A 56448-nucleotide genomic window follows, 5' to 3' on the forward strand; every position below is an offset into this window, starting at 1 on the left:
GGCCAATGACTGGGCGATCGTTCCGGGCATGGTGATGTTCGCCCACATGATTCTGATGGATTCCGACAGCGAGACCGCCATGTGCCTGGGCCGCACCTATTTGGTGGGCACTGAGCGCGCCGAGGCGCTGAATTTACCTGATCTGGACCTCGTCCTCCGTTGAGCCTAGAAAAGGCGCACAGGGAATCTCGAAGCAGTCCACAGCCCAAAGGGCGGGAGGCGTCATGATCAACCGTTTGAGCGGCCTCGTTCTGGGGCCGGTTTTTGCGCTGGCGCTCGCCGGATGCCAGGAAACCAGCCAGACCGCGTCGCGTCCGCGCGTCGATGCACCGGGCGTTCCGGTCTCGGTCCAGAGCATCTCCGGAGCGCCGGAAGACGTCACCACCAGCTTCGCCGGACTGCTCGGCGAGGCCGCGGCCGAGCGCAAGATGGAGATTGTACCCGGCAACAAGCCGGCGCGCTTCCGCGTCAAGGGCTATCTCACCGCCCAACCGACGGAGGACGGCCAGACGTCGCTCGCCTTCGTCTGGGATGTGTACGACTCGACCAAGCAGCGCGCCCAGCGTGTTCAGGGCGAGAGCATCGGCAAGCGCAGCAGCGGTTCCGATCCCTGGGCCGGCATCGACCGGACGATCGTCGCCAAGGCCGCCTCCGATTCGATGGATGCGATCGCGAGCTTCCTCGTCACCACCCCGGCTGTCGAGACTCTTGGCGGCGACAAGGACAAGAAGGCCGACAAGGCGAAGCCCGGAACCAAGGTCGCCGCAACCACCGACAAGAAGAAGAGCTGAACACGGTCGCTCAGCCCCTTGGGCGACGCTACGTCAGTGGATTCCGGGTCACGCCGGCGCCGCGAGCGCTTTTTGAGCAGCGATATTGCAGCGCAGCGGTCGACTCCATGTCATCGCACTGTTAAGAGCCGTTCGAATTGAGCCGGCCTAGCCGGCTCGTGCCCCGCCTTGTCCAACGGTGCGCCACGGCATGCCCTCTCATTTCAAAGTCGTCGCCGGCAACTCCAACCGGCCGCTTGCAGAAGCCATCTGCAGCCATCTCAGCATTCCCCTCGCCAAGGCCACGGTGCGGCGCTTTGCCGACATGGAGGTCTTCGTCGAGATCCAGGAGAATGTGCGCGGGCAGGATGTCTTCGTCATCCAGTCCACCTCATTCCCCACCAACGACCACCTGATGGAGCTGCTGATCATCACCGATGCGCTGCGCCGCTCCTCGGCGCGCCGCATCACGGCGGTGATCCCCTATTTCGGCTATGCAAGGCAGGATCGGCGTGCCTCAGGCCGCACCCCGATCTCGGCCAAGCTGGTCGCCAACCTCATCGCCCATGCCGGCGTCGACCGCGTGCTGACGCTCGACCTCCACGCCGGCCAGATCCAGGGCTTCTTCGACATCCCGACCGACAACCTGTTCGGCGCCCCGCTCATGGCGCGCGACATCAAGGACCGGCTGGAGTGGAAGAACGCCATGGTCGTCTCGCCGGACGTCGGCGGCGTGGTCCGCGCCCGCGCGCTCGCCAAGCGCATCGACGCACCGCTCGCCATCGTCGACAAGCGCCGTGACCGGCCGGGCGAATCGGAAGTCATGAACATCATCGGCTCGGTCGAGGGCCGCTCCTGCATCCTGATCGACGACATCGTCGACTCGGGCGGCACGCTGGTGAACGCCGCCGAGGCCCTGCTCGAGCAGGGCGCCAAGGAGGTCTTCGCCTACATCACCCATGGCGTGCTCTCGGGCGGCGCGGTCGCCCGCATCGCTTCCTCCAAGCTCAAAGAGCTGGTCATCACCGACTCGATCATGCCGACCGAGGCGGTGAAGGTCGCGCGCAACATCCGCGTCATCTCCATCGCCGGACTCATGGGCGAGGCGATCGAGCGCACGGCGAGCGAGACCAGCGTGTCGAGCCTGTTCGACTGAGGATGGTCACTTGAGTTCCGGCGCGCTCGTCCTGTTTTCCGGCGGCCAGGACTCCACCACCGCATTGGCCTGGGCCTTCGATCGTTTCGACGCGGTCGAGACGATCGGCTTCGACTACGGGCAGCGCCATCTCGTCGAGATGGAGTGCCGCCTCGCCATCCGCGAGAAGCTGCCGGCGCTCTCCTCCCGCTATGCCGCGCGGCTCGGCCCCGACCATGTCGTCGATCTGAAAGCGCTCGGCGCGATTTCCGAAACCGCGCTGACGCGCGAGACCGAGATCAGCTTCGCCGAAACCGGCCTGCCGACCACCTTCGTGCCGGGCCGCAACCTGATTTTCCTGACCTTCGCTGCGGCGCTGGCCTATCGGCGCGGCCTGAAGCATATCGTCCTCGGCGTCTGCGAGACCGATTATTCCGGCTATCCCGATTGCCGGGACGATACGATCAAGGCGATGCAGGTCGCGCTCGGCCTGGGGCTCGATCGCCGGCTCGTGCTGCACACGCCGCTGATGTGGCGCGACAAGGCGCAAACCTTCGCGCTGGCGCGGCAACTCGGCGGGCAGGCCCTGCTCGACCTCGTCCTTGAACAGACGCATAGTTGCTATCTGGGCGACAGGACGACCCGGCATGGCTGGGGTTTCGGCTGCGGCCATTGCCCGGCCTGCGATTTGCGCGCAAAAGGCTTCGCGGCCTATCTCGTGACACCCGACGACAGCGGACCCTCCTATGATTCGTGATCACCAGCGGCGGCTCGAAGGCATCGTCGCGCTCGTGCTGTTCGGTCTCACCATTCCGGCAGCCAACTGGCTCATCGGCAATGCCGGCACCGTCTGCGTGCCGAACGGCCCCTGCCTCGTGCCGGTCTGGCCGGGGATCATGGCCCCGAGCGGCGTCCTGATGGTCGGGCTTGCGCTCGTGCTGCGCGACCTCGTGCAGCGCCGCCTGGGCACGCTGGCGGGGCTCGGCGCAATCGCCGTCGGCGCCCTGATCTCGGCCCTGCTCGCACCCGCGGCCATCGTGATCGCCTCCGTCTCGGCCTTCCTGCTGTCGGAGCTCGCCGATTTCGCCATCTACACGCCCTTGCAGCGCCGCCGCTTCCTGACCGCGGTCTTCGCCTCCGGCATGGTCGGCCTCGTCGTCGACAGCATCGTCTTCCTGCACCTCGCCTTCGGCAGCCTGGATTTCCTTGCCGGCCAGGTGATCGGTAAGGCCTGGATGGTGCTGTTCGCGCTGCCGCTGATGCATCTGCTGCGCCGCCGCGACGAGCGCTTGGGCCTCGCCGCCGCCTGAGGCGGATAAAGTTTGAATCGGCCCTTCAATCGGCGCTTAAGCCGATTGAGTTAGAATTCGCGTTCTTCGACAAGCCCTTCTCTGTCGGGAACAGCGTGATCAAGCCCTCGGACCGCCTGCAGGCCCTGCAGAACGATATTCTTGAAGACATTGCACGCGGGGAAACCCTCGCCCTGTGCATGAAGCGCCTGTGCCAACGGGCTGAGGCGATCTCGCCCGGCGTGATCTGTTCCGTCGTGACCGTCGACGATCAGGGTTATCTGCAGCCCCTCGCCTCACCGAGTCTGCCCGATCACTATGTCGCCGCGCTCGCTGGCACGCCGACAGGCCCCAGCGCCGGCTCCTGTGGCACCGCCATCCATCGCGCCGCCGCCGTCGAGGCGACCGACATCGCGACCGACCCGCTCTGGGCGCCCTATACGCAGCTCGTCCTGCCGCTCGGCCTCAGAGCCTGCTGGTCGACGCCGATCAAGGCACGGGACGGCCGCGTCGTCGGCGCCTTCGCCTTCTATTTCCGCAAGCCCCGCCGACCGCGAGCGCTCGAGCGTCGCATCGTCGCGACCTGCGTCCATCTCTGCGCCATCGCGATCGAGCACGACGAGGTGCGGGCCCGCAATCACCATCTCGCCTATTTCGACACGCTGACCAGGCTGCCGAATCGGGCCCAGTTCAACGATGCCATCACCGCGATGAGCGCGGCTTCGCGGCGCTACGGGTTGATGCTGATCGACATCGATCATCTCAAGACCGTGAACGATACGCTCGGGCATGCCGCCGGCGACAGTCTGATCGCGGGCGTCGGTGACCGCCTGAACACCGCCCTGATCGGTTGCCTGTCCTGCCGGATCGGCGGTGACGAATTCGCAATCCTGGTCCCGGATTGCGACAGTCCCGCTCGAATGCGCAGCCTCGCCTCCGCCGCTCTCGCCGCGATTGCCGCGGCGCCGCTCGAACATGACGGGCACAGCATTCAGCCGAGCGTCACGATCGGCGGCGCCCTCGCAGGCGAGGACGGAGAGGACAGCGTGACGCTTCGGCAGAATGCCGATCTCGCGCTGTACCACGCCAAGGAGACCCGCCGCGGCCGCTATGTGCGTTTCCGCCGCAAGCTGCGCAGCGCGATGATGCACCGCACCCGAATCCGCAAGGATGTCGACGGGGCGCTCGGAGGCGAGCGGATCGTGCCGTACTACCAACCGATCATCCGGCTCGACACGGCCGAGATCGTCGGCGTCGAGGCCCTCGCCCGCATGCGGCTGGACGACGGACGCATCGTCACGGCCGGCGAATTTCAGGAAGCCTTGCAGGATCCCAAGATCGCCCACCGCATCACCACGCAGATGCTGGCTTCGGTCGCGTTCGACATGGCCGAATGGCAAAGCGCCGGCCTGCATATCCACCATGCCAGCCTGAATGTGACCTCGGCCGACTTTCAGAAGGGTGACCTGGCGCAGCGCGTCGCCCGGGCGCTCGACAAGGCCGGCCTGCCGATGCGTCACCTCGTCGTCGAGGTGACCGAGCAGGTCTTCATGGGCGGCCGCAGGGACGGTGTCGCGCGAACGATGGAAGCCCTGCGCGCCTGCGGCATGCTGGTTGCGCTGGACGATTTCGGCACCGGCTTCGCCTCGCTGACCCATCTGCTCGATTTTCCCATCGACATCATCAAGATCGATCGCTCCTTCGTCAGCGCCATCGACAGCGGAGCCCGCAGTGCCGTGATTGTCGAATCGCTGCTGACGATGACACGCCGGCTGGGCATGAAGATCATCGCCGAGGGCATAGAGACGCAGTCGCAGGCTCAGCGTCTCGAGGAGATGGGTTGTCGTTTCGGGCAGGGCTATCTCTATTCGCCGCCGGTTCCGGCGCTGGTCATCCGCGAACTGCTGCAACGCTTCGGCCAGGCAACCTCTGCGACCGCGCTCGAACGCGAAGCCATCGCGAACGCAGCGTAAAGCGACGGGGTTGAGATTGCGCCGGTTTTCGCCTATGAGCAGCCGCGCGTCCCGCTGACACCCTTGGAGGCTCTGGACGCGCAAACCGATGGCCGCCACGAGGCGGCCTTGTCATTTACGAGTCAAGGACAACACACATGACCGCCGTGAAGCAACTCGAGGCTTCGGCGCGCGCACAGGTCGGCAAGGGGGCCGCCCGTGCAGTTCGCCGCCAGGGCCAGACGCCTGCCGTGATCTATGGTGGGGGCGCTGCTCCCGAAGCCATCGCGCTCGACGCCAACAAGACCCGCCAGCTCATTTTCAATGGCCACTTCCTGACCACGATCTTCGAGATCACCGTCGGCGGCAAGAAGCAGCGCGTCATTCCGCGCGACTACCAGCTCGACCCGGTCAAGGACTTCCCGATCCACGTCGACTTCCTGCGCGTCGCCAAGGGCCAGACCGTCACGGTCCAGGTTCCGATCCACGTCGTCGGCCAGGAGGCCAGCCCCGGCGTCAAGAGCGGCGGTCTGGTCCAGATCGTCGAGCACACCCTCGAAATCACCGTCGAGCCCGACAGCATTCCGGAAGCCTTCGAGGTTTCCGTCGCCGGCCTGAACATCGGTGACCAGGTCGAAGCCAAGGCCATCAAGCTGCCGGCCGGCGCCAAGCTGACCGTCGGTTCGGACGCGACGATCATCACGATCGCCCCGCCGACCGTCGAGGTCGAGCCCGCTGCCGACGCGGCCGCCGAGGCTCCGGCCGAAGCCAAGGCCTGAGAAGCGGCGCCGCCTGGCGCCGCTTCCGCCGCATCCAGTCTACCGAGACGGCCGGGTCCTCCCGGCCGTCTTGCTTTGGCATCGGACCGAAAAGCGGAATCCACTTTTCAGATGGATCCGATGCTGATCCATGAGCCTGCGGAGTCCTCGCCATGCTGATCTTCGCCGGCCTCGGCAATCCCGGCGCGCGCTATGCCCGCAACCGGCACAATATCGGCTTCATGGCCGTCGAGGAGATCGCCCGCCTCCATCGCGCGTCGCCCTGGCGCGCGCGCTTTCAGGCGGAATCATGCGAAGCCACGATCGGCGGCGAGAAGGTGATCCTGCTCAAGCCGCAGACCTATATGAACGAGTCGGGCCGCTCGATCGGCGAGGCCGCGCGTTTCTTCAAGATCGCGCCTGCGGACGTCATCGTCTTCCATGACGAACTCGACCTGGCTCCGGCGAAGCTGCGCGTGAAGCTCGGCGGCGGCAATGCCGGCCATAACGGTCTGCGCTCGACCACGGCCGCGATCGGCAACGACTACCGCCGCGTCCGCATGGGCATCGGACATCCCGGGCTGAAAGAGCTGGTCCACGGCTATGTGCTGAACGATTTCGGCAAGGCCGAGCACCCTTGGGTCGAGGATCTCTGCACGGCCTGCGCCGATCACGCGGCCCTGCTCGCGGCCCATGACGATGCTGGCTTCCAGAACAAGGTGCATCTCTTCATGGACGCGCGCGGCCATGGCGCGGTGAAGCGCCTGGGCGAGAAGAGCGAAGGCTGAGCTGCGCCTCGCGGATCACCCCTGACGCGCACCGGCATCCCGGGCGACCGAAGGGAGACCCGGGATCCAGCCCGAGCCTCTCCGGACAGGTTCGGGCATCATCCCCGATCGGCGCCGCTGACGCGGCTGGTCCGGAATGCCCCTCGCCCACAAATGCCTCATGAACGCTAAAACGGCAGCTTCGCGCCTGACTTCGCGACCGTCACACGGCTCGTGCTGTAGCTGCCGTCGGCCTGCCGGCTCGCCGTCATCGTGACCTGGGCGCCGGGCTTGAGCTCGCTAGCCTCGGCCGGCGCCGCCATCAGGATGGTTGCCTCAGGCGTAATCGCGACCTTCTGCTCGCCGCCGGGGTAGCTCAGCACGAGATTGGCGCCGTCGACCCGCGACACCGTCTCGGCCACGGTCGCGTTGGTCATGGTCGCGTCAGGCAAAACGGCCCAGGGCCGGTGCCCCTCCCCGGTCCCGCGCAGCGCCTCCGGGAAGATCATGACCTGCACGGCCAGCAGCGTGCCATCCGGCTGCGGCTTCGCGCCGACCCCGATGAAGCTTCCCTTCGCGATGTCAGACGCCTTCGCGGGTACAACCCCGCCGGTGGAGAAACCTGGTGCGAGGGCGACTTTCACCTCCCGCCCGTCAGCGGCCTTGAGATCCAGCGTCGAGCCTTCCATGCGCTCCACCGTGCCACGCAATCGCGTCCCCGGCGCCTGCGCGACGGCCAGGCCTCCGGCCAGAGCGAAGACCGACAGGGTGAGTGCGAAACCGAAACGATTCATGGCGATGCTCCGAACGGCGCAGGCAAACGCGACCGGGCGATCCAGCACCAGCATCCGTGCCGTCGCCATGCACGTTCGCGTGAGCGGCGCATCGGCCATAAGGCGCGCGGCACTTGTCTTTATTGCGCAAGCCCCCCAATAAGGCCGCAACTTTCAAAGCTTCACGCCCGGCGGCCGTTCAGTCCGTCGAGGGCAACGGAACAGGCGATCATGGGCTTCAAATGCGGAATCGTCGGCCTGCCGAATGTCGGCAAGTCGACCCTCTTCAACGCGCTCACGCAGACGGCTGCGGCGCAGGCCGCCAACTACCCGTTCTGCACCATCGAGCCGAATGTCGGCGATGTGGCGGTGCCCGACGAGCGGCTCGAGCAGCTCGCCGCCATCGCCGGCTCGAAGGAGATCATCCCGACCCGGCTGACCTTCGTCGACATCGCCGGCCTGGTGCGCGGCGCCTCGAAGGGTGAGGGCCTCGGCAATCAGTTCCTTGCCAATATCCGCGAATGCGACGCCATCGCCCATGTCGTGCGCTGCTTCGAAGACGGTGACATCACCCATGTCGAGGGCAAGGTCTCGCCGATTGACGATATCGAGACGATCGAAACCGAGCTGATGCTCGCCGACCTCGAAAGCCTCGAGAAACGCGTCGTCCCGCTCGAGAAGAAGGCCAAGTCCGGCGACAAGGAGGCCAAGGAAGCGGTCGACCTGATGACCCGCTGCCTCGTCCTCCTGCGCGACGGCAAGCCGGCCCGCCTCGTCCAGCTTGCCGCCGAGGAGCGCCGCCCCTTCGAGCTGCTCGGCCTGCTCTCGTCCAAGCCCGTCCTCTATGTCTGCAATGTCGAGGAAGCGAGCGCCGACAAGGGCAACAACTTCTCCGAGCTTGTGAAGAAGCGCGCTGCCGAGGAGGGCGCCGTCGCCGTCGTCGTCTCGGCGAAGATCGAGAGCGAGATCGCGGTGCTGCCGCCCGAGGAGCAGACCGAATATCTCGAAGCGGTCGGCCTCGAGGAGCCGGGCCTGAACCGCGTCATCCGCGCCGGCTACAAGCTGCTCAACCTCGTGACCTATTTCACCGTCGGCCCGAAGGAGGCCCGCGCCTGGACGATCGAGAAGGGCACCAAGGGCCCGCAGGCCGCCGGCGTGATTCACACGGATTTCGAGAAGGGCTACATCCGCGCCGAAACCATTGCCTATGACGACTACGTCGCCAACAAGGGCGAGTCGGGCGCACGCGAGGCCGGCAAGTTCCGCCTCGAAGGCAAGGAGTACGTCGTCGCCGACGGCGACGTGCTGCACTTCCGCTTCGCGACCTGAGTGAGCCCGCAGATGCTGCAGTTCGAGGATTTCGTCACTGGCGAGAGCGTCCTCTCGCACGGCATCGCTGTCTCTCAGGACGATATCGTCGCCTTCGCCTCGCGCTATGACGCCCAGGACTTCCATGTCGACCCGGAAGCCGCCAAGGCGAGCTTCGTCGGCCGCCTGATCGGTTCCGGCTGGCACAGCTGCTCGCTGCTGATGCGGCTGATGGCGGAGAGCTTCCTGCTCGATTCGACCGGCATGGGCGCGCCGGGCATCGAAGAGGTGAAGTGGCTGCGCCCGCTGCTTCCCGGCGACAGTGTGACCGCGCGCCGCACCGTGCTCGAGACCAAGGCCTCGCGCTCGCGGCCCGAAATGGGCCTCGTGCGCTTCCGGCTCGAACTGCTCAACCAGCGCGGCGAGCCGCTGCTGGAGCAGACCAACTGGATCATGTTCGGCCGCAAGGAATCCGGCGTCGCCCCGCAGCCGAAGGGCGACTGGCTCGCCCATTCGCCGCGCTACGAGCCCCCGGCCCTCGAAAGCCCGCTGGAGGCGCCCGCAGAGGCTCCCGAGCCTACCCGCTTCTTCGAGGAACTGGAGATCGGCAGCCGCCACGAGCTCGGCAGCTTCGTCTTCACCGCGGAGGAAATCATCGCCTTCGCCCGCAGCTTCGACCCGCAGCCCTTCCACATGGACGAGGCGGCGGCGCGCACCAGCCTCTTCGGCCAGCTCGCGGCCTCAGGCTGGCATACGGCGGCAGTCTGGATGGCGACCATGGTCTCGCACCGCAGGCGCCAGCTCGCAGCGACGACCGGACGCCCGGCCCGTCTCGGCCCCTCGCCCGGGTTCAAGAATCTGCGCTGGTCGAAGCCGGTCCTCGCCGGCGACCGCATCACCTATTTCTCCGAGGTGGCGGACAAGCGCGAGAGCGCCTCGCGGCCGCAATGGGGCCTGTTCTTCCACCACAACACCGGCATCAACCAGAGGGGCGAAGAGGTCTTCAGCTTCGACGGCTGCGTCTTCGTCGAGCGAAAGCCCGCCTGATCCCAGGACCCCGCCTGCCCGCCTTTTGAGCACGGCAGGCGCGGCCACAACGCGTGGCGTCAGGGCTTCGGTTCGACCAGCTCTGACCTTTGACCTTCGATCGCCTTGAAGGGATTGAGATAGGACTCCCTTGCCTTCGGAGCGGGCAAAGGAGGAATTCTCAGGTTCCAGGTCTCGGTGAGCGTGCGGTCGCCCAGCTTCAATGTCGCACGCAGATCGGAAGACACGGCCGGGTTCTTGATTCTGACCCGGTACGTCAGACGCCAGCCCTGGATGGCGGGGTTCGGCTGCAGCTCGGTTCCGACGATCTCGACATTGTCGTTGGCGCCGACCTCGGCGGTGATCTGCGCCTGCGGCGAAAGCTTGCGCAACGAAGACCCCTTGAAGTCGATCAGGAACGCCTGCGTCCCGTCGCCCGCGCGAATGAGGTTGGACTGATAGAACTCCCCGGTAGAGCGGATCGTCTGCCAGACATAGGACGTGCCGTCCTTCAAAATCGCAGGCTCGTCCGTCGTCCAGTGGATTCGATAGTCGAACTGCAGCGGCTGGCCGGCCGCCGGCATGCTCTCGGGCACCCAGAAGGCGACGATGTTGTCATTGGTCTCGTCCGCTGTCGGGATTTCGACGAGACGCACGCTGCCCTTGCCCCAGGCGTTGGTCGGTTCGATCCAGGCACTCGGACGCAAGTCGTAGCGATCCTTCAGATCTTCGTAGCGCGTGAACGAGCGTCCACGTTGAAGCAGCCCGAAACCTTTCGGGTTTTCGGCCGCGAAATTGGTAATAGCCACCGCGGACGGAGGGTTGCTGAGCGGGCTCCAGGTCCATTTGCCGTCGCCGCCACGAATGGCGAGACCGTTGGAATCGTGGATGGCCGGCCGGAAGTTATAGGTCGACGACGGCTGGTTGGGGCCGAAGAGGAACATGCTGGTCAAGGGCGCGATGCCAAGCGTCCGCGGCGCCGCCCCCTCGCGCATGAAGACCCGCGCCTTGACGCTCAACACCGTGTCGGCGCCCGGCGCCAGGGTGAATTCATACGCGCCCGTCGCCCGCGGCGAATCCATCAGCGCATAGAAGGTCAGACGCTGATCCCCGGACTTGGGGCGGCGAAGCCAGAACTCGCGGAAAGCCGGAAACTCCTCGGCAATCGGCAGGCCGGTATCGATGGCCAGGCCGCGCCCCGAAAGACCGTAGATCTGTCCCTTGCCGATGACGCGGAAATAGCTCGCGCCCAGCACGCTCATGACCTCGTCGAGCTTGCCGGCCTGGTTGATCGGATACACCACCCGGAATCCGGCCCAGCCGAGCTTGCTGGTCTCATTGCGGTCAAAATGCAGATCGGCGAAGTCGAAGCGCCCCGCGTCGTAGGGAATCTCGTGCACGGCGCCGTTGACGATCTCGTTGATCTTCACCGGCGTGTTGAACTGCATCCCCTGATGGTAGAAGGCCAGCTTGAAGGGCGTACGCAGCTCGGTCCAGGCAAAGCGGTCGCGCCGGGGCTGCATCTTCTGGTAGTCGGCGAACTGCATCTTGCTGAACACGTCCGGCAGATTGCTGACCGGCGTGACGTGGGGCTTGTCCGCCAGCGCCTTCGCCTTCGCGAGCACATCCTCGAGCCCGAAATCAGCCGGGCGCTTCTGCGCGAAGGCCGGGGTCAAGGCGAGCGTGCCGGCGGCCAGCCAGCCGAGCGCCAGTCCCAATCGCGCGAAGCCCGCCCCGCGCCGGGCCGCTCCGCACCAATCCAATGCTATCGTCAGCATGCGTCCGGCCGAAGAAGAAAACCGGGCCATATTGAAGGCCCCGTTACCAGAACGGGTCGACAAGTTCACATCAGCTCCTTAAAGATGCAGGCTGGCGGGGCGGAGCGCGCCCGTCCCACGTTGGCAGCGGCGCACCCGAGCACAAATGCCCATCATCGATCCAAGGGTCAAGGAATGAGCGTCGTTCTTCCGAACCGCTCCCACGCCGCCCTTCGCCTTTCCCAACCTCAGTGAACGAACTCAGCATGGATAATTCGAACGGTGCGCCGGCCGCCGACGGGCTGGATGCGGTGTCATGCAATGACGAGGCCGATCGTGGCTTGTCCCGGCGCCAGGCGCTAGGCGCCATGGCTTCAGTCGCGTTGGCAGCGGGGATGGCGGCAAAGCCCGCTGAAGCGGCGCCGAAACAAGCCCTCAACCTGACCGGCCCCGTCAGCAAGAAGACGTTCATCGACGACCTGATCAAACGCATGACGGTCGAGGAGAAGATCGGCCAGCTGCGCCTGATCAGCATCGGCCCCGAGATGCCGCATGCCAAGCTGATGGATGAGGTTGCAGCCGGGCGCATCGCCGGCTCGTTCAACACCGTCATCCGGCGCGACAATCGGCCGCTGCAGGAAGCGGCCATCAAGCGCAGCCGCCTGAAGATCCCGCTCTTCTTCGCCTATGACGTGGTCCATGGCCACCGCACGACCTTCCCCATCCCGCTCGGGCTGGCGGCGAGCTTCGACATGGCCGCGATCGAGCGCATGGCCCGCGTCTCGGCCGTCGAAGCCTGCAACGACGGCGTGGACATGACCTTCGCGCCGATGGTCGACATCAGCCGCGACCCGCGCTGGGGCCGCACCTCGGAGGGCTTCGGCGAAGACCCCTATCTCGTCTCCGAATGCGCTCGGGCCAGCGTCCGCGGCTTCCAGGGCGACGCCACCGACCGCTCCGACAGCATCATGGCCGTGGTCAAGCATTTCGCGCTCTACGGCGCGGTCGAAGGCGGGCGGGACTACAATACGGTCGATATGAGCCCGCTGCGCATGCATCAGGTCTATCTGCCGCCCTACCGTGCCGCGATCGAGGCCGGAGCCGGCGGCGTGATGGTCGCGCTCAACTCGATCAACGGCGTGCCCGCGACCTCCAACACCTGGCTGATGCAGGATCTGCTGCGCAAGCAATGGGGCTTCGACGGCGTGACCGTCAGCGACCATGGCGCAATCACCGAGCTGACGCGCCATGGCGTCGCGCGCGATGCGCGTGAGGCGGCCAAGCTCGCCATCAAGGCGGGCATCGACCTCAGCATGGCCGATCAGGTCTATCTTGCCGAGCTGCCGGGCCTCATCGCCTCGGGCGAGGTCAAGATGGCCGAACTCGACGCCTGCGTCCGTGAGGTACTGGGCGCCAAATACGATCTCGGCCTGTTCGCCAACCCGTTCCTGCGCATGGGCAAACCCGCCGACGACCCGGTGAACGAGAAGGCCGACAGCCGCCTCCACCGCCAGCCGGCGCGCGAGATCGCCCGCGAAACCATCGTGCTGCTGGAGAACCGCAACCAGACGCTGCCGCTGAGGAAGACCGGAACCATCGCGCTCGTGGGGCCCCTGGCCGATTCCGGCCTCGACATCCTCGGCAGTTGGTCCGCGCAGGGCGTGGCCGAGCAGGCCGTGACCGTACGCGCCGGCATCGAGAACGCGATCGAGGGCAAGGCGCGCCTCATTACCGCCCGCGGCTCCAACGTCCTCGACGATCCGAAGGTCGTCGAATACCTGAACTATCTGAACTGGGACAAGCCGGAGGTCATCCAGGATCCGCGCAGCCCCGAGGAGATGATCCAGGAGGCCGTATCGGTCGCGAACCAGGCCGATGTGGTGATCGCGGTCGTCGGCGAGGTGCGCGGCATGTCGCATGAATCGTCGAGCCGCATCAGCATCGAGATGCCCGGTTCCCAGCGCGCCCTGCTCAAGGCCCTCAAGGCGACCGGCAAGCCGCTCGTTGTCGTGCTGATGAACGGCCGTCCGCTTGCCCTCGGCTGGGAAAAGGACAATGCCGACGCGCTGCTGGAGACCTGGTACACCGGCACCGAGGGCGGCAACGCCATTGCCGACGTGCTGTTCGGCGACCACAACCCCTCGGCCAAGCTCCCGATCTCCTTCCCCCGCTCCGCCGGTCAGATCCCGACCTACTACAACCCCCTGCGGATCGGCCGCCCGTTCACCCCGGGCAAGCCGGGCAACTACACCTCGCAGTATTTCGAGGAGGAGCAGGGCCCGCTCTATCCCTTCGGCTTCGGGCTGAGCTACAGCCGCTTCACCCTGTCCAACCTGAAGCTCTCGGCGGCCCGGATCACGCGGGACCAACGCCTGACTGCCGAGGCCACGCTGACCAACGAAGGCACCTATGAGGGCGCCAACGTCGTGCAGCTCTACATCGCCGACCCCTACGCCTCGATCGCGCGGCCGATAAAGGAGCTGAAGGGCTTCCAGAAGGTGACGCTCAAGCCCGGCGAGAGCCGCGTGGTCCGTTTCGAGATCGGCAAGGAGCAGCTCAAGTTCATCAATGCCGAGCTCAAGGAAGTCGTCGAGAGCGGGCGCTTCGAGGTGCAGCTCGGCCTCGATTCCAGGGACGTGCTGGAGCAACCTTTCATGCTCGACTAGAGCCGGATCCGATCAGGTTGCGCTGCAATCTGATCGGCGCGTGCTCTCGGCCGGCCGCCGTCCCGGCATAGCCGAGCCACTGCAGAACGGGAAAGACGCTGCCGCCTTGATCGCGGCAGCGCGATCACGGCGCGAGGCGGGTGTTGGCGGCATCCTAAGCGACGACCTCAGCCGACCTTGCCGTAGCCCGCGAATTTGGCGCCGACGCGCTCCATCTCGGCAGCATCGAGGATGACGGGTTCGAGCCCGGCCGCCAGGATGTCGAGATACTGCCCTGCGAGGTTCTCGACCTCAGCCACGATCGTGTGCGCACCGCCCAGCGTCTGGCCGAGCGCGATGACGCCGTGATTGGCGAGGAGCACTGCCTTGCGCCCCTCCAGCCCCTTCACTGCGTTGGCAGCGAGCTCCGGCGTCCCGAATGTCGCGTAGTCGGCGCAGCGCACATCGGCGCCGCCGCAGAGCGCGATCATGTAGTGGAACGCCGGGATGCCGCGCCGCGTGCTGGAGAGCGCCGTGGCGCGCGGCGAATGGGTGTGCACGAGCGCCTGCGCATCCGGCCGGGCCTTGTAGATCTCGACATGGAACGGCCATTCCGAGGAAGGCTTGCGCGCCCCGCTCAGCACCGTCCCGTCGAGCGCCAGATGGATCAGGTCCTCCGGCTTCGTCTTGGCATAAGGCAGTCCGGACGGCGTGATCAGCAGTCCCTCCCCGAAGCGCGCCGAGACATTGCCAGATTTCGACGGGCAGAAGCCCGCACGGTCGATCGCCTGCGCGACCGCGACGATCTCCTGCCGCAGCTCCAACTCGTTCATGCCGTCGCCTTGTTCGCCAAATCGGGGAAGAGATGCGCAAGCCCTTCGGCGCTTGCCGCGCAGACGCCGCGTTCGGTGATGAGCCCGGTGACGAGCCGCGCCGGCGTCACATCGAAGGCCGGGTTGGCCGCACCGCTGCCGGGCGCGACGACGCGGAAGGGCCGCACCTCGCCATCCTCCGCAAGCCCGGAAAGATGGGTCACCTCGCGCGCGGCACGCTCCTCGATCGGGATCTCGGCGAGGCCGTCGCCGATGCTCCAGTCGATCGTCGGCGACGGCAGCGCAACATAGAACGGCACACCGTTATCGTGCGCTGCGAGCGCCTTGAGATAGGTGCCGATCTTGTTGGCGACGTCGCCCGTCGCCGTCGTCCGGTCCGTGCCGACAATCACCATGTCGACTGCGCCGCGCTGCATCAAATGCCCGCCGGCATTGTCGACGATGACGGTGTGCGGCACGCCATGGGCGCCAAGCTCATAGGCAGTCAGCGCCGCGCCCTGATTGCGCGGGCGCGTCTCGTCGACCCAGACATGGACGGGTATGCCGGCATCGTGCGCCAGATAGATCGGCGCCAGCGCCGTGCCCCAATCCACCGTCGCGATCCAGCCCGCGTTGCAATGGGTGAGGATGTTGACGACCTGCCCCGCCGGCTTCCGCCCGGCGATCTCGCGGATCAGCGGCAGTCCGTGCTCGCCGATCGCGCGGCAGAGCGCGACATCCTCGTCGCAGATCGCCGCCGCCTCGACATAGGCAGCTTCGGCGCGGTTCTCGGCGGGCAGCGCCGCCAGCACGCGCCGCATGCGCGCGAGCGCCCAGCGCAGATTGACTGCCGTCGGCCGGGTCGCCCCAAGCAGCGCGAGCGCCGCCTCCAGCGCGGCGTCGGATGCATCCGCCCGCATCGCCAGCGCGACGCCATAGGCCGCCGTCGCGCCGATCAGGGGGGCACCGCGCACCACCATGGAGCGGATCGCTTCGGCCGCCTGCTCGGCCGAGCCGAGCGCCACGGTCTCGAAGCGGAAAGGCAGCCGCGTCTGGTCGATGACGACGACGCGCCAGCCATCCTGCGCGAGCCAGATCGTCCGGTAATGCTGGCCGTTGATCTTCATGGGCTCAAGAGTCGGCGAAGGACACGAGCGTCCGCACGGGCACGCCGAGCCGGCGGATCCTGTCCGCCCCCCCAAGATCGGGGAGGTCGACGATGAAGCAGGCCGCGACCACCTCCGCACCCAGCCCGCTCAACAGGTTGACGGCCGCCTCGGCCGTGCCCCCGGTCGCGACGAGATCGTCGACCAGCAGGACGCGCTCGCCCGGCTGCACCGCATCGCGGTGAATCTCGATCTCGTCGGTTCCGTACTCGAGCGCATAGGTCGCCCGCAGCGTCTCGAGCGGCAGCTTGCCCTTCTTGCGCACCGGGATGAAGCCTGCGGAAAGCTGATGCGCGACGGCACCGCCGAGAATGAAGCCGCGCGCCTCGATTCCGGCGATCTTGGCGATCTTCAGTCCCGCGAAGGGCTGCACCAGCTCATCGACGGCACGGCGGAAAGCCCGCGCGTCGCCGAGCAGCGTCGTGATGTCGCGAAACACGATGCCGGGCCGAGGATAGTCCGGAATCGCGCGGATGCTGTCGGCTAGGTTCATTGACGTCGTCTCGGACATGGTGACGGACGCCTTGGTCGGACGCCGAGCCGGCTTCGTCAAGGGCGCAGCCATCATTCAGCCCTTGAGCACGCGCCCGGCGACCGCGTCGAGCTTCGCCAGGAGAGCAGGATCGCGGAAGGCGGGCGCGGTGATGATCGCATTGTCGAGGGCCCTGTGCGAGCCGGCCGGGCAAGCATCGCGCTCGGCCGGGAAGTCGGCCGCAAGCCGCGCGACGAGGCGGCGCGCCTTGTCGGCATTCTCATGCAGAACCGCCACGACGGAAGCAACATCGACCGCGCCGTGCAGCTCGTGCCAGCAATCGTAGTCCGTCACCATGGCGACGGTGGCGTAGGTGATCTCCGCCTCGCGCGCGAGCTTGGCCTCCGGCATCGCGGTCATGCCGATCAGGTCGTAGCCGAGGCCGCGATAGGTGATCGATTCCGCATAGGTCGAGAATTGCGGCCCTTCCATCGTCACCAGCGTTCCGCCGCGCACGAAGGGCAACCCCTCCGCTTCCGCAGCCGCTGCGATGCGCCCCTGCAAGCCCGGCCCAACCGGATGGGCGGCGGAGACATGGGCAACGCAACCCTTGCCGAAGAAGGAGCTTTCACGCCGCGTGGTGCGATCGACGAACTGATCGACCAGGACGAACAGCCCGGGATAGAGCTCGGCCTTGTAGGAACCGCAAGCCGAGAGCGAGACGAGGTCGGTCACGCCGGCGCGCTTCAGCACGTCGATATTGGCGCGATAGTTGATCTCGGAAGGCGGAATCGCATGGCCGCGCCCATGCCGCGGCAGAAAGACGATCTTGGTGGAACCGAGGCGGCCGATCCGCAGCGTATCCGACGGTTCGCCCCACGGGCTGTCGATGCGCTCCTCGCGCAAGTCGCTGAGGCCCGGCAGATCGTAGATGCCCGATCCGCCGATGATTCCGAGGACGGCTTCGCTCATGGCTGATTCCCTGTTGCGGGCGCGGAAGGGACCATCTTTCGATGACGGTCGCAATACGGTGCGCAGCGCAACGCCGTCATGCTCGGGCTCGACCCGGGCATCTTCTGCCGAGGAGGCTTCGGCATTTCTGCCTGCCCGAGTTTCCCGGATCTGCGCTTCGCTTCGCCCGAGAATGACGGCCGGATAGCAAAAAGGCCCCGTCTCCGGGGCCTTTCGCAGGATCGTCGTGCTCGCTCAGTGCGCGGGCGAGCCGTCCGGCATGCGCGACCACACCTTCTTCTTGGTGTAGTAGAGCAGGAACGAGAAGGCCACGAGGAAGAGCATGACCTGCATGCCCAAGCGCTTGCGCGCTTCCAGATGCGGCTCAGCCATCCAGACCATGAAGGCTGCGACGTCACGCGCGTACTGGTCGACCGTCTCCGGCACCGGCGACTTGCCGTCCGGGCCCTTGGGGTACTCGATCTGCCCGTCCGAAAGCGGCTTCGGCATCGCTATCAGGTGACCCGGCATATACTTGTTGTAGTTCTGCCCCGGCAGGAGCGTGACGCCGGCAGGCGGCTCCTCATAGCCCACCATCAGCGCATGAATGTAGTCCGGCCCCTGCTCCTGATACTGGGTGAACATGTCGAAGATGAAGGTCGGGAAGCCACGAACATAGGTGCGGGCCTTGGCCAGAACCGAGAAGTCCGGCGGATAGGCGCCGCCCTGGGCTGCGCGCGCCGCCTGCTCGTTCGGGAAGGGCGACGGGAAGCGGTCGGCCGCCCGGCCCGGCCGGTCGAACATCTCGCCCTGGTCGTTCGGGCCGTCCTTGATCTGATAGGTCGCGGCAAGCGCGGCGACCTGCCCGGGCGTGAACTCGGGGCCGCCAGGCTGCGAGAGGTTACGGAAGGCGACCAGGCTCGCGCCATGGCAGCTCGCGCAGACTTCCTTGTAGACCTTGAAGCCGCGCTGCAGCTGGGCCCGATCGAACTTGCCGAAGGGGCCGGCGAACGACCAGTTGAGTGCCGGCGGATGAGGCGCACCCTCGGCAGCCTGCGCCGCCGGCTGGAAGAGCGCCAGCGACAGGCCGGCGGCGAGCCCGCTCAGGGCGAGACGAAACGATGTTCTGCTCATGGTTCCGTCAGCCCTTGACGTTCGGTTCGGCAGCGGTGGCGGTCGCGATGCGCGCCGCCGAGCCGTTCTTGGCGGAAGCGGCGAGCACGGCATCGGCGATCGAGGTCGGCAGCGCCTTGGGCCGCTCGAACAGGCCGACGACGAAGAGCGCGACGAAGAAGCCGAAATACAGCACGGTGAAGATCTGCGAGGCGATGACGTAGCCACCTTCCGCCGGCATGGCGCCGAGATAGCCCAGGCCGATGCAGACCAGGACGAAGACCCAGAAGAGCTGACGCGCGATCGGACGATAGGTCATCGACTTGACCTTGGAGGTGTCGATCCAGGGCAGGAAGGCGAGCACGACGATGGCCGAGCCCATGGCCAGCACGCCGCCGAGCTTGTCGGGGATGGCGCGCAGGATCGCGTAGAACGGCAGGAAGTACCATTCGGGGACGATGTGCGCCGGCGTCGCGGCCGGGTTCGCCGGGATGTAGTTGTCGGCGTGACCCAGGAAGTTCGGCTGATAGAACACGAACCAGGAGAACAGGATCATGAACACGACCATGCCGAAGATGTCCTTCACGGTCGCATAGGGCGTGAAGGGCACGGTGTCCTTCTCGACGTTCTTCACCTCGACGCCCGACGGGTTGTTCTGCCCGACGACATGCAGCGCCCAGATGTGCAGCACGACGACGCCGAAGATCATGAACGGCAGCAGATAGTGCAGCGAGAAGAAGCGGTTCAGCGTCGGGTTGTCGACCGAGTAGCCGCCCCACAGGAAGGTGACGATCGTCTCGCCGATCACCGGCAGCGCCGAGAACAGGTTGGTGATGACGGTGGCGCCCCAGAAGGACATCTGGCCCCAGGGCAGCACATAGCCCATGAAGGCCGTCGCCATCATCAGGAGAAAGATGACCACGCCGAGGATCCAGAGCACCTCGCGCGGCGCCTTGTACGAGCCGTAGTAGAGGCCGCGGAAGATGTGCACGTAGACGGCGACGAAGAACATCGAGGCGCCGTTCGAATGCAGATAGCGCAGCAACCAGCCATAGTTCACGTCGCGCATGATGTGCTCGACGGAGTTGAACGCCAGCATGGAGTTGGCGGTGTAGTGCATCGCCAGGATGACGCCGGTGATGATCTGCGCCACCAGCATGAACACCAGGATGCCGCCGAACGTCCAGAGATAGTTCAGGTTGCGCGGCACCGGATAGGAGACGGCCGAATCATGAGCCAGGCGGATGATCGGCAGGCGGGCGTCGAGCCAGCGTTCGATGCCGGTCTTCGGAACGTAGGAACTGTGACCACTCATGAAGAATGCCTCAAGGCTGTCTCATCTTGGCGGGAAAGCGTCGAGCGCATTGCTCAGCCGATCTTGATCTTGGTGTCCGCCGTGAAGGCGTAGGGCGGAACCGGCAGGTTGAGCGGTGCCGGGCCCTTGCGGATGCGGCCGGAGGAATCGTAGTGCGAGCCGTGGCAGGGGCAGAACCAGCCGTCATAATCGCCCTTCGGCTCGCCGGGAGCGTTGCCGAGCGGCACGCAGCCGAGATGGGTGCAGTTGCCATAGACGATGAGGAAGCGCTCGTGCCCGGGCTTGGTGCGCTGCTGATCGGTCTGCGGATCGCGCAGCGTGGCGATATCGACGGCGAGAGCCTCGTCGACCTCCTTCTTGGTGCGGTGGCGCACGAAGATCAGCTTGCCGCGCCAGAACAGCTTGATCGACTGGCCCTCGGCGATCGGCGTCAGATCGAGATCGATGGGCGCGCCGGCAGCGACGGTCTGCGCATCGGGAGCGAGCTGGCTGATCAGGGGGACGATGACAGCGCCGATGCCGACGGCGCCTGCGGCCCCGGTCGTAAGCATCAGGAAATCGCGGCGGGTTGTTCCGGTCGATGTATCGGTCGCGTTCGCCACGATCCAATCCTCTTGCACGTCTTGCGAGCTGGAACAGCTCGAAATTGTCGCCTCTCGCCCTCATAGGGGCGCGCCGCGACCGCCGCAATGCGGCGGTGCGTCACCTCGGGCTCTTTGACATGCAGATTGGACGAAGTCTACTGTCGCGGACCACCCGCCCATGCATGGCGCACAGTTCGCAGGCGGGGACCTCAGACCGTGAGCTTTTCCGGATCCGCGGCAGCGAGGAAGCCACCCGATTGCCGCGCCCAGAGCCGGGCGTAGAGCCCGCCGCGCCGGATCAACTCCTCATGGCTTCCGGTGGCCACGATCCGCCCCTGATCGAGCACGATCAGCCGGTCGAGCGCGGCGATCGTCGAAAGCCGATGCGCGATCGCGATCACGGTCTTGCCCTGCATCAGCGCCGCGAGCTGCTGCTGGATCGCTGCCTCGACCTCTGAATCGAGAGCCGAGGTCGCCTCGTCGAGAATCAGGATCGGCGCGTCCTTGAGCAGCACGCGGGCGATGGCGATGCGCTGGCGCTGGCCGCCCGAGAGCTTCACGCCGCGCTCGCCGACGCGCGAATCGAAGCCCTGGCGCCCGTCCTGATCGCCGAGCCCGAGGATGAAGTCATGCGCCGCCGCCTGTCGCGCGGCCGCGGCGATCTCGTCCTCGCTCGCACCGATCCGGCCATAGGCGATGTTGTCGCCGATCGAGCGATGCAGCAGCGAATTGTCCTGCGTCACCATGCCGATCTGCGCACGCAGGCTGTCCTGCGTGACATGGGCGATGTCCTGCCCGTCGATCAGGATGCGCCCGCTCTCGAGCGGATAGAGCCGGAGCAGCAGGTTCACCAGCGTCGACTTGCCGGCGCCGGACGGTCCGACCAGACCGACCCGCTCGCCCGGCTCGATCTTGAGATCGAGCCCCTCGAACAGCCCGGCGCCCCGGCCGTAATTGAAGCGGATATTCTCGAAGCTGATCGCTCCCTTGTCGACGACGAGCGGCTGTGCATCCGGCGCGTCGCGCAGATCATGCGGCTTGGCGATGGTCTCCATGCTCTCCTGGACCGAGCCGATGTTCTCGAAAATGCCGCGCACGAGATGGATCAGCCAGCCCGACATCTGCACGAGGCGCAGCACGAGGCCGATCGCGGCCGCGACCGCTCCCGGCGTCATCTCGCCTTGGCTCCAGAGCAGCAGCGCCAGCCAGGCCGTCGCCACGACGAGCAGGCTGTTCATCGTCTGCAGGATCACGCTGACGCCGGTGATCAGCCGAGACAGGTTGAGGAAGGAGGCGTTCCACCGCGTCAACGAGTCGCGGACGGCGGAGCGCTCGGCATCGGCGCGCGCGAACAGCTTCACCGTCAGGATATTGGTATAGGAATCGACGATGCGCCCGGTCGTGGTCGAACGGCCGAAGGAATTCGCCTCCGAGCGCTTCTTGGCGCGCGGTACAAAGTAGATGAGCAGCGAGACATAGGCGCCGAGCCAGACGACGACCGGCAGGGCGAGCCAGAGACTGGTCTTGCCGAAAAAGCCGATCGCGACCGTGGCGAAGACCAGCGCGTACCAGAGATCGTCGATGACCTCGATCGTCGCGCCGCGGATCGACTGCCCGGCCTGGATGACGCGGGCGGAAAGGCGTCCTGCGAAATCGTTCTGGAAGTAACCCAGCGCATGGCCGAGCGTGTAGACATGATTGCGCCAGCGGATCTGGTTGGTGATCTGCGGCACCACGACCTGATCGACGATGGCGTGGTTGGCGAAATAGATCAGCGGCCTGACGACCACGAGCAGGAAGGCGGCGCTCGCAAGCAGCCAGCCATGATCCCGGAAGATCGTCTGCGGCGACTGCGTCGAGAGCAGATCGACGAACCAGCCGACCATCAGATACATCGCCGCCTCGATGCCGCTGAAGCCGAGGCCGGTGATCATGATCGCCGCCATCCAGCCCTTCACACCCTTGATGTGGTGCCACATGAAGGGCCAGACGCCATGCGGCGGCGTCTCCTGCTCGTCGAAGGGAGCGAAGACGTCGATTCGGCTTTCGAGCCAGCGGAAGAGCGGAGCGAACATGTCTGCCTTCCCCTGGAGCGGCATCACGACGGTTTCGAGGCATATGGCCCCCGCCTGCGCGAATGGCCAGCCTGCTTGACGCATATCCGGGCGTCACCGCATGACAGGGCCATGTTGCGTCTCGCCCTGTTCCAGCCGGACATCCCGCAGAATGCCGGCACGATGATCCGCATGGCCGCTTGTCTCGGCATCGCCGTCGATATCGTTGAGCCCGCCGCCTTCGACGTCTCGGATCGGCATTTCCGCCGTTCAGGCATGGATTATCTCGAGCGCGCCGCCGTCTCCCGCCACGATTCCTTCGCGGCCTTCGACCAGTGGCGGCGTGACGCCGGGCACCGCCTCGTCCTCGCCGAGACGGACGGCGCGACCCCGCTGCCGGATTTCGTCTTCCAGCCCGGCGACATCGTCCTTGTCGGGCGCGAATCGGCCGGCGTCACGCCCGCGGTGCAGGCTGCGGCCGATGCGAGCCTTCACATCCCGATGCGCCCGGCTTTGCGATCGCTCAATGTCGCGCTTGCGGCTGCGATGGTAATGGGCGAGGCGTTGCGACAGACAGGCGGCTTTCCGCGCCGTGATGGACACGACCATGAACAGACCGAAGCCCGTTGAAGCTGCGCCCGCCGATACGGCTGTCATCGAGGCGATGAAGCCCCGCGCGGCGGCCTGGTTCGAGAATCTCCGCGACCGGATCTGCGCGGCCTTCGAGGAGGTCGAGGACGAGGCGGCGGGCCCTTTCCCTGCCGAGACCGACCGGCCCGGCCGCTTCGTCCGCACGCCCTGGCAGCGCACCAATCACGACGGCGCTCCCGGCGGCGGCGGCGTCATGTCGATCATGAAGGGCCGTGTCTTCGAGAAGGTCGGCGTCCATGTCTCCACCGTCCATGGCAGCTTTCACCCGGATTTCGCGGCCCAGATCCCCGGCGCCTCCGATGATCCGCGCTTTCACGCCACGGGCATCTCGCTGATCGCCCATCCCTGGAACCCGCACGCGCCGACCGTGCACATGAACACGCGCTTCGTCGTCACCACCAAGCCCTGGTTCGGCGGCGGCGCCGATCTGACGCCGGTGCTGAATGCCCGCCGCAACCAGGACGACCTGGATTCGCGGGATTTCCACGCCGCGATGCGCCGGCCCTGCGACAACTTCCCGGCCGTGGCGGATTATTCCCGCTTCAAGCAGTGGTGCGACGAGTACTTCTACCTGAAGCACCGCAACGAGCCGCGCGGCATTGGCGGCATCTTCTACGATTATGTCTGGACCGGCGACGCCGAAGCCGATTTCGCCTTCACCAAGGCGGTGGGAGAGGCCTTCCTCGACATCTATCCCAACGTACTCTGCCGCAATATCGGCAAGCCCTGGACCGAGGCCGAGCGCCATGAGCAGCAGGTCCGGCGTGGCCGCTATGTCGAGTTCAACCTGCTCTACGACCGCGGCACGATCTTCGGGCTGAAGACCGGCGGCAATGTCGATTCGATCCTGTCTTCGATGCCGCCGACGGTGCGCTGGCCCTAAGCCAGCACCTGCCGGCTGGCCGCATCGAGCAGTTCGAACTGCGCTTCCGCATCGGCGGGACACCCGGCCTCGATCCAGAGCCGGCGTGCCTCCGCGAGGATCTGCCCGATCCGCTCGCCTTTCGGCACGCCGCGGGCAAGCGCATCCTGCCCTCGCGGCAGGAAGACGGGTGTCCTGGCCAGTTGCCCGATGAGGTCCTGAACCTCGATGCCGGCTTCCTCGCCCGCCGAGGCCGTCAGCAAAACGAGGGCCGCCGCGCCAGCATCGGCTCCGGCGCGGTCGGCGATCTGACGCAGCCGCGCCAGCGACGGCAGCCTCGCCCGTCCGCCCAGCCCTTCCAGCGCCAGCGCGATCCGGTCGATCCGGTCGAATTCCTCGTTCGAGAGCCGCAGCCGCTCGCGCAGGCGCGGTGCATCCTCCCGAACCGACACCGCCAGCGCCGCCAACCGGAAGGTCGGGTGAACGCCATCGCCGCCCTCGCCGGCGATGACAACGAAGCGCGAGAGATGCGGCACGGCGCCGATCACCGGCATCAAGAGCCCGGCCCCGGCCATGGCTTCGACCGTGGCGGCGGCTCCCGGAGCAACCAGCAGCTTCATCAACTCCGCCCGGACGCGCTCCCGCGACAGGCCTGCGAGCCCCTCTCGACCCGCGATGCAGGCACGCAGGCCTTCCGCATCGAGCGCGCCCGCGCCGTAGCGGGCATGGAAGCGGAAGAAGCGCAGGATCCGCAGATAATCCTCGCGGATGCGCGTTTCCGCCTTGCCGATGAAACGCACGCGCCGCCCGGCCAGATCGGCAAGGCCGGTGCTGTAATCATGCAGTTTCCCCCCGCAATCGAGCCCCAGCGCATTGATGGTGAAGTCGCGCCGCAGCGCATCCTCGGCAAAATCCCGCCCGAACACGACCTTGGCGCGCCGCCCGTCGGTCTCGACATCGCGCCGCAGCGTCGTGACCTCGAAGGTCGCGCCGCCCGAGACCAGCGTCACCGTGCCATGCTCGATACCGGTCGGCACGGCCTTGAACCCGGCCTTCCGGCCACGCCGGATCGTCTCCTGCGGCAGAGCGGTGGTGGCGAGATCGACGTCGTTCGCCGGCTCGCCGAGCAGAAGATTACGCACGGCGCCGCCGACGATGCGGGTTTCCTCTCCCTCCCCGTTCAGTGCGCTCAGGAGGCGGGCCAGAACCGGCTCGGCCAGGAAGCTGGCGATGGCGTCTTCGCGCCCCCCGGTCATTTGAACCGGCCGGGCACGAGCACCCCATTCTCCATATGTGGCGGCTCGTACGCCCCCTCGCTGCGCGGAGCGATGAAGCCGGTATAGGTGAGCACCGAGATCGCCAGCAGCAGACCGGTGACGGCGAGCCAGAAGGCGTGCCGGCTCCAATGCTCGACGTCGAACGGGTTGCGCCGCTTGACCACGAGGTAGCCTGCGAAGACGCAGAAAGGCAGGACGAAGAGCAGAACCTCTTCGATGATCGCGCGCAGCATCGGTTTCGTTGTTCCCAGGCGCGCTATCCGCGCAAGACAATCCTAACCGGCCAGCCGTTCGTAGAGGTTACGGATCATGCCGGCGGTCGCACCCCAGATATAGCGACCCTCGAACGGCATCGCATAGTAGGTGCGGAAATGCCCCTTCCACTCACGCCCCTCCCGCTTGTGGTTGGCGGGATCGAGCAGGAAGGACAGCGGCGTCTCGAAGGCCTCGTCGACCTCGTGATGGTTGATCGCCAGTGAGAAGGGCGGCTCGATCAGCGCCACCACCGGCACGATGAGGTAGCCCGTTCCGGTCAGATAGGCGTCGAGGAACCCCAGCGTGCGGATGCGCTCACGCGACAGGCCGATCTCCTCCTCCGTCTCGCGCAGTGCGGTCACGACCGGCGAACCATCGACCGCATCGACCCGCCCACCCGGAAAGGCGACCTGCGCGGAATGATTGCGCAGCGCCGCGGCGCGCTGGGTCAGGAGCACGGTCGGGCCGGCCGCGCGCGGCACGATTCCGATCAGCACGGCCGCGGGGACTGCACGCCTCTCGTCCGGAATCGGCACGGGCTGCGGCTGATTCTCGTGGTCGCCGCGCAGGCGGGCGATGACGTCGCCGAGCCCCGGCGGCTCGGTGCGCAACCGCTCGCGCGCCAGCTTGGCGAAAGCCTCGGTGCTGAGGTTCAAAGCTTGGCCGTTCACGTCAAATCTCGATGCCTTCGATCTCGCTCGCCGGCAGCGCCGGGTAGAACCGGCCCACCGCCGCGACGCCGAACATCGCCTGCCCATCGGCCTCCCGCACCTCGCCGAGCGCAAGCAGATCATAGGTCAGCGCACGCGTCAGCCGGGCCCACAGGCCGCTACGGACATGGACATAAGGCTTCAAGCCATCCTTCGCAGCCCGCTGGAAACGCAAGGGGTGCTCCGGCCCGACGCAGAGCAGATCGTCGACCTGCGTCCGAAAAGCGATGCTCCGTTCGTCCCCTTCGCCGTCGAGCTGCATTTCGACAGCCTGAAACGGCGCATCATCGACCTTGATCCCGACCTTTTCGACCGGGGTCACGAGAAAGTAATCGTCGCCCTCACGCTTGAGCACAGAGGAGAAAAGCTTCACCAGCGCCGGCCTGCCGATCGGCGTGCCGAGATAAAACCAAGTTCCATCGGCGGCGATCCGCATGTCGAGATCGCCGCAAAACGGCGGATTCCAGCGCTCGACAGGGGGCAATCCGCGCGCCTTCCCACTGCCCAGCGCGGCCATCAGCCGGTCCATCGCATTGCCCGGAGCCGTCATCGAAAGGCCCGTCTCCACTTGCCGCGGCATATTGATTGCATCGCGTTTCTGCCTTGAACTCCACATAATCGTGAAGCCGAGATGATGTGTACCATTCCATTCGGCGCTTGAGCCGCCGGGTTGGCCCGTCCACATTCAACCGTGGAACACATCGACCGGTTCGCATGGCGGCGCAACGGCCCGCGACAGTGAAGGAGACCGACATGGCGGCGCAAGCCCGCGCGAGCGAGAGCACTTCCCCCATCGATCTCGACAGCGGGATCGTCGAGGCGGCCGAGGCCGCACTCGGCGCCATCGGTGCGGCGCGCAAGGAAATCGGCGGGGTCATCTTCGGCCAGCAGGCCGTGGTGGATCTGTCGCTCGTTACCCTGCTCGCGGGCGGCCACGGCCTGCTGGTCGGCGTGCCCGGTCTCGCCAAGACCAAGCTGGTCGAGGCCATGGGCACGGTGCTCGGCCTCGGCGCCCGGCGCGTCCAGTTCACGCCCGACCTGATGCCATCCGACATTCTCGGCTCCGAAGTGCTCGACGAGAGCAGCGACGGCAAGCGCCATTTCCGCTTCATCAAGGGCCCGGTCTTCGCGCAGCTCCTGATGGCGGACGAGATCAACCGCGCCTCGCCCCGCACCCAGTCCGCGCTGCTGCAGGCGATGCAGGAGCACCACGTCACCGTCGCCGGCGAGCGCTATGATCTGCCCGCGCCCTTCCACGTTCTCGCCACCCAGAACCCGATCGAGCAGGAGGGGACCTACCCCCTGCCCGAGGCACAGCTCGACCGTTTCCTGCTGGAGATCGATGTCGGCTATCCCGATCGCGAGGCCGAGCGGCGCATCCTGCTCGAAACCACCGGCGCGACCGAATACAAGCCGTCCCCGGCGATGACGGCCGAGACGCTGATGTCGATCCAGCGCCTGGTGCGGCGCCTGCCGGTCGGTGACGCCGTCGTGGATGCGATCCTCGACCTCGTCCGTTCCGCCCGCCCCGGCGACGGCGACGCCGCCATCACCGAAAAGCTGGCCTGGGGGCCGGGTCCGCGCGCCAGCCAGTCGCTGACGCTTGCGGTGCGCGCCCGCGCGCTGGTCGAGGGCCGGCTCGCACCGTCCGTCGACGATGTCGCCGCGCTCGCCCTGCCCGTGCTGAAGCATCGCATCGCGCTGACCTTCGCCGCGCGCGCCGATGGCGAAACGGTCGAGCGCGTCATCGGCAGGCTCGTGGAACGGCTGGGATAGGTTGATGCTGCGCACGCGCGTCCTGGCCCCGAACGAGCGGAGACCCGCCAAGCCGGTTCTGACGGAATCGCTCGACCTTGCCGCGCGCCTGCCCCGCCTGATCCTCGAAGCCCGCCGCGTCTCCGCCAGCGTCCACGGCATCCACGGAAGGCGCCGCTCGGGCCCGGGCGAGACCTTCTGGCAGTACCGCCCGCTGGTCGCAGGCGAATCCGCCTCGCGCATCGACTGGCGCCGCTCGGCCCGCGACGGCCATCTCTTCGTGCGGGAGCGCGAATGGGAAGCCTCGCACTCGATCTGGCTCTGGATCGACCGTTCGCCCTCGATGGGCTTCGCCTCCTCGCTGGCAATGGCGCCGAAGGTCGATCGAGCGCTGGTCGCGGGCTTCGCTCTGGCCGAGACGATGGTCGAGGGGGGCGAGCGCGTCGGCCATCTCGGCCTGACGCGGGCGCTGGCCTCGCGCCGCATCGTCGAATTGCTGGCGCAGGCCATTGCCGCCGATAGCCGCGACAGCGAGGCTGACCTCCCGCCGGGCGAGCCACTGCCGCGGCTGGCGGATGCCATCATCATCACCGATGGTCTCTCGCCCTCCGCCTCGCTGGCGCAGCGCATCGCTACCATGGCGTCATCAGGCGCGCGCGGCCACCTCCTGCTGATCGTCGATCCGATCGAGGAAACCTTTCCCTTCACCGGCCAGGCCGAGCTCTTCGATCTGGAGGACGGGCTGACGCTTCGCGTCGGCGATGCCGGCGCCTGGGGCGAGGCCTATCGCCAGCGCTTGGCCGCCCATCGCGACGCGATCACGGAGGCCTGCCGCAAGGCCGGCTGGACCCTGACGCTTCACCGCACCGACCGCCCGGCCAGCGAAGCCGTGCTTCGCATCGCCAGCCTCGTCGCCGCCTCGCGCGGCGCATCGGGTTTTTGAGGGAGCAGCCATGTTCAGCGCCCTCCCCTTGAGCTTCACCGCCCCGCTCGCACTGGCAGCGCTCGCCCTGCTGCCTGCGCTCTGGCTGATCCTGCGCGTGACGCCGCCGAGGCCGCGCCGCATCGACTTCCCGCCGCTGAAGATCATGGCCGACCTCGTCGCCAAGCGGGAATTGCCGGCGCATACGCCCTGGTGGCTGCTCGCGATCCGCATGGCGGTCGCCGCACTCGTCATTCTCGCCGTCGCCGGCCCGATCTGGAATCCGCCGCGCGAAGGTGCACCGCTGCGCGGCCCCGTCCTGATGCTCGTCGACAACGGCTTCGGCGCCGCCGCCGACTGGCCGGACCGCGTCACCGTGGCCGAATCGCGGATCGCTGCGGCGACCCGCGAGGGCCGTCCGGTCGCCGTCGTCGGACTGGCCGAGGCGCCGGCCGCCATCTCACTGGCGGAACCGCGCGTTGCGCTCGATCGGCTGCGCGCGCTGGCCCTCCAACCCCATGCGCCGGACCGGGCCGCCCATCTGCCACGCATCGAATCCTTCCTCCAGACGGCACCGGAAGCCGAGATCGTCTGGATTTCGGACGGCCTAGCGGTTTCGGACGACGGCAGCTTCCAGGCCCGGCTGAAGCAGCTCGCCGACGCATGGCGGCTTTCGATCCATGCCGGCCCGCCGAACCAGCTCGCCCTCGCCGCGCCCGACAATCTCGCGGGGGCGCTCAGCGTGAAGGTCCTGCGCCCAACGGCGAGCGCTCCCGCCACCGGACAGGTCCGCGCGCTCGACCTCAAGGGTCTGCCGCTCGGCGACACGCCGTTCATTTTCGAGGGCTCCAACCTGCAGACCACGGCGCGCCTCACCCTGCCGATCGAGGTGCGCAACGCCGTCTCGCGACTCGAGATCCTCGGCGAGAACAGCGCGGGCGCCGTCGCCCTGCTCGACGATCGCTCCAAGCGCCGCCGGATCGGCATCGTCTCCGGCGCCACTGCCGACACCGCGCAGCCGCTGCTGTCGCCGACCTATTACATCTCGCGCGCCCTCCAGCCCTTCGCCGAGGTCCGCGAGCCGCGCCAGGGCTCGACCGACCCGGTCGGTGAGCTTCTCGCGCAGAATCTCTCGGTCCTGGTATTGGCCGATATCGGCGCGCTCGATCGCGACACCAGCGCCAAGGTCTCCGATTTCGTCACGCGCGGCGGCGTGCTCTTGCGCTTCGCCGGTGCGCGCCTCGCCGCCTCCTCCGACGATCTGACGCCGGTCCGCCTGCGTCGCGGCGGCCGGACGCTGGGCGGCGGCCTCTCCTGGGAAACGCCCCGCAAGCTAGCGCCCTTCACGCGCGAAAGCCCCTTCTACGGGTTGACGATCAACGACGACATTCGCGTCAGCCGCCAAATCCTGGCGGAGCCCGAGGCCGATCTCTCGCGCAAGACCTGGGCCGCGCTCGAAGACGGAACACCGGTCGTCACCGGCGAGCGCCGCGGCGACGGCCTCATCGCCATGGTTCACGTCACGGCGGATACGACCTGGTCGAACCTGCCTCTCTCCGGTCTCTTCGTGGAGATGCTGCGAAGGGTCGTGAACCTCGCCGGCACCGGCCCCGCGGCGGATGCCCAGAGCGACGAGGTTCGCGTCGAAACGCTTTCGCCGACCCGCGTGCTCGATGGCAGCGGCCGCTTTCGCACCCCGCCGGCGACCAGCCAGCCCGTGCCCCGCAACTATGCCGGCCGTGGCACGCTCGCCCATCCGCCCGGTCTCTACGGTCCGGCCGACGGCATGCTTGCGGTCAATGCTCTCACCCCGAACGACACGTTGGCGGCGCTCGACCTCGCAGGCCTCGGTGCGCCGATCCTGCCGATCGACGAGCCGGTGGCTCGCGATGCCCGCCCGCCCCTCCTGGCGCTCGCCCTGCTGCTGCTGATCGTCGATACGTTGGCGACGCTCTGGCTCGGCGGGCGGCTCGGTTTCGGCCGCGCCCGCAAGGCAGCCGCCCCCGCCGCGATCCTCGCCGCGCTGGCCCTGGCCGGCGGCCTCTCGCTTGATCCGGTCCGGGCCCAACCCGCGCCGAATCCGCAAGCGGACACGCGCCCGCCGATCCCGCGCTCGCTCCTCGCCAATGGCGCGGTGACGCGGCTGGCCTATGTCGTCACCGGCGACAAGGCGGTCGACGACATGTCGAAGGCAGGACTCGCCGGGCTCAATATCGTCCTCGGCGCGCGCACCGCGCTGGAGCCAGGCGATCCCGTCGGCGTCAACGTGGAGCATGACGAACTCGCCTTTTTCCCGGTGCTCTACTGGCCGGTGGTCGCCGGTCGGCCGATCCCTTCGGCCGAAACCCTGCGCAAGCTCGAAGCCTATATGAAGGGCGGCGGCCTCGTGATCTTCGACACGCGCGACGCCATGAGCGCGCGTCCCGGCGGCGGCACGACGCCGGAAGGCGATCAGCTCAAGCGCATGCTGCAGACGCTCGATATTCCCGAGCTCGAGCCACTGCCGCGCGACCATGTCCTGACCAAGACCTTCTATATCCTCGACGAACTCGTCGGCCGCTACGACAGCGGCTCGACCTGGGTCGAGACGCTGCCGCCCGCCGACAGCGACGGCCGGCGCCCGGCACGCGCCGGCGACAATGTCTCGCCCATCATCATCACCGCCAACGACCTCGCCGCCGCCTGGGCCATCGACAAGCGCGGAGAAGGGCTGGTGCCGCTCTCCGGCGCCGATCCGCGCCAGCGCGAGATGGCGCTGCGTGGCGGCATCAACCTCGTGATGTATGCCCTCACCGGCAACTACAAGGCCGACCAGGTCCATGTTCCGGCCCTGCTCGAACGCCTGGGACAATGACGATGTGGAGCGTTTCCTTCGCCCCGCTGGTGCCGCTGCCGCTCCTGATCGGCCTTGCCGTGCTGGCGGCGCTGGCCGCCGGCGCTGGGCTCGTCCTTGCCGGGCGCAGCGCCATCCTGCGCGCGCTCGCGCTCATCGTGCTGACCACGGCTCTGGCCGATCCCTCGCTGGTCTTCGAGGAGCGCGAGCCGGTCAAGGACGTCGTTCCGGTCGTGGTCGATCGCTCGGCCTCGAACCGCCTCGCCGACCGCACCGCCCAGACCGACGCCGCCGTGGCCGAGGTCGAACGCCAATTGCGCGGCATTCCCAATATCGAGCCCAGGATCGTCGAGCTGCGCGACGCTCAAGGAGCGAGCGACGGCACCCGCCTGTTCGAAGCGCTGGCATCGAGCCTTGCCGATGTCCCGTCCGAGCGCGTCGCCGGCGCCATCGCCATCACCGACGGGCTCGCCCACGACACCCCGGCCAACGCCGAGGCGCTCGGCCTGCGCGCGCCGCTCCATGTGCTGACGACCGGCCGCAATGCCGAGATTGACCGCCGCATCGTGCTCGTCGATTCGCCACGCTTCGGCATCGTCGGCAAGGATCAGGTCATCCGCCTGCGCGTCGTGGACAAGAACGGGTCGAGCCGCGCCGGCCTCACCATCCGCCGCGACGGCGAGATCATCGCCCGCCGCGACGTCGCGACCGGCCAGATCGTGCAGGTGCCGATCCGCATCGACCGCGGCGGGCCGAACGTCGTCGAGATCGAGGCTGCGCCGCTCGACAACGAGCTGACGCTAGCCAACAACCGTGCGGTCATCACCATCGAGGGCGTCCGGGACAAGCTGCGCGTGCTGCTGGTCTCGGGTGAGCCGCATCCGGGCGAGCGCACCTGGCGCAACCTCCTCAAGGCCGACGCGAATGTCGACCTCGTCCACTTCACGATTCTCAGGCCGCCGGAGAAGCAGGACGGCACGCCGATCAACGAACTCTCGCTGATCGCCTTCCCGACGCGCGAGCTGTTCCAGGTCAAGATCAAGGAATTCGACCTGATCATCTTCGACCGCTACGCCAACCAGTCGATCCTGCCGCTGCTCTATTTCGAGAATATCGTCCGCTATGTCCGTGACGGCGGCGCATTGCTCGTCGCCGCCGGCCCTGAGTATGCGGGATCGCAGACGCTGGCACGCACCCCGCTCGGCCAGATTCTGCCCGCTCTGCCGGACGGCAGCGTCATCGATGAGGCCTATCGCGCAGAGGTCAGCGAGCCCGGCAAGCGCCACCCCGTCACCCGCGACCTGCCGGGCTCGGAAGTCTCGCCGCCGCGCTGGGGCGAATGGCTGCGCATGGTCGGCGCGCAGGCGCGCGCAGGCGCCTCCCCCGTCATGACCGGGCCCGGCGAGCGGCCGCTGCTGATGCTGGCCCGCGAACAGAAGGGCCGCGTCGCGCTCTTTCTCTCGGATCATGCCTGGCTCTGGGCGCGCGGCTTCCGCGACGGCGGCCCCTATCTCGACCTGCTGCGCCGCCTCAGCCATTGGCTGATGAAGGAACCGGAGCTGGAGGAGGAGGCGCTGCGCGCCACCGCGCGCGGCGGCGCCATCGAGGTCGAGCGCCAGACATTGAGCGACAACCCCGCGCCCATGACCATTACCGGCCCCGACGGCCAGTCCCGCTCGGTCACGCTCGAGCCGGGACGGCCAGGCCTGTTCACCGCGCGCATCCCGGCCGGCGATCAGGGCCTTTACCGGTTGACGGCCGACAATCTCACCGCCTTCGCCAGCGTCGGCCCCGAGAATCCGCGCGAGCTGATGGAAGTCGTCAGCGACCCCGCTGCGCTCCAGAACCTGGCACAGGCCACCGGCGGCTCCTCGCGCCGCATCGGGCACGAGGGCGATTCCGGCGTCAGCATTCCGCGCATCGTGCCGGTGCGCTCCGGCAGCCAGTTCGCCGGCAATGACTGGATCGGCCTCAGGATCAGCGATTCCGGCATCGTGCGCGGCGTGCAGATCTCGCCGCTCTTCGTCGGGCTGATCGGTCTTGCGATCCTGTTCGGCGCGCTCGTGGCCGGCTGGCTCGGCGAGAGCGGCCGCCGCTTCAAGCGGCAGGCATGACGCGCGCCGAGGTCACGGCGCCGCGGCGTTCGTTCAGCACGCCTTCGACCAGTTCCAGCGCCAGGAAGCGCGCCGGATCGGCCGGGCCCGGCAGAACGAGCTGGCCCGGCGGCAGCACCTTGAAGCCGAAGCGCGCATAGTAGGGCGCGTCTCCGACCAGCATGATCAGGTCGTGGCCGGCCTCACGCGCGGCCTCGATCGAGCGGTTCATCAGCGCGGACCCGATGCCCCTGCCGTCGAAGGCGGGGTCGACCGTCAGCGGCCCGAGCATCAGCGCCTTGTGGCCGCCGGCGAGCACGGGCGTCACTTTCACCGACCCAACGAGGAAGGTGCCGACATGGGCGGCGAAGGAGAGCGCCGCATCGGGCGGCACGCCCTCGCGCAGGCGGAAAGCGGTGCGGGCGAAGCGGCCCGGGCCGAAGGCGCGCTCATGCAGGCGCTCGATGGCGGCGGAGTCCACGGGCAATTCGTGGCGGATGGTCAGCGGCAGGGATGTCATGGCAGCAGGCAGAGCAAGAGAGGCGATCGGCGGAGGCAGGCGCGTGCGGGCGCACTGCCGGAAGGCGCTTTCAGCGCGCCGGTCGTCGCAGGTCGCGGAGGCTGTACCCGTTGCTCATGAAAGGCGCCTGTAGCAGAGGCGGATCGGCCCGTCCATCGCGCTTTCGTCCTACCAGTCGGCCGCGGCCGGCGCGCCCGCGATGATTTCCTCCAGCCGCCGCCTTGTTGCTGGCGTCGTCCCATCCGGCAGGCGATCGAGCGGGAAGAAGCCGGCCTCGGCGATCTCGCGGTCCGGCCGCCGGATGCCTTCGACGGTGAAGGAGCGGATGACGAAGAGCGCGACATGATCCCGGCGCGAGATCCGGCGGTTGAAGAAGATGCCGTGCAGGATCGGCTGCCCGGCGATCCTGATGTTGCCCTCTTCCGCGAGCTCGCGCTCCAGCGCATCCCACATGGTCTCGCCGACCTCGACGCCCCCGCCCGGCAGGTACCAGCCGGGGATATAGCCATGCCGGACGAGGAAGACCTCGCCGCGGTCATTGAGCACCGCCGCACGCACGCCGAACGTCATGCTGCGGGAAAGCCGGAAATAGACATGCAGCACCGCGGTGAGCAGCCGATGCCGAAGCGTCCGCGGCATTTCCGTATCGGTTGGCGGATGGGGCGCCGGCGATTGCATCGGAACGTCTCTCAAGGCTGCATTAATTGTCTATGCAAAAAGCGCATGACGGACCGTCAACTGCATCGCTTGCCCTGCCACAAACGCGCCCCAAATACGGCTCACACAGCCGCCGCATCCGCTAGGAACTATCAACATGCTGCTCTCGTTCATCGTTTCGTACCTGAAGGCCAAGCCGGCCTATGTCTGGAAGCCCGCCGTCACCCTGACCGATTCCCGTATCGTGTCCGAACTGACTGGCGCCGCCAACTGAGCTTTCCGCATCCGCCAGTCGAGGCGCGTCAACGGCGCGCTTGACTGACGGCAGGCGGGAAGGGCAAGCGCTGGAGCGTGTTCAAGCTCGCGCATCTGTCGGACCCGCATCTCGGCCCGCTCGCCGGGTTTTCGCTGCATCAGCTTCTGGGCAAGCGCGCGACCGGTTACGTCAACTGGCGTCGCAAGCGTCGGCACGCCCATGACATGGATATCCTGGCGCGCGTCGTTGCCGATATCCACGCGCAGCAGCCGGACCATGTCGCCTGCACCGGCGATGTCGCCCATATCGGGCTGCCAGACGAATTCAAGACCGCCATCGCCTTCCTGGACACGCTCGGACCGCGCGAGACCGTCAGCTTCGTGCCGGGCAATCACGATACCTATGCACGCTCTTCGCTGAAGCCCCTCGCGGGGCTGCTTGCTCCCTGGATCGCCGACGATGAGGGCCATGCCGGCTATCCCTGGTACCGCCGGCGCGGACCGGTCGCGCTGATCGGCGTCAACAGCGGCGTGCCGACCCTGCCGCTGATGGCGACGGGCCGCATCGGCAGCGAGCAGATGGAGCGGATCGCCGCGCTGCTGGACCGCGCCCGCGACGAGCGTCTCATCCGCGTCGTACTCATCCACCACCCGCCCTATGTCGGCGGCGCGAAACGCGGCCGCGAGTTGGTCGATGCCGCCGCCTTCGAGGTCATGCTGAAGCGCAAGGGCGCCGACCTCATCGTCCACGGCCACAATCACAGCTTCTCGCTGGCCTGGCGCCCCGGCCCCGACCATGACGTTCCCATCGTCGGCGTGCCCTCTGCCTCGCTCGGGCCGCTCGGCCATGGCGAACTCGGAACCTGGCACCTGTTCCACATCGCAGGTGACGCTGCAGCGCCGCAGATCCGGCTGGAGCAGCGCGGCTTCGAGCTCGACGGCACGGTCATCCTCCGCCAGGAGATCGCGCTCCTGGGCGAGCGCGTCTGAGACCTGCCGTCATTCTCGGGCGAAGCGCAGCTTCGACCCGAGAAATCTCATGTTGAAAAGAGGCTGGTTTCCGAGATGCCCGGGTCAAACCCGGGCATGACCGCTTTCGGTCAGACGCAGCGTCCGCCGTCGACGGCCAGAACCGAGCCCGTCACCATGTCGGCTTCGTCCGAGCACAGGAACAGCGCCGCATTGGCGATGTCCTGCGGCGTCGAGAAGCGCCCCCACGGAATGGTTGAGGTGAAGGCCTTGCGCCGCTCGGGCGTATCCTCACCCATGAAGGTGGCGAGCAGCGGCGTCTCGCCCGCGACCGGCGCGATCGCGTTGACGCGGATCTTGTCCGGCGCGAGCTCGACCGCCATCGACTGCGAGATCAGGTTCGCCGCGCCCTTCGAGCCGTTGTACCAGGTCAGGCCCGGACGCGGACGCAGGCCCGCCGTCGAGCCGATATTGAGGATGACGCCGCCGCCATGCTCACGGAAATGCGGCACGGTCGCCCGCGCCATCAGGTAAATCGACTTCACGTTGACGGCGAAGACCCGGTCGAACTCTTCCTCTGTCACCTCGGTCATCGGCTTGTTGCGATGGGTGGTGCCGGCATTGTTCACGACGATGTCGAGCCGCCCGAACTTGGCGATGATCTTCTCGACCGCCTTGTCGACGCTCTTCGCCTTGCCGACGTCGCAGGTCACGGCGAAGGCCTTACGGCCGATCGCCTTCGCGGCTTCCTTGGCCTTGTCGCCGTTGATGTCCAGCACCGCGACGCGCGCGCCTTCGCGCACGAAGGTCTCGGCGATGCCGAAGCCGAACCCCTGCGCCGCGCCGGTCACCAGCGCTGTCTTGCCCTTCAGTCTCATGGTCATTCCTCGTGGTCTCGATTGCCACGATGTTTGAAACGATTGAGCGAGTCGGTAAATGCGCTTTTCCGCGCAGGCGGATACGGAAATCGTATGGCTCGCCGCCGTTCTCGGGCGAGGCGACGCGCAGACCCGAGAATCGCGTTCAGATCGAGCACCGGAGCTTCCACCGTCATTGCGAGCGCAGCGAAGCAATCCAGGTGACCGGGTAGAAGCGTTCAACCCGGTCCCCTGGATTGCTTCGTCGCTTAGCTCCTCGCAATGACGCCCGGGGCCTCCGAAAAGAGATGCTCGGGTCAAGCCCGAGCATGACGGCGCGAACTACGCCCCGATCTCCTCGCGGAGCATCTCCAGCTCCAGCCAGCGCTCTTCCGCGTCGCCGATCTCGCGCGCGACCTCTTCCAGCCGCGCCGTCGCCTTGGCGAAGAGCTTCGGGTCCCGGGTGTAAAGATCGCCTGCCACGGCGGTGTTGAGCTTCGCTGCCTCAGCCTGCAACGCCTCGATCTTCTTCGGCAGCGTTTCAAGCGCGTGCTTCTCGTTGAAGGAGAGCTTGCGTTTGGATGTGGCTGCAGCCGGTGCCGCCGAGGCAACCTTCGGCGCCCCAGCCGGCGCCTTCTCCACCACCCGCACTTTCGCGCCGACGCCGCGACCGCGCTGCGCCAGCATGTCGGAATAGCCGCCGGCGAATTCGGCCCAGACGCCGTCGCCATCCGAGATCAGCACCGCCGAAGCGACCCGGTCGATGAAGTCACGGTCGTGGCTGACCAGCAGCACCGTGCCCTGATAGTCGGCCAGCAGCTCCTGCAGCAGGTCCAGCGTCTCGAGGTCGAGGTCGTTGGTCGGTTCGTCCAGCACGAGCAGGTTCGACGGCTTTGCCAAGGCCCGGGCCAGCATCAGCCGACCGCGCTCGCCACCTGAAAGTGCGCCGACGGGGGTGCCGCGCTGGATCGGCTGGAACAGGAAGTCCTTCATGTAGGAGACGACATGGCGGGGCTGCCCGCCCACCATCACCTGATCCGAACCGCCGCCGGTCAGCGCATCGCCGAGCGGCGTCGCAGGATCGAGGCTTTCGCGGCGCTGGTCGAGCGTGACCATCTCCAGCGCCGTGCCGAGCTTGACCGTGCCGCTGTCGGGCGCGAGCGCGCCGGTCAGCAGATTGATCAGCGTCGTCTTGCCCGCGCCATTCGGACCGACGATGCCGATCCGGTCGCCGCGCGCCACGCGCAGCGACAGGTTCTTGACCACCGTGTTGTCGCCATAGGCCTTGGCGACGTCGATGGCCTCAATGACGAGCTTGCCGGAAGTCTGCGCCTCGCTCGCTTCCAGCCGGACATTGCCGGTCGCGGCGCGCGCGGTGCGGCGCTGGTCGCGCAAGGCATGGAGCTCGCCGAGCCGGCGCTGGTTGCGGGTGCGCCGGGCGCTGACGCCGTAGCGCAGCCAGTCCTCTTCGCGGGCGATCTTGCGGTCGAGCTTGTGGCGGTCGAGTTCCTCCTGAGCGAGGACGTCATCGCGCCATGTTTCGAAATCGCCGAACCCCTTCTCCATCCGCCGGGTGACGCCGCGGTCGAGCCAGATCGTCGAGCGCGACAACGAGGTCAGGAAGCGCCGGTCGTGGCTGATCAGCACCATCGCCGAGCGCAACGACTTCAGCTCCTGCTCCAGCCATTCGATCACCGGCAGGTCGAGATGGTTGGTCGGCTCGTCCAGCAACAGGATGTCCGGCTCCGGCGCCAGCACCCGCGCCAGCGCGGTACGGCGCGATTCACCGCCGGACATGGTGGCGGGGTCCTCCTCGCCGGTTAGGCCGAGCTCCGTAATGAGATACTGCGCGCGATAGGCGTCGTCGCCGGGTCCCAGCCCCGCCTCGACATAGGCGAGCGATGTCTTGTAGCCGGTGAAGTCCGGCTCCTGGGGCAAATAACGGATGGTCGCGCCCGGCTGGACGAAGCGCTCGGCATGGTCGGGCTCGACCAGACCCGCCGCAATCTTGAGCAGGGTCGACTTGCCCGAGCCGTTGCGGCCGACCAGGCAGACGCGCTCGCCGGCCGAGACCGCGATCTCGGCGGCTTCGAGCAGCGGCTGTCCGCCGAAAGTGAGCGCGACGTCGCGCAGATGCAGCAAGGGGGCCATGATCCGTCCTGTTTCCGGCCTGCGGGATAGACTGCCGCCGCCGCCCTGTCACGCCCGCAGGCAATGGCACGGCACTTGCCAGAACTGTTCTGCCCCCTATCGTGACGCGGAGCAGCCATGAGTCCGAGAGCCATGCCCAGCGAACGCCCCATCGGGATCGGCCATAATGGCGGCCCGCCGCTGAAGGAGCGCAAGCGCCGCCCCACCACCGGATCAGGCACGATCGGGCGCTATTTCGACTGGCGCTTCGCTCATCGCAAGGCCTGGAAGAAGCCGCGCGAGATCGCCTTGCGCCGCGAGGAGAAGGCCGAGGCGCTCGGCCTGACCTATGAGGAATATTCGCTCGAGATCATGGAGCGCGGCTATTTCCCGCAGCCCGAGCATGTCGAGACGATCAAGTCCAAGCGGGCGCAGCGGCGCAAGGATGGCGGCGTGATCGGCCATTCGCTCAAGGGCATGAAGTTGAACTAAAGTCCGGCGACGCCGGCTCTACGCTTCGCTCCGGCCGGGATGATCTGCGTTTCGGTGAAAGAGGCGAGCAACCTGGAGCTCACCGGCCGCGTTGGCCGATCACCCGTTCAGCCAGCGCCGCACGAGCCGCGTCGCCGGCTTCTCGAAGAAGCGATAGAGCAGCACCGCCGCCAGTACAGAACCGGTGAGCGCGAGCACGATGAAGGGCATCGGCGCGTGGAGCCCGATCCGCAGCGCAACCTCCCGCGTCCCCCGGATCACGAAGGGATGGACGAGATAGAGCGCATAGGAGGCATCGCCGACCGCCGCCAGCGCCATGATCGGACTCACCGGCACGATGCCCTCGCGGCCGCAGCCGGCGGCGAGCATCAACAGGACAGCAGCACTGCCCCGCCACAGCACGCCGCTCCATGGGCCATCCGTGCCCGGCAAATGCGCTGCCGCAACCAGCACGGCGACACCGGCCGCCGCAACCACGACACGCAGGGCGCCATGCAGACGAAGCCCTCTGCGCCGCGCCATGGCAATGCCCATGCCCGCTGCGAATTCGAGGACGATCGGCTGGCCCCAGAATGCAAAGGGCAGCGCCAAGAATCCGCTCAGGCTCTCGATGCCGACCAACACGGCCAGAATCAAGGTGACCGCCGGCAAGGTCCAGCGCTTCGGCAGGGCAAGCCCGGCGGCGAACAGCACGTAGAACAGCATCTCGTAATTCAGCGTCCAGCCCAGCGAATAGACCGGCTGGACCAGCCCCTGCGTCGAGACGACCGGCCAGAACAGATAGGAACCGAGGATCTGCGCCAGATTCGGCGCACCCGAATTGAGCAGCGCCGGAACGGCAAGACCGACCAGCAGGAACAGCGTCGTCATCGCCCAGTAGAGCGGCACGATGCGGGCCAGACGGCGCTTCAGGAATTCGCGCCAGGCGCCCGCACGCCCGAACAGGTCCTGTGAGGCATGGACCATGATGAAGCCGGACACGACGAAGAAGATGTCGACGCCGGCCATCCAGGGCAGCAGGTCGCTGCGGCTGAAGCTCAGGCCTGCCCGTTCGGCCAGCACGGCAGCGTCCGGCTGCACATGGTGGATCGCGACCATGAAGGCAGCGAGCGCGCGCAGGACCTGGATCGAATAGATGGGCTGCACGCGAACCTGTCGGGAAGCGGTCGGATGAGCGAGGCGCTCAGCCAAACCACAGCCGCTTCGGATCGTCGAGCCCGAAACGGTGGAGATTGGTGGCAATCGCCGCGAGCCCCTGCTCGGCCGCGTCCTTCGTCGTGATGACGTGCAGCGCAAAGCGCGCTGCGAGATCCTCCATCGGCGGCTTGCCGGCGAAGGCGGACCGGATCGCGGACTTGTCCGCCAGTGCCAGCAGATGCGGCGCGATCCCGCCTGCGATGAAGACGCCGCCCGTCGCCTTGAAGACGAGGGCTAGATCGCCGGCGACACGCGCCAGCAGCCGCCAGAAGCAGACCACCGCCATCAGCGCCGCCGGATCGCCGTCATGGGCGAGGTGGGAGACATCGGCGGCGCTCACCTCCGCCTCCAGCATGCCGGAGGTCCGCGCCACTGCCCTGTGCAGGCGCACCAGCCCGTCGCCGCTGAGGAGATGCTCGACCGTGAGGCGCGGTATGCCTTCGCTCAAAGCCGGCCAGATCCGCTGCTCCGTCTGATCCTCGGGCCCGATGCCGATATGGCCGGATTCGGTCGGGATCAGCATACCGCGTTCGCCGTGCGTCAGCAGCGCCGCGGCCCCGAAGCCGGTGCCCGGCCCCAGCACCAGCCGTACGCCTTCCGGCTCCGGTTCTCCCTCGATCAACGTGGCGACATCCTGCGGACCGAGGACGGCAAGCGAAGCCGCCAGGGCCTCGAAATCGTTGACCAGCAGGCCCTGCGTCAGTTTGAGAGCAGCCGCGATCCGCGGCCCGTCGAGATTCCAGACCGCATTGGTCAATTGCGCCTGCCGGCCGTCGAGCGGCCCGGCGACGGCGAGCACGGCCGAACGCGGCTTCTCCGAAACCTCCGCGAGCACGTCGGAAAATGCGGCCTCCGCCGTCGGGTAGCTGCCGGTGCCGATCCGTGCCAACGGCTGGTGCGGGCTGTCCGGATCGGGGACCAGCGACATCCGGCAGTTCGTACCGCCGATATCGGCGACCAGCACCGGATAGGATATCGACGGGGGGCGCATCAGAGAGGCTTCCGCCAGGGCGCGAACCAGCCGAGGCCCTCGAGCGTACCGCGCTCCGGCCGGTATTCGCAGCCGACGAAGCCGTCATAGCCCAGCGCATCGAGCTCGGCGAAGAGCGTCGGATAGTCCGGCCCAGAGGCGTCGGGCTCGTGGCGGCCATTGGCGCGGGCGATCTGGACATGGCCGACGAGCGGATAGAGCGCCTTGAGCTTGGCCGAGACGTCGCCATGGATCAGCTCGCAATGATACATGTCGAATTGCAGCCGGACGTTCGGGCGGCCGGATTCGCGGACATAGGCCGCCGCCTGATCGAAGTCGTTCAGGAAATATCCCGGCATGTCCTTGCCGTTGATCGGCTCGAGCAGGAGGTCGATGCCGTGCTCCGCCAGCTTGTCGGCGGCGTAGGCGAGCGAGGCGCGATAGGTCTTCTGCGCGGCAGGATCCTTCGGATCGGCGAGCCCCGCCATCATGTGCAGGCGCTTGACGCCGGTCTCGTGAACATAGCTCAGCGCCTTGTCGACCGAGGCCTTGAACTCGTCTTCGCGCCCTGCCAGCGCTGCAATGCCGCGCTCGCCCTTGGCGAAATCGCCCGGCGGCAGGTTGAACAGCGCCTGCTCCAGCTCCCCACCCGTCAGCGCGAGCCCGATCTGCTCGGGGGTATGCTCGTAGGGGAACAGGAATTCCACGGCCTCGAAGCCGGCTTCCTCGGCCGCCCTGAAACGGTCGAGAAAATCCCATTCGGTGAACATCATCGAAAGGTTGGCGGCAAAACGCGGCATGAAGGTCTCTGCGGGCTAAGCGGTAGCAATCACGGCAAGCTAGCGCGCTGAGGCCGCCGCGTCATGACCAAACGCGGCAGGGAGGGGATGCGTTCCGGTGCGGCCGCTCGGCCGCTACTTCTTGTCCGGCTGCGGCGGTGGGTTCGGATCGGCCGAAAAATGCCGGAAGACCATGTCGGGCGAAGAGGTATTGTGACGCGAGTGGGTGGTGCGCCCCATCCAGATGTCGGTTGCCTTGCCGCCCTGGAACGGCATCAGAGCCTCCTCGCGCCAGCCCTTGGCGCCCGGCTCGCGCACTGCGATGCGGGCGACATCGTTGTTGAACTCGGTCACGTACATGGAGCGCAGCGCAACGAAGGCCTTGCCACCCGTCACCGGCTTGTCGAGCACGGCATCGAGTACCATCCGGTTCTCGTCGACGCTGTCGAGTCTCAGGCTGCCGGCGGACCCGTCCTTGAAATTCAGTTTGAATGTCAGGGTCTTCGGATCGAACTCGATCTCCCGGATGTTCACCACCGGGCGCCCATCCTGCTCGATCGGCCCGAACAGGAAGGAGGAACCGTAGGAGGAGAAGCCGAGATGCTCCGGCGGCAACGGCCGGGCGCGCCAGTAGCCGTCCTGCGGATAGACGACCAGCACCTCATAGGACTTGTCCTTGCCGAGCTTCCAGAGCTGGACGAGATGCAGCCCCTTCTCCACCCGATCGCCGACGCGGAAGGTTGTGTCGGCCGGGCGCCAGAACGTCGGGAAGGTGTAGCCGACCAGCCAGTAATCGATCGTTTCCCAGAAGGTGGTGCGGCGCGGCGGGCTCGGCGGCGCAAAGGACGGATCGCCCTTCATGTCGCAATTCGCCCAGTCGGCATCCCAGTTGTCGCGCACCAGTCCGGCGATATAGGCCGGATGCGCCGCTTCGATCTGGAAGCGCCGGACATCGGGCGAAATTGCCTTGATCGTGACGTTGTCCTTCTCGGCGCAGAGCACGGGCTCGGATTCGTTCCTCACCTCGACGGCAACGTCGCCGGCCGCCAGGGCGGGGCCGGCGAAGCAGGCGAGGATCGCGACGAAGGCGGCGGCGCGCAGGCGCGAAAACGTCATGAGGTCCCGTTCTCAGTTTTGAAGAATGGCGTAGACGTCGCCCGAATTGGCCGCGTGAGGCAAGCCGCGCAGATAATCGCCCATGGCGTCTGCGGTCGCGGGCTCGGCGAGTTCGAGCCTCTGGCTCTCGCCGATCGCGACGTTGAAGCGATAGGGGCCGAGCGTCTCCAGCACGGCGAGGCAGGCCTCGGCAACCTCGCGCTGGATCGTCGTGAACTCGAAGGAGATCACCGGCACCGCCTTGGTCAGCCCCGCCAGCACATGCGCCTCGAAGCCCTCGACATCGATCTTGAGAAGCTTGGGAAGCCCGTGACGCAGGATCAGCCGGTCGAGCGTGGTGCAGGGCACGCTGATCTCGTGGTCCCAGACCTGCCCCTCCCAGCCCCGCGCACCGGCCGCGGCACCGATGAAGGCGGCCGAGGCCGTCGAGACCGTCGGGTTCGCGCTGTTGATCCTGAGGGCGATCGAGCCCTCGTGATCGCCGCATGCCGCCGCGATCAGCGTCACCATCGGGTCGCGGCGGTGGATCAGGCGGATGACACGAGCCGGTCCCGGCTGCGGCTCGAGCGCCACGACACGCGCGCCGAGCCTGCGGAACGAGGAAATCCTGTCGCCGACATGGGCGCCAATGTCGAAGGCGAGATCGCCGGGGCGCAGAAAGGCCCCGTAGAGCCGGTCCATCGCCGCGTTGCGCTCCTTGTTGCCATGATAGATGCGCAAGCTGCGCGAAAGTGCCTTCACCGTTCCCTTCGGATAGGCGGTGGTGTTCATGCGCCTTCCCCGTCGCGAATGGCGGCCAACACCGGCGGCATGTCGAAATCCTCGGGGATGCCGCAAAGCCCATGGCGGGTGAGCCAGGCGCCGGCTGCCGGCCATGCGGTCAGCATCGCGAAAGGGATCGCGAGCAGATAGCCCGCCGTCAAGGGCAACGACCAGATCAGCACCAGAGGCGCGAGCGCGCCGAGCGTGACGAAGAGATAGATCCCGAACAGCAGATGCGGCCACAAGCCCGCAAAGGCGGTGGCGAAGGACAGGGCATGGGCATCGCGCGCCTGCCCGTTCCAGCCGATCCGGGCTTTACCAAAGGCGAGACCGATCATGAACAACGTGGTGCGGAAACTCGAGACCGCGCCCTGCAAGAAGGCGAACACGACCTCGATCAGCGCGGAGAACAGGAAACGCGCCGCGCCGCCATAGCGCCGCACGCCGCCCCGCGTCAGCAGGATATCGGCGAAACCCGCGAGCTTGGGCGAAAGATACATCGCCAGGAACGAGACATAGAGGCAGGCGGCCAGCACTGCCGGATAATCGGAGATCGCCTGGTCCTCGACTGCCTTCAGCGGCAGAAGCGCGATCATCAGCGTCCAGGCTGGCAGACCGAGAAACATCAGGATCGCCCAGACGAGCTGGAACTGGCTCATCGGCTTGAGACCGGGCAGGTCGAGCAGCTTGAGATACTGCAGATTGCCGAGGCACCAGCGCAGGTCGCGCTTGGCGAATTCCAGCATGGTTGGCGGATTCTCCTCCCAGCTTCCGCCCTCGACCGGCAGCACGCGGACCTCGTAGCCGGCGCGGCGCATCAGCGTCGCCTCGGCCTGGTCGTGGCTCATCACCGCCCCGCCCAGAGGTGGTCCGCCCGGCAGGACCGGCAGATGGCAGTGGTCGCGGAACGGCGCGATCCGCACCAGCGCGTTATGCCCCCAGAACGGCCCGCAATCCCCGCCCCACCAGGCCGAACCCATCGTATAGGGCCGCATGCCGTTGCGCATGCCGAACTGGAAGATGCGGGCGAAAGCGGAGCGGCTGGGCATTCCGACCACCAGACTTTGCAGGATTCCGAGGTTCGGATGCGCTTGCATCATTCGGGCCATGCCGAGGATCGTCTCAGCAGCCATGACGCTGTCCGCGTCGAGCGGCAGCATCAGTTCGTAGCGCTCGCCCCAGCGCTCGCAGAAATCGCGGAGATTGCCGGCCTTGAAGCCGGCATTGTCGGTGCGGCGGCGATAGGTCAGGCGGGCCGGCTCGCCGATCTCCTGCGCCCAGGCGGCCGCCAGAGCCTCCTCGGCGGCGGCAACCGTCGTGTCATTGGTGTCCGACAGCACGAAATAGTCGAACCAGACGCCCTCTCCCGTCGCATCGAGGCTCTCCTTGACCACCTTGAGGCGGCGGAAGGCGCGCGCCGGATCCTCATTTCGCAGCGTCATCAGCACGGCCGTGCGCAGCGTGAGCGGCCTCGCTCGCTCGCCGGCCGCGGCGAAGGGCGCGACCGCGGCAAGACCCTCCTTGCAACCATGGAGCAGCCAAAGCCCGATTGCCGCGTTCCAGAAGCCGAGCACGGTCCAGGGTGCCCCGAAGAGGAAGGCGACGAAGATCGCCACGTCCGCAGCGGTCCAGCCACCCGCCCCCAGGACCCGAGCAAGCCCAGCCAGCAGCAGGGCCAGTGTCGCGAGGTTCAGCAGGAGGACGAGAAGACGCCGCCGCCGAAGAGCGGCTGCGTCCTGCAGGCCGGCCGGCGTCAGGCCGAGCGCTTCGACCTCTTGCGCCACCCGCTGGAACGTGGTCGGACCGGGACGCTGGTTCGTGGCAGTCTCTGTCATGGGGGCAGACAGGCTCGGACGGAGGGCAGACGCGATGGCGCGGGAGCTAAAGCCTGCAACCACGATTGACGCAAGGGCCAAGGCCCTCGCGCTTTGGTATACAGCCCCCCGTGAATGCAAGCTGAATGATGTGGCTCTGCCGGTGCCGGGCCCCGAGGATTGCCTCGTCACCACGCTGTGGAGCGGCCTCAGCCGCGGCACCGAGCGCCTCATATTCGAAGGCCGCGTTCCGCCTTCCGAGCATGAGCGCATGCGTGCACCCTTCCAGGAGGGCAGCTTCCCCTTCCCGGTCAAGTACGGGTACTGCGCCGTTGGCCGCGTCGATGCCGGCCCTCATGACCTGCTCGGCCGCATTGTCTTCTGCCTGCACCCGCATCAGGACCGCTTCATCGCGCCGCGCGGCAGCCTGATACTGGTTCCGGACAGCGTTCCACCACGGCGCGCCATCCTCGCCGCCAATATGGAAACCGCCCTGAACGCCCATTGGGACGCCGGCTCCGGCCCGGCCGACCGGATCGTCGTGGTGGGCGGCGGCGTCCTCGGCCTGCTCGTCGCCTGGCTCGCCGGCCGCCTGCCGGGAACCGAAGTGACGCTGGTCGATATCGAGCCCGGCCGCGCCGAGGCGGCGCGCAAGCTGGGATTTTCCTTTGCCACACCCGATGCCGCCCCGCGGGACGCCGATCTTGTCTTCCACACCAGCGCGACGGCCTCCGGCCTCGCCACGGCCGTGGCGGCTGCCGGGATCGAGGCGCGCATCGTCGAAATGAGCTGGTATGGCGAGGGAACGATACCGGCCACCCTGGGTTGCGCCTTCCATGCGCGTCGTCTCCAGCTCGTCTCCTCCCAGGTCGGCATGGTCGCCGCCTCGCATCGCGCACGCTGGGATCATGCGCGACGGGCGGAAGCCGCCATGGCGCTCCTCGCCGATGACCGGCTCGACGCGCTGATTACAGAGGAGATCGCCTTCCGTGATGCGCCGCAGCGCATTCCGGACCTGCTCGCGCCCGGCGCCGCTGGTCTGACCGCCGCGATTTGCTATGAAGCGCGGCCGTGACCGCGCTCCGCTTCGGGCGCTTATCGAGGAGATCGCATGTTTTCCATCGAAGTCCGCGACCGCATCATGATCGGCCACTCGCTGCCCGATCCCTTCTTCGGTCCCGCGCAGAACATGCATGGCGCGACCTTCGTGGTCGACGTCGCCTTCTTCCGTGAGACGCTGAACCGGCAGAATGTGGTCGTCGACATCGGCGCCGCACTCGACGTGCTCGGCAAGACACTGAAGCCGCTCAACTACCAGAACCTCGACGCCCTTCCGCAATTCGCCGGGGTCCTGACCACCACCGAATTCCTCTGCAAGCACATCTTCGATGCCATGGCCGCCGCCGCGAAATCCGGCGCGCTCGGCGCCGATGGCGCCGGCCTGGCGAAGATCCGCGTCACGCTCCATGAGACCGACCTCGCCCGCGCCAGCTACGAGGGCTCGCTGGCGTGAGCGCCATCATCTTCGCCATCCCCGGCGACATCGACCTGCCGACCGGCGGCTATGGCTACGACCGGCGATTGCTGCGGGAATGGCGCGAGATGGGTATCGAGGCCCGGCATCTGGCCTTGCCGGGCGGCTTTCCCTTCCCCACGGAAGCCGACCTCGCCGCGACGGAACGGCTGCTGGCTGCGACAGCACCGGATGACCTCCTGCTGGTCGACGGCCTCGCCTTCGGCGCCTTTCCCGAAGCACTCGCCGCACGCTTCGCCGACCGGCTCGTCGCGCTTGTCCACCACCCGCTCGCGCTCGAAACCGGCCTCGAAGCCGCCCAGGCGATGGCGCTGCGCGCGAGCGAACGCGCCGCTCTCAGCCATGCTCGCTCCGTCGCGGTGACGAGTCCGGCCACGGCAACGGTTTTGAGCGCGGAGTTCGGCGTCCCCGAGAACCGCATTTTCGTCGCCGTTCCCGGTGTCGATCACGCACCGCGAGCGACCGGCAGCCGTAGCGATCAGCCGCTGCAGTTGCTCGCAGTCGGCTCCCTGATTCCGCGCAAGGGCTATGATGTCCTGATCGAGGCGCTCAGGCGGATCGCCGATCGCGACTGGTATCTCACCATCGCCGGCTCGCCCGACTACGCGCCAGGAACCGCCGCCGCGATCGACGCCCGGATCCGCTCGGCCGGGCTGACGGACCGTATCTTGCTTGCCGGCGCCGTGCGGCCGGAAAACCTCGGTGAACTTTATGACGGTGCTGATCTTTTCGTCATGCCCTCGCTCTACGAGGGCTACGGCATGGTGTTGACGGAGGCCCTCGCGCGCGGGTTGCCGATCGTCTGTAGCCTGAGCGGCGCGGGCGCTGATGCCTTGCCGGCCGATGCGGCTCTCAAAGTGCCGCCCGGCGACGTTGTGGCACTTGCCAAGGCCCTCGCGAGGCTGATTGATGCGCCGGCTGAGCGCCGGCAACGTGCCGACGCCGCATGGGCAGGGGCCGGCGCCTTGCCACGCTGGCAGGACACCGCTCGCATCGTCGCGCGGGCCTGCCACAGAGACGGCAGCCGGGAGGTGGGGTGATGGCTGGTTTCTCTCCGGAATGGCTCGCCTTGCGCGAGCCTGCCGATCATGCGGCGCGCAATCCGCAGGTTCTTGCTACGGTCGGCGCATATTTCTCTGACAAATCTTCGCTCTCGGTCCTCGATCTCGGCTGCGGCGCCGGCTCGAATCTGCGTGCCTCCTACGCCGCCCTGCCCGACCATCAGCACTGGACGCTTGTGGATCACGATGCCGATCTGCTCGCCCATGCGCGCAGCCGCCTGACCGATTGGGCCGACGAAGCACGCGAGCAGGGCGAGGAACTCGTCCTCGCCAAGGGCGAAAAGCTGATCAGCGTGGATACACGCCGGGTCGATCTCGACAAGGACCTCGACTGGGTGCTGGGCTGGCGGCCAGACCTCGTGACGGCAGCGGCTCTCTTCGACCTCACCTCGCGGCGCTGGATCGAGCGCTTCGTCGCCGCGCTCGCGAGCCAGCGCCTGCCGCTCTATGCCGTGCTGACCTATGACGGCCGCGAGGGCTGGCAGCCGGAGCACCCCGCCGATACCGGCATCCACGCCGCCTTCGTTGACCACCAGCGTGGCGACAAGGGCTTCGGCCCCTCCGCCGGCCCAGAGGCCTGCGAGATCATGGCCGAGGCGTTCCGCAAGACCGGCTTCGCGGTTTCGATGGGCGACAGCAGCTGGCTGATCGACGGCGCTCGCGCCGATCTGCGCGGAGCCCTGGCCGAGGGCATCGCGGAGGCCGTGCGCGAAACCGGGCGGGTCGACCCGGCGACCGTCGAGGCCTGGCTGGCCGCGCGCCGGGAAGCCGGGTCCGCGCGGATCGGCCATCAGGACCTTTGGGCACGCCCGGTCTGAGGCTCCACCTCGACAGGGAGCTGGAACGCCGTCCCGCGTCCGGGCGACACGGGGCGAGCTAGCCGGTCCCCGGCCACATCCGGCGCAGGACGCCATCCTTGCGGATGAAGCGGTGATAGAGCACCGCTGCGATATGCAGAACTGCAAGAGCGCCGAGCGTCAATGCAAGCTTGCCGTGGATGCCGAGCACCCGGTGGGCCGCCGCCTCATTCGGCTGCGTCAGCGCCGGCAGGTTGAACAGGTCGAACACTCTCAGCGCCGGAAACAGCGAAACGCCGGTCCAGCCGAGCAGCGGCACGACGAGGAGCAGCCCGTAAAGCAGCCAGTGGGCGAGGTGCGAGCCGGCCTTCTGCCACCATTCCAGCGTCGGCTCGTCCGCAGGCGCGCCATGCAGAAGACGGTAGATCAGCCGCCCCGCCGTCAGCCACAGCAGCAGGAATCCGGTCAATTTATGAGCGCTGTAAAGGCCGTTGGTCAGCCCGTCCCAGAGGTGCAGGACGTTGCCGCGATAGCTCATCGTCACCCCGACCGGGATCATCACGAAAACGGCGATCACGGTGATCCAGTGCAGGCTGCGGGCTGTCGCGCTGTAGCGCTCGCCGGGCGCAATCTCCTTCGACATCGATCGTTCTTCTCCGGGCGTTGCCGCTAGGGAAAGCATTCATCCCACGTTCAAGCTCACCAGCCTATACGACGCTGCTCTGGTCAGGTTCCCGTTCTTGGTTCCTGAGCGCTTGCGCGCCATGGAACCGTGCCCTGACGGGAACGTTGCTGGAAGGGCGGATCAAGAACCCCTATATCGTTCCGCGATGGTGCCTCTGACGCTCCTCGGCCGTTTGCCGGCCCAATCTGACGGACTTCCCGATGCCTGAGTCGCGTACGCTCTTCGGCCCCTCCCTCGAAACTGCTCTCGTGAAGGTGGACCGGGCAATCGCCGAGTTTCGTGCCGGCCGCCCCGTCCTGCTGAGGGACGGCGGTCGGAACGCGCTCGCCCTGTCTGCCGAGCTGGCCGAAGAGAGGCTCGTGCAGGGTCTCAATGAGCTTGCGCATGGCGGTGGCCATCTTGTCCTGAGCGGCGCCCGGCTGCGCCGCCTGGGTGCGAAGGGGCGCAGCGAAAGCGGTATTTTTGCCCTGCCCACGATCGATCTCGGCCGCATCGAGACGCTTGCCCTCAAGATCGATGCGCGGATGGACGCGCCGATCGCGCCCGCTTCCGGGCTCGACGAGGCCGCGCTGGAACTGGCCCGCCTGTCCCTCGTCCTGCCGGCGGTCATCGTGGCGCCGGTCAACGCCGCCGACATCGCCGGCGAGCCGCTGGTCGAGGTCACGGTCGATGCGGTCAACGGCTATCGCGCTGAACAGGCCGCTTCGCTGAAGATCGTCGGCCGCGCGCCCGTGCCGCTCGAAGGGGCGCCGGAGACCGAGTTCGTGGTCTTCCGCGGTGGCGAGGGACTGCGCGATCAGGTTGCGATCATCGTCGGCAAGCCCGATCTGCAGGCGGCCGTTCCGGTGCGCCTCCACTCCGCCTGCCTGACCGGCGATCTCTTCGGTTCGCTGAAATGCGATTGCGGCGACCAACTGCGGGAGACCGTGCAATGGATGGCGGAGAACAGCGGCGGCATCCTGCTCTATCTCGACCAGGAAGGCCGCGGCAACGGCATCTCCAACAAGATGCGGGCCTACAAGCTGCAGAGCCAGGGCTGGGACACCTATGATGCCGACGAGGTGCTCGGCTTCGACCTCGACCAGCGCCATTTCGATTTCGCGGCGACCATGCTGAAGCAACTCGGCGTCTCCAGCGTCGTGGCGCTCACGAACAATCCGCAGAAGATCGGCGCAATTCAGGCCGCGGGTCTCGAGGTTGCCGCCAGCCAGCGCGTGCTGGGCCGCCCGAACGCCCACAACGTCCGCTACCTCGCCTCGAAGCGCGACCGCGCCGGCCATTTCATCGACATGGACGCGCTGATGGCGCGCGCCGCGCCGACCGATTGACGGCGTTTCCGATTGCGGTCAGGCCAGGCTGATGCCCGTGCCCGAAACGATATCGACCGAAAGCCATCCGACACGCTGGCCGCTCGCCAGCGTGTTCTGCATCGTCTTCCTGTGCTGGCTGGCCTTGTCCTGGCCCTGGCTCTCAGGCGCCGTCACCATCCCCTGGGACGCCAAGGCCCATTTCCACCCCCAGCTTCAGTTCCTCGCCGATAGCTGGCATCGCGGGCTCTCTCCGTTCTGGACGCCTTACGTCTTCTCCGGCTCGCCGCAGGTCGCCGATCCGCAGTCGCTGATCTTCTCGCCTTCCTTCGCCCTGATCGCCGCGCTCAATCCCGCGCCCGATTTCCGCTGGAGCGACGGCGCGGTGCTCGGCACGCTGCTCGTCGGCGCGCTGGCGATCGTCCTGATCTTCCGCGACCGCGGCTGGCATCCCGCCGGCGCCGTCGTCGCGGCCCTCTCCTTCGCCTTCGGCGCCGCGGCCGCCTGGCGAATCCAGCATGTCGGGCAGGTGCTGAGCCTCGGCTATTTCGCCGTCACCCTGTTTCTGCTCTCGCGCGCGCTCGAGCGCGGCTCGATCGGCTACGGCTTCGCCGCCGGGGTGGTCTCGGGCTTCATGGTGCTCGGCCGCGACCAGGTCGCGCTGATCGGCGTCTACGTCCTCGCCGGGCTGGTCATCGCCGCCATCCTGATGGCGCGCAACCCCTGGCGCGCCTTCCGTGCGAGCCTGTTCCCGCTGCTTGCCGGCGCGCTCGGCGCCATTCTGGTCGCCACCATCCCCATCCTGCTGACCGCCTTCATCGCGCAGGAATCGAACCGTCCCGCGATCGATTTCGTCGAAGCCGGCAAGGGCTCGCTGCACCCAGCCGCATTGCTCACCGGCCTGATCGCCAATCTCTACGGCGCGGCCGGGCCGCTCGCGGATTTCTGGGGTGCGCCGAGTCCGGCCTGGGAGGCCCGCTTCGGGCCGCTCGCGCTCTTTCTCGCCCGCAATATGAGCGAGCTTTATCTCGGCTTGCTGCCGATGGGGCTGATCATCACCATCGGCCTCGTCCGCGGTGCGCTCTGGCGGCGCGAAATCGTCGCGCTCAGTGTCGCGGCGCTGATCGTCCTGCTCTATGCGCTCGGCCGCTACACCCCCGCCTTCCGGCTGCTGTTCGAGTTGCCGGGCGTCAGCTTCTACCGCCGCCCAGCCGACGCGCTCTTCATCCTCGGCGCCCTGCTCGCCATCCTCGGCGGCTACCTGACCCATCTCGTCATGACCGGCACGGCGCCGAAGGCGCGGCCCTGGCATATCGCCCTGGAAGCGCTCATCTTCGCCGGAGCGCTCGCCCTCGCCCTCTGGCTCGCCTGGACGGTCGGGCGCATCCCGGTCGCCGTCTCGCCGCTTGTCATTGCGCTCCTCTGCGGCATGCTCTCGCTTGGAAGCATCGTCGCCGCGCGCGGCCTGGCCCAGCGCGGCTCGGCGCTCGCGGCCACCATCGTCCTGGCTGTGACGCTCGTTGTGGACCTTTCGGCCAATAACGGCCCGAGTGAATCCACCGCCCTGCCGCCACAGATGTATGACGTGCTGCGCAAGGACAGCACGAACGAGACCATCGCGCTTCTCAAGCGCGAAACCGCGCGCACCGCCGCGCCCGACCGGCGTGACCGCATCGAGCTCGCCGCCATCGACTTCCACTGGCCCAATGCCAGCCTCGTCCACGAGCTCGACAACACGCTCGGCTACAACCCGCTGCGGCTCGGCCTCTACAGCAAGGCGACCGGCGCCGGCGACCATGTCGCCCTGCCCGATCAGCGGACCTTCTCTGCCCTGATGCCTGGCTATCGCTCCCTGCTGGCCGACATGCTGGGCCTGCGCTTCATCGCGACCGGCGTGCCGGTCGAGCAGATCGACAAGCGGCTGAAACCAGGGGACCTCCGCCAGATCGCCCGTACCAAGGACGCCTACATCTACGAGAACCCGCGCGCCCTGCCGCGTGTCCTGCTCGTCACCGAGGCGCAGAAGGCCGATTTCGACGCCATCCTGACGAGCGGTCAATGGCCGGCCGGCTTCGATCCCCGCCGAACCGTCCTGCTCGACCGCGATCCGCCGCCGCTTGCCACGGGCGCTATCGGGCCGGCCACGGTCGCGATCCGCGACTACGGCACGACCACGGTGACGCTCGCCGTCGATGCGCCCCGCGGCGGCTATCTCGTCCTCAACGATGTCTGGCACCACTGGTGGCGGGTGGAGGTCGACGATCGGCCGGCGGAGCTGCTGCGTGCCAACGTGCTTTTCCGGGCCGTCGTCGTCCCGCCGGGGAAATCCACGGTGCGTTTCGTGTTCCGCCCGATCGACGGTCTCTACGAGGACATCCTCGCGCGGTTGCGCAATCTCACGGTAACCCGGCAGGGATAACGCACCATCGGGCGCAGGGACCGCTGCCGCCCTCTCCTGCCAGATTCGGCCGCACTCTCATGAGAAATGGCTGGTCCGGATACCAGAGACTGCGAGTGAATTATGACGTCGGCACCCGTTTTGGGCCAGGATGAAGGAAAGGCGACACGCCGCGAATGGCTTGGCCTGCTCGCGATCGCCCTGCCCTGCATGATCTATTCGATGGATCTGACGGTGCTGAACCTCGCCGTACCGACGCTGACCCGCGACCTGAAGCCGAGCGCGAGCCAGCTGCTGTGGATCATCGACATCTACGGCTTCATGGTCGCCGGCTTCCTGATGACCATGGGCACGCTCGGGGACCGCATCGGGCGCAGGCGTTTGCTGATGATAGGAGCCGCCTTCTTCGGAGTGGCTTCGACCGTCGCTGCCTTCTCCAACAGCGCCGAGATGCTGATCGGCATGCGCGCCGTCCTTGGCATCGCCGGGGCGACGCTCGCTCCCTCGACGCTCTCGCTGATCACCGTGATGTTCACCGACGAGAAGGAACGCACCTTCGCGATCTCGATGTGGATCGCGAGCTTCTCGGTCGGCGCCATCATCGGGCCTGTCGTCGGCGGCTTCCTGATCGAGTATTTCTGGTGGGGCTCTGCCTTCCTGATCGCCGTGCCACCGATGCTGCTGCTGCTCGCCATCGGCCCGATTCTGCTGCCTGAATATCGCGCGCCGAACGCCGGCCGCATCGATATCCTCAGCGCCCTGCTCTCGCTCGCGGCGGTGCTCGGGCTTGTCTACGGCATCAAGCACTGGGCGGCGGATGGCTTCGACTGGCAGGCTGCCGCATCAATCATCGCCGGGCTCGGCTTTGTACTGCTCTTCCTGCGGCGACAGGCCCGTCTTGCCGACCCGATGATCGATCTCGCCATGTTCCGCATCCCGGCCTTCCGGGCAGCGCTGGCGATCAACCTCGCCGGCATCCTGTTCATGTTCGGCAGCTTCGTCTTCCTGGCGCAGTATTTTCAGCTCGTCGCCGGGCTGACGCCGCTGCAGGCCGGCCTCTGGTCCTTGCCCTCGGCCATCGCCTTCACGCTCGCCTCCTTCGTGACGCCGAGCCTCGTCGGGCGCTTCGCACCAGCGACGCTCATGGCGGGCGGCATGGCGGTCTCGGCGCTCGGCTTCGTCTGGCTCGTCTTTGCCCCAAGCCTCGTGCAGATCGTCGCCGCCTCGGTGGTGTTCTCGATCGGCTTCACGCCGGTGATCACACTGACGACGGGCATCGTCGTCGGCTCGGCCCCGCCGGAACGCACGGGTGCTGCTTCGGCCATGTCGGAAACCAGCGTCGAGCTCGGCGGAGCGCTCGGCATCGCCGTGCTCGGCAGCCTCGGTGCCGCGCTCTATCGCAACCGCATGGCGGATCTCGTCGTGCCCGGCTTCAGCCCGGAAGCGCTGGCTCCGGCGCGCTCGACATTGGGCGGCGCTCTGGCCTTCGCAGCCGGGCTCGCGCCCGATCAGGCCGCGCCGATGCTGGCGCAGGCGAGCGAGGCTTTCATGCTCGGCTTCCGCGCGGCGGCGATCCTCTCGATCGTCGGCATGCTCTTCTGCATCGTCGTCACGCTGACGACGCTGCGCGACGCACGCGCGGGGGACGCCCACTGAGCCGTCGCGGGCTTCAGGCCAGAGCCCCCATCGCCGCGATCGGCCGGACCGGCAGCCCGTCCAGCACCCTGGCGAGCCCGGAAGGGTCGACCTCGCCGCCGTGCATCGTCTCGTCGCGATGGATGCCGCCGGCGATGAACAGGCTGTCGAAGCCCATCAGCCGTGCGCCGGCGAGATCGGTCCTGACGGCGTCGCCGATCACCAGAACCTTGCCGGGCTCGACAGTGCGGCCGCCGCGCGCCTCGGCGGCGGCTGCGAGCGCGAGGTCATAGGCCGGGCGATAAGGCTTGCCGGCCCAGGCGACCGTGCCGCCCAGCTCCTCGTAGATCGTCGCAAGCGAACCGGCGCAGGGCAGCAGATCCTCGCCGACATGCACGACGAGATCGGGGTTGCCGCAGATGAAAGGCAGGCCGCGCCGGGCGAAGCCCTCAAGCAGCGGCCGATACTGTTCCGGCGTCTCGTTGCGGTAATCGTTGAGTTCGGTCGC

Annotated in this window: 52 protein-coding genes (2 of these 52 cut by a window edge); 26 read left to right on the forward strand and 26 right to left on the reverse strand. The window is 67.4% G+C overall.

What is annotated here, in order from left to right; translation table 11 throughout:
- The 8 genes from AC1DIN_RS03025 to pth form a co-directional block, all read left to right on the forward strand.
- Positions 1 to 163 carry the 3' end of a M24 family metallopeptidase gene (locus AC1DIN_RS03025; protein ID WP_476808619.1) on the forward strand. It extends 989 nt beyond the left edge of the window, so only the last 163 of its 1152 coding nucleotides appear in the window; its start codon lies off the left edge, out of view; the stop codon is at positions 161 to 163.
- A gap of 61 nt (positions 164 to 224) precedes the next feature.
- Positions 225 to 791: a hypothetical protein gene (locus AC1DIN_RS03030; protein WP_476808620.1), complete on the forward strand. Its 567-nt coding sequence runs from the start codon at positions 225 to 227 to the stop codon at positions 789 to 791.
- 190 nt (positions 792 to 981) lie between these two features.
- Positions 982 to 1926: a ribose-phosphate pyrophosphokinase gene (locus AC1DIN_RS03035; protein ID WP_441469886.1), complete on the forward strand. Its 945-nt coding sequence runs from the start codon at positions 982 to 984 to the stop codon at positions 1924 to 1926.
- A gap of 10 nt (positions 1927 to 1936) precedes the next feature.
- On the forward strand, positions 1937 to 2662 hold the full coding sequence (queC, locus tag AC1DIN_RS03040) for a 7-cyano-7-deazaguanine synthase QueC (RefSeq protein ID WP_476808621.1): 726 nt from the start codon (positions 1937 to 1939) through the stop codon (positions 2660 to 2662).
- Entirely contained in the window at positions 2652 to 3215 is a 564-nt protein-coding gene (locus AC1DIN_RS03045) for a VUT family protein (RefSeq protein ID WP_441469888.1), read from the forward strand. The genes queC and AC1DIN_RS03045 overlap by 11 nt, the downstream gene beginning before the upstream one ends.
- Before the next feature lie 95 nt (positions 3216 to 3310).
- Entirely contained in the window at positions 3311 to 5167 is a 1857-nt protein-coding gene (locus AC1DIN_RS03050; protein ID WP_476808622.1) for a putative bifunctional diguanylate cyclase/phosphodiesterase, read from the forward strand.
- 137 nt (positions 5168 to 5304) lie between these two features.
- On the forward strand, positions 5305 to 5925 hold the full coding sequence (locus tag AC1DIN_RS03055; protein ID WP_441469890.1) for a 50S ribosomal protein L25/general stress protein Ctc: 621 nt from the start codon (positions 5305 to 5307) through the stop codon (positions 5923 to 5925).
- A 152-nt stretch (positions 5926 to 6077) separates the two neighbouring features.
- Positions 6078 to 6692: an aminoacyl-tRNA hydrolase gene (gene pth, locus AC1DIN_RS03060; protein ID WP_476808623.1), complete on the forward strand. Its 615-nt coding sequence runs from the start codon at positions 6078 to 6080 to the stop codon at positions 6690 to 6692.
- A gap of 167 nt (positions 6693 to 6859) precedes the next feature.
- Here the strand turns inward: pth and AC1DIN_RS03065 are convergent, their stop codons facing one another.
- Positions 6860 to 7519 carry a hypothetical protein gene (locus tag AC1DIN_RS03065; RefSeq protein WP_441469892.1) on the reverse strand — a complete coding sequence of 220 codons (660 nt, stop codon included), beginning with the start codon at positions 7517 to 7519 and terminating at the stop codon, positions 6860 to 6862.
- A gap of 156 nt (positions 7520 to 7675) precedes the next feature.
- On the opposite strand from AC1DIN_RS03065, the gene ychF reads away from it, so the two are divergent.
- On the forward strand, positions 7676 to 8773 hold the full coding sequence (gene ychF / locus AC1DIN_RS03070) for a redox-regulated ATPase YchF (RefSeq protein ID WP_441469893.1): 1098 nt from the start codon (positions 7676 to 7678) through the stop codon (positions 8771 to 8773).
- A complete protein-coding gene (locus AC1DIN_RS03075; RefSeq protein ID WP_476808624.1) occupies positions 8774 to 9799 on the forward strand; it encodes a MaoC family dehydratase in 1026 nt (341 codons plus the stop codon).
- A 59-nt stretch (positions 9800 to 9858) separates the two neighbouring features.
- On the opposite strand, the gene AC1DIN_RS03080 is transcribed toward AC1DIN_RS03075, so the two are convergent.
- On the reverse strand, positions 9859 to 11556 hold the full coding sequence (locus tag AC1DIN_RS03080; protein ID WP_476808625.1) for a glucan biosynthesis protein G: 1698 nt from the start codon (positions 11554 to 11556) through the stop codon (positions 9859 to 9861).
- 245 nt (positions 11557 to 11801) lie between these two features.
- On the opposite strand from AC1DIN_RS03080, the gene bglX reads away from it, so the two are divergent.
- Entirely contained in the window at positions 11802 to 14201 is a 2400-nt protein-coding gene (gene bglX, locus AC1DIN_RS03085; protein ID WP_476808626.1) for a beta-glucosidase BglX, read from the forward strand.
- A 167-nt stretch (positions 14202 to 14368) separates the two neighbouring features.
- On the opposite strand, the gene AC1DIN_RS03090 is transcribed toward bglX, so the two are convergent.
- From AC1DIN_RS03090 to AC1DIN_RS03125, 8 genes are all read right to left on the reverse strand, one after another.
- A complete protein-coding gene (locus AC1DIN_RS03090) occupies positions 14369 to 15013 on the reverse strand; it encodes a class II aldolase/adducin family protein (protein WP_476808627.1) in 645 nt (214 codons plus the stop codon).
- The gene (gene mtnA / locus AC1DIN_RS03095; protein WP_476808628.1) at positions 15010 to 16119 is read right to left on the reverse strand and encodes an S-methyl-5-thioribose-1-phosphate isomerase; all 1110 of its coding nucleotides are present in this window, start codon (positions 16117 to 16119) and stop codon (positions 15010 to 15012) included. Before mtnA ends, AC1DIN_RS03090 begins: the two co-directional genes overlap by 4 nt.
- Before the next feature lie 4 nt (positions 16120 to 16123).
- Positions 16124 to 16669 (reverse strand): adenine phosphoribosyltransferase, encoded by a 546-nt coding sequence (locus AC1DIN_RS03100; RefSeq protein ID WP_476808629.1) that lies wholly within the window; start codon positions 16667 to 16669, stop codon positions 16124 to 16126.
- Between the two features lie 57 nt (positions 16670 to 16726).
- On the reverse strand, positions 16727 to 17602 hold the full coding sequence (locus AC1DIN_RS03105) for an S-methyl-5'-thioadenosine phosphorylase (RefSeq protein ID WP_441469900.1): 876 nt from the start codon (positions 17600 to 17602) through the stop codon (positions 16727 to 16729).
- 234 nt (positions 17603 to 17836) lie between these two features.
- Positions 17837 to 18715, reverse strand: a complete 879-nt coding sequence (locus tag AC1DIN_RS03110) for a cytochrome c1 (protein WP_476808630.1) — start codon at positions 18713 to 18715, stop codon at positions 17837 to 17839.
- A gap of 7 nt (positions 18716 to 18722) precedes the next feature.
- Positions 18723 to 20009 carry a cytochrome b gene (locus tag AC1DIN_RS03115; RefSeq protein ID WP_441469902.1) on the reverse strand — a complete coding sequence of 429 codons (1287 nt, stop codon included), beginning with the start codon at positions 20007 to 20009 and terminating at the stop codon, positions 18723 to 18725.
- 53 nt (positions 20010 to 20062) lie between these two features.
- On the reverse strand, positions 20063 to 20611 hold the full coding sequence (gene petA, locus AC1DIN_RS03120) for a ubiquinol-cytochrome c reductase iron-sulfur subunit (RefSeq protein WP_441469903.1): 549 nt from the start codon (positions 20609 to 20611) through the stop codon (positions 20063 to 20065).
- A 191-nt stretch (positions 20612 to 20802) separates the two neighbouring features.
- On the reverse strand, positions 20803 to 22668 hold the full coding sequence (locus tag AC1DIN_RS03125) for an ABC transporter ATP-binding protein (RefSeq protein ID WP_441469904.1): 1866 nt from the start codon (positions 22666 to 22668) through the stop codon (positions 20803 to 20805).
- 111 nt (positions 22669 to 22779) lie between these two features.
- On the opposite strand from AC1DIN_RS03125, the gene AC1DIN_RS03130 reads away from it, so the two are divergent.
- Together AC1DIN_RS03130 and hemF are read left to right on the forward strand one after the other, a co-directional pair.
- Positions 22780 to 23277, forward strand: a complete 498-nt coding sequence (locus AC1DIN_RS03130; RefSeq protein WP_441469905.1) for a tRNA (cytidine(34)-2'-O)-methyltransferase — start codon at positions 22780 to 22782, stop codon at positions 23275 to 23277.
- A 34-nt stretch (positions 23278 to 23311) separates the two neighbouring features.
- A complete protein-coding gene (hemF, locus tag AC1DIN_RS03135; protein WP_476808719.1) occupies positions 23312 to 24181 on the forward strand; it encodes an oxygen-dependent coproporphyrinogen oxidase in 870 nt (289 codons plus the stop codon).
- Here the strand turns inward: hemF and AC1DIN_RS03140 are convergent.
- From AC1DIN_RS03140 to AC1DIN_RS03155, 4 genes are read right to left on the reverse strand one after another with little or no spacing between them, the layout of a single operon-like run.
- Entirely contained in the window at positions 24178 to 25416 is a 1239-nt protein-coding gene (locus AC1DIN_RS03140) for a CCA tRNA nucleotidyltransferase (RefSeq protein ID WP_476808631.1), read from the reverse strand. The genes hemF and AC1DIN_RS03140 overlap by 4 nt on opposite strands.
- Positions 25413 to 25670 carry a DUF6111 family protein gene (locus AC1DIN_RS03145; protein ID WP_441469907.1) on the reverse strand — a complete coding sequence of 86 codons (258 nt, stop codon included), beginning with the start codon at positions 25668 to 25670 and terminating at the stop codon, positions 25413 to 25415. The genes AC1DIN_RS03140 and AC1DIN_RS03145 overlap by 4 nt, the downstream gene beginning before the upstream one ends.
- A 42-nt stretch (positions 25671 to 25712) precedes the next feature.
- Complete coding sequence (locus tag AC1DIN_RS03150; protein WP_476808632.1) at positions 25713 to 26363, reverse strand: CoA pyrophosphatase; 651 nt, start codon at positions 26361 to 26363, stop codon at positions 25713 to 25715.
- A gap of 1 nt (position 26364) precedes the next feature.
- Positions 26365 to 26952: a DUF1285 domain-containing protein gene (locus tag AC1DIN_RS03155; RefSeq protein ID WP_476808633.1), complete on the reverse strand. Its 588-nt coding sequence runs from the start codon at positions 26950 to 26952 to the stop codon at positions 26365 to 26367.
- Positions 26953 to 27155: 203 nt separating this feature from the next.
- On the opposite strand from AC1DIN_RS03155, the gene AC1DIN_RS03160 reads away from it, so the two are divergent.
- From AC1DIN_RS03160 to AC1DIN_RS03175, 4 genes are read left to right on the forward strand one after another with little or no spacing between them, the layout of a single operon-like run.
- Positions 27156 to 28178: an AAA family ATPase gene (locus AC1DIN_RS03160; protein WP_476808634.1), complete on the forward strand. Its 1023-nt coding sequence runs from the start codon at positions 27156 to 27158 to the stop codon at positions 28176 to 28178.
- A gap of 4 nt (positions 28179 to 28182) precedes the next feature.
- Positions 28183 to 29100, forward strand: coding sequence for a DUF58 domain-containing protein (locus AC1DIN_RS03165; RefSeq protein ID WP_476808635.1), 918 nt, complete (start codon positions 28183 to 28185; stop codon positions 29098 to 29100).
- 10 nt (positions 29101 to 29110) lie between these two features.
- Positions 29111 to 31933, forward strand: a complete 2823-nt coding sequence (locus AC1DIN_RS03170; RefSeq protein WP_476808636.1) for a DUF4159 domain-containing protein — start codon at positions 29111 to 29113, stop codon at positions 31931 to 31933.
- Between the two features lie 2 nt (positions 31934 to 31935).
- On the forward strand, positions 31936 to 34026 hold the full coding sequence (locus AC1DIN_RS03175) for a hypothetical protein (RefSeq protein ID WP_476808637.1): 2091 nt from the start codon (positions 31936 to 31938) through the stop codon (positions 34024 to 34026).
- On the opposite strand, the gene AC1DIN_RS03180 is transcribed toward AC1DIN_RS03175, so the two are convergent.
- On the reverse strand, positions 34010 to 34525 hold the full coding sequence (locus tag AC1DIN_RS03180) for a GNAT family N-acetyltransferase (RefSeq protein ID WP_441469914.1): 516 nt from the start codon (positions 34523 to 34525) through the stop codon (positions 34010 to 34012). The genes AC1DIN_RS03175 and AC1DIN_RS03180 overlap by 17 nt on opposite strands.
- A gap of 168 nt (positions 34526 to 34693) precedes the next feature.
- Positions 34694 to 35164, reverse strand: coding sequence for an NUDIX domain-containing protein (locus AC1DIN_RS03185; protein WP_441469915.1), 471 nt, complete (start codon positions 35162 to 35164; stop codon positions 34694 to 34696).
- Between the two features lie 369 nt (positions 35165 to 35533).
- Between AC1DIN_RS03185 and AC1DIN_RS03190 the strand changes: the two genes are divergently transcribed.
- Positions 35534 to 36427, forward strand: a complete 894-nt coding sequence (locus AC1DIN_RS03190) for a metallophosphoesterase family protein (RefSeq protein ID WP_476808638.1) — start codon at positions 35534 to 35536, stop codon at positions 36425 to 36427.
- 110 nt (positions 36428 to 36537) lie between these two features.
- Here AC1DIN_RS03190 and AC1DIN_RS03195 read toward each other — a convergent pair whose 3' ends face one another.
- Together AC1DIN_RS03195 and AC1DIN_RS03200 are read right to left on the reverse strand one after the other, a co-directional pair.
- Positions 36538 to 37284: an SDR family oxidoreductase gene (locus AC1DIN_RS03195; RefSeq protein WP_476808720.1), complete on the reverse strand. Its 747-nt coding sequence runs from the start codon at positions 37282 to 37284 to the stop codon at positions 36538 to 36540.
- Between the two features lie 321 nt (positions 37285 to 37605).
- Positions 37606 to 39414: an ABC-F family ATP-binding cassette domain-containing protein gene (locus tag AC1DIN_RS03200; RefSeq protein ID WP_476808639.1), complete on the reverse strand. Its 1809-nt coding sequence runs from the start codon at positions 39412 to 39414 to the stop codon at positions 37606 to 37608.
- A 132-nt stretch (positions 39415 to 39546) separates the two neighbouring features.
- Between AC1DIN_RS03200 and AC1DIN_RS03205 the strand changes: the two genes are divergently transcribed.
- Positions 39547 to 39885, forward strand: coding sequence for a hypothetical protein (locus AC1DIN_RS03205; protein ID WP_476808640.1), 339 nt, complete (start codon positions 39547 to 39549; stop codon positions 39883 to 39885).
- Positions 39886 to 39984: 99 nt separating this feature from the next.
- Here AC1DIN_RS03205 and AC1DIN_RS03210 read toward each other — a convergent pair whose 3' ends face one another.
- From AC1DIN_RS03210 to mdoH, 6 genes are all read right to left on the reverse strand, one after another.
- Positions 39985 to 41031: an acyltransferase family protein gene (locus tag AC1DIN_RS03210; RefSeq protein WP_476808641.1), complete on the reverse strand. Its 1047-nt coding sequence runs from the start codon at positions 41029 to 41031 to the stop codon at positions 39985 to 39987.
- 37 nt (positions 41032 to 41068) lie between these two features.
- Positions 41069 to 42073: a glucokinase gene (locus AC1DIN_RS03215; protein ID WP_476808642.1), complete on the reverse strand. Its 1005-nt coding sequence runs from the start codon at positions 42071 to 42073 to the stop codon at positions 41069 to 41071.
- Positions 42073 to 42852: a 2-oxo-tetronate isomerase gene (otnI, locus tag AC1DIN_RS03220; protein ID WP_476808643.1), complete on the reverse strand. Its 780-nt coding sequence runs from the start codon at positions 42850 to 42852 to the stop codon at positions 42073 to 42075. The genes AC1DIN_RS03215 and otnI overlap by 1 nt, the downstream gene beginning before the upstream one ends.
- A gap of 114 nt (positions 42853 to 42966) precedes the next feature.
- A complete protein-coding gene (locus AC1DIN_RS03225) occupies positions 42967 to 43947 on the reverse strand; it encodes a hypothetical protein (protein ID WP_476808644.1) in 981 nt (326 codons plus the stop codon).
- A gap of 12 nt (positions 43948 to 43959) precedes the next feature.
- Entirely contained in the window at positions 43960 to 44718 is a 759-nt protein-coding gene (locus AC1DIN_RS03230) for an FkbM family methyltransferase (RefSeq protein ID WP_476808645.1), read from the reverse strand.
- Entirely contained in the window at positions 44715 to 46544 is a 1830-nt protein-coding gene (gene mdoH, locus AC1DIN_RS03235; RefSeq protein ID WP_476808646.1) for a glucans biosynthesis glucosyltransferase MdoH, read from the reverse strand. The genes AC1DIN_RS03230 and mdoH overlap by 4 nt, the downstream gene beginning before the upstream one ends.
- 130 nt (positions 46545 to 46674) lie before the next feature.
- Between mdoH and AC1DIN_RS03240 the strand changes: the two genes are divergently transcribed.
- From AC1DIN_RS03240 to AC1DIN_RS03255, 4 genes are read left to right on the forward strand one after another with little or no spacing between them, the layout of a single operon-like run.
- Positions 46675 to 47598 carry a zinc-dependent alcohol dehydrogenase gene (locus AC1DIN_RS03240; RefSeq protein WP_476808647.1) on the forward strand — a complete coding sequence of 308 codons (924 nt, stop codon included), beginning with the start codon at positions 46675 to 46677 and terminating at the stop codon, positions 47596 to 47598.
- A 36-nt stretch (positions 47599 to 47634) separates the two neighbouring features.
- Entirely contained in the window at positions 47635 to 48036 is a 402-nt protein-coding gene (locus AC1DIN_RS03245) for a 6-pyruvoyl trahydropterin synthase family protein (RefSeq protein WP_476808648.1), read from the forward strand.
- Positions 48033 to 49097 (forward strand): glycosyltransferase family 4 protein, encoded by a 1065-nt coding sequence (locus tag AC1DIN_RS03250; protein WP_476808649.1) that lies wholly within the window; start codon positions 48033 to 48035, stop codon positions 49095 to 49097. Before AC1DIN_RS03245 ends, AC1DIN_RS03250 begins: the two co-directional genes overlap by 4 nt.
- Positions 49097 to 49936: a class I SAM-dependent methyltransferase gene (locus AC1DIN_RS03255; protein WP_476808650.1), complete on the forward strand. Its 840-nt coding sequence runs from the start codon at positions 49097 to 49099 to the stop codon at positions 49934 to 49936. Before AC1DIN_RS03250 ends, AC1DIN_RS03255 begins: the two co-directional genes overlap by 1 nt.
- Before the next feature lie 58 nt (positions 49937 to 49994).
- Here the strand turns inward: AC1DIN_RS03255 and AC1DIN_RS03260 are convergent, their stop codons facing one another.
- Positions 49995 to 50558, reverse strand: a complete 564-nt coding sequence (locus AC1DIN_RS03260) for a cytochrome b (protein ID WP_441469930.1) — start codon at positions 50556 to 50558, stop codon at positions 49995 to 49997.
- 242 nt (positions 50559 to 50800) lie between these two features.
- Here AC1DIN_RS03260 and ribA point away from each other — a divergent pair, with 242 nt between their 5' ends.
- The 3 genes from ribA (at position 50801) to AC1DIN_RS03275 (ending at position 55961) form a co-directional block, all read left to right on the forward strand.
- A complete protein-coding gene (gene ribA / locus AC1DIN_RS03265; protein WP_476808651.1) occupies positions 50801 to 51928 on the forward strand; it encodes a GTP cyclohydrolase II RibA in 1128 nt (375 codons plus the stop codon).
- 31 nt (positions 51929 to 51959) lie between these two features.
- On the forward strand, positions 51960 to 54326 hold the full coding sequence (locus AC1DIN_RS03270; protein ID WP_476808652.1) for a hypothetical protein: 2367 nt from the start codon (positions 51960 to 51962) through the stop codon (positions 54324 to 54326).
- A 102-nt stretch (positions 54327 to 54428) separates the two neighbouring features.
- Positions 54429 to 55961 carry an MFS transporter gene (locus AC1DIN_RS03275; RefSeq protein WP_441469933.1) on the forward strand — a complete coding sequence of 511 codons (1533 nt, stop codon included), beginning with the start codon at positions 54429 to 54431 and terminating at the stop codon, positions 55959 to 55961.
- A gap of 13 nt (positions 55962 to 55974) precedes the next feature.
- On the opposite strand, the gene AC1DIN_RS03280 is transcribed toward AC1DIN_RS03275, so the two are convergent.
- A protein-coding gene (locus tag AC1DIN_RS03280; protein WP_476808653.1) for a TIGR01459 family HAD-type hydrolase crosses the window boundary here: on the reverse strand, positions 55975 to 56448 show its 3' portion. It continues 387 nt past the right edge of the window; the window shows 474 of its 861 coding nt (coding positions 388-861); its start codon lies off the right edge, out of view; its stop codon occupies positions 55975 to 55977.

The organism is Allobosea sp. 05T438 (assembly GCF_056396025.1).

Excerpts from the sequence above, each read along its gene's own strand:
- AC1DIN_RS03030 (WP_476808620.1), top strand. The coding sequence starts at position 225 with ATGATCAACCGTTTGAGCGGCCTCGTTCTGGGGCCGGTTTTTGCGCTG.
- AC1DIN_RS03035 (WP_441469886.1), top strand. The coding sequence starts at position 982 with ATGCCCTCTCATTTCAAAGTCGTCGCCGGCAACTCCAACCGGCCGCTT.
- AC1DIN_RS03045 (WP_441469888.1), top strand. The coding sequence starts at position 2,652 with ATGATTCGTGATCACCAGCGGCGGCTCGAAGGCATCGTCGCGCTCGTG.
- AC1DIN_RS03055 (WP_441469890.1), top strand. The coding sequence starts at position 5,305 with ATGACCGCCGTGAAGCAACTCGAGGCTTCGGCGCGCGCACAGGTCGGC.
- pth (WP_476808623.1), top strand. The coding sequence starts at position 6,078 with ATGCTGATCTTCGCCGGCCTCGGCAATCCCGGCGCGCGCTATGCCCGC.
- AC1DIN_RS03065 (WP_441469892.1), bottom strand. The coding sequence starts at position 7,519 with ATGCTGGTGCTGGATCGCCCGGTCGCGTTTGCCTGCGCCGTTCGGAGC.
- ychF (WP_441469893.1), top strand. The coding sequence starts at position 7,676 with ATGGGCTTCAAATGCGGAATCGTCGGCCTGCCGAATGTCGGCAAGTCG.
- AC1DIN_RS03080 (WP_476808625.1), bottom strand. The coding sequence starts at position 11,556 with ATGCTGACGATAGCATTGGATTGGTGCGGAGCGGCCCGGCGCGGGGCG.
- bglX (WP_476808626.1), top strand. The coding sequence starts at position 11,802 with ATGGATAATTCGAACGGTGCGCCGGCCGCCGACGGGCTGGATGCGGTG.
- AC1DIN_RS03090 (WP_476808627.1), bottom strand. The coding sequence starts at position 15,013 with ATGAACGAGTTGGAGCTGCGGCAGGAGATCGTCGCGGTCGCGCAGGCG.
- mtnA (WP_476808628.1), bottom strand. The coding sequence starts at position 16,119 with ATGAAGATCAACGGCCAGCATTACCGGACGATCTGGCTCGCGCAGGAT.
- AC1DIN_RS03100 (WP_476808629.1), bottom strand. The coding sequence starts at position 16,669 with ATGTCCGAGACGACGTCAATGAACCTAGCCGACAGCATCCGCGCGATT.
- AC1DIN_RS03105 (WP_441469900.1), bottom strand. The coding sequence starts at position 17,602 with ATGAGCGAAGCCGTCCTCGGAATCATCGGCGGATCGGGCATCTACGAT.
- AC1DIN_RS03110 (WP_476808630.1), bottom strand. The coding sequence starts at position 18,715 with ATGAGCAGAACATCGTTTCGTCTCGCCCTGAGCGGGCTCGCCGCCGGC.
- AC1DIN_RS03115 (WP_441469902.1), bottom strand. The coding sequence starts at position 20,009 with ATGAGTGGTCACAGTTCCTACGTTCCGAAGACCGGCATCGAACGCTGG.
- AC1DIN_RS03125 (WP_441469904.1), bottom strand. The coding sequence starts at position 22,668 with ATGTTCGCTCCGCTCTTCCGCTGGCTCGAAAGCCGAATCGACGTCTTC.
- AC1DIN_RS03130 (WP_441469905.1), top strand. The coding sequence starts at position 22,780 with ATGTTGCGTCTCGCCCTGTTCCAGCCGGACATCCCGCAGAATGCCGGC.
- hemF (WP_476808719.1), top strand. The coding sequence starts at position 23,312 with ATGAAGCCCCGCGCGGCGGCCTGGTTCGAGAATCTCCGCGACCGGATC.
- AC1DIN_RS03140 (WP_476808631.1), bottom strand. The coding sequence starts at position 25,416 with ATGACCGGGGGGCGCGAAGACGCCATCGCCAGCTTCCTGGCCGAGCCG.
- AC1DIN_RS03145 (WP_441469907.1), bottom strand. The coding sequence starts at position 25,670 with ATGCTGCGCGCGATCATCGAAGAGGTTCTGCTCTTCGTCCTGCCTTTC.
- AC1DIN_RS03155 (WP_476808633.1), bottom strand. The coding sequence starts at position 26,952 with ATGACGGCTCCGGGCAATGCGATGGACCGGCTGATGGCCGCGCTGGGC.
- AC1DIN_RS03160 (WP_476808634.1), top strand. The coding sequence starts at position 27,156 with ATGGCGGCGCAAGCCCGCGCGAGCGAGAGCACTTCCCCCATCGATCTC.
- AC1DIN_RS03165 (WP_476808635.1), top strand. The coding sequence starts at position 28,183 with ATGCTGCGCACGCGCGTCCTGGCCCCGAACGAGCGGAGACCCGCCAAG.
- AC1DIN_RS03170 (WP_476808636.1), top strand. The coding sequence starts at position 29,111 with ATGTTCAGCGCCCTCCCCTTGAGCTTCACCGCCCCGCTCGCACTGGCA.
- AC1DIN_RS03175 (WP_476808637.1), top strand. The coding sequence starts at position 31,936 with ATGTGGAGCGTTTCCTTCGCCCCGCTGGTGCCGCTGCCGCTCCTGATC.
- AC1DIN_RS03180 (WP_441469914.1), bottom strand. The coding sequence starts at position 34,525 with ATGACATCCCTGCCGCTGACCATCCGCCACGAATTGCCCGTGGACTCC.
- AC1DIN_RS03185 (WP_441469915.1), bottom strand. The coding sequence starts at position 35,164 with ATGCCGCGGACGCTTCGGCATCGGCTGCTCACCGCGGTGCTGCATGTC.
- AC1DIN_RS03195 (WP_476808720.1), bottom strand. The coding sequence starts at position 37,284 with ATGAGACTGAAGGGCAAGACAGCGCTGGTGACCGGCGCGGCGCAGGGG.
- AC1DIN_RS03200 (WP_476808639.1), bottom strand. The coding sequence starts at position 39,414 with ATGGCCCCCTTGCTGCATCTGCGCGACGTCGCGCTCACTTTCGGCGGA.
- AC1DIN_RS03205 (WP_476808640.1), top strand. The coding sequence starts at position 39,547 with ATGCCCAGCGAACGCCCCATCGGGATCGGCCATAATGGCGGCCCGCCG.
- AC1DIN_RS03215 (WP_476808642.1), bottom strand. The coding sequence starts at position 42,073 with ATGCGCCCCCCGTCGATATCCTATCCGGTGCTGGTCGCCGATATCGGC.
- otnI (WP_476808643.1), bottom strand. The coding sequence starts at position 42,852 with ATGCCGCGTTTTGCCGCCAACCTTTCGATGATGTTCACCGAATGGGAT.
- AC1DIN_RS03225 (WP_476808644.1), bottom strand. The coding sequence starts at position 43,947 with ATGACGTTTTCGCGCCTGCGCGCCGCCGCCTTCGTCGCGATCCTCGCC.
- AC1DIN_RS03230 (WP_476808645.1), bottom strand. The coding sequence starts at position 44,718 with ATGAACACCACCGCCTATCCGAAGGGAACGGTGAAGGCACTTTCGCGC.
- mdoH (WP_476808646.1), bottom strand. The coding sequence starts at position 46,544 with ATGACAGAGACTGCCACGAACCAGCGTCCCGGTCCGACCACGTTCCAG.
- AC1DIN_RS03245 (WP_476808648.1), top strand. The coding sequence starts at position 47,635 with ATGTTTTCCATCGAAGTCCGCGACCGCATCATGATCGGCCACTCGCTG.
- AC1DIN_RS03255 (WP_476808650.1), top strand. The coding sequence starts at position 49,097 with ATGGCTGGTTTCTCTCCGGAATGGCTCGCCTTGCGCGAGCCTGCCGAT.
- AC1DIN_RS03260 (WP_441469930.1), bottom strand. The coding sequence starts at position 50,558 with ATGTCGAAGGAGATTGCGCCCGGCGAGCGCTACAGCGCGACAGCCCGC.
- ribA (WP_476808651.1), top strand. The coding sequence starts at position 50,801 with ATGCCTGAGTCGCGTACGCTCTTCGGCCCCTCCCTCGAAACTGCTCTC.
- AC1DIN_RS03270 (WP_476808652.1), top strand. The coding sequence starts at position 51,960 with ATGCCCGTGCCCGAAACGATATCGACCGAAAGCCATCCGACACGCTGG.
- AC1DIN_RS03275 (WP_441469933.1), top strand. The coding sequence starts at position 54,429 with ATGACGTCGGCACCCGTTTTGGGCCAGGATGAAGGAAAGGCGACACGC.